The 54,508-nt window shown below is 63.4% G+C and carries 42 protein-coding genes and 5 pseudogenes; 19 read left to right on the forward strand and 28 right to left on the reverse strand.

Annotated elements, in window-relative coordinates; genetic code table 11:
* Positions 1–117 precede the first annotated feature (117 nt).
* Positions 118–537 (forward strand): annotated as a pseudogene (locus FV227_RS11125) (TetR/AcrR family transcriptional regulator); the annotation flags it as partial.
* Between the two features lie 168 nt (positions 538–705).
* Here FV227_RS11125 and FV227_RS28955 read toward each other — a convergent pair.
* The 5 genes from FV227_RS28955 to FV227_RS11145 form a co-directional block, all read right to left on the reverse strand.
* Positions 706–858, reverse strand: a complete 153-nt coding sequence (locus tag FV227_RS28955; RefSeq protein ID WP_187274758.1) for a hypothetical protein — start codon at positions 856–858, stop codon at positions 706–708.
* A gap of 233 nt (positions 859–1,091) precedes the next feature.
* Complete coding sequence (locus FV227_RS11130) at positions 1,092–5,261, reverse strand: peptidoglycan-binding protein (RefSeq protein ID WP_147858927.1); 4,170 nt, start codon at positions 5,259–5,261, stop codon at positions 1,092–1,094.
* 242 nt (positions 5,262–5,503) lie between these two features.
* Positions 5,504–5,962: a Mov34/MPN/PAD-1 family protein gene (locus FV227_RS11135; RefSeq protein ID WP_187274759.1), complete on the reverse strand. Its 459-nt coding sequence runs from the start codon at positions 5,960–5,962 to the stop codon at positions 5,504–5,506.
* Complete coding sequence (locus tag FV227_RS11140) at positions 5,959–7,644, reverse strand: E2/UBC family protein (protein ID WP_147841145.1); 1,686 nt, start codon at positions 7,642–7,644, stop codon at positions 5,959–5,961. Before FV227_RS11140 ends, FV227_RS11135 begins: the two co-directional genes overlap by 4 nt.
* The gene (locus FV227_RS11145) at positions 7,637–8,758 is read right to left on the reverse strand and encodes a cyclic GMP-AMP synthase DncV-like nucleotidyltransferase (RefSeq protein ID WP_147841146.1); all 1,122 of its coding nucleotides are present in this window, start codon (positions 8,756–8,758) and stop codon (positions 7,637–7,639) included. The genes FV227_RS11140 and FV227_RS11145 overlap by 8 nt, the downstream gene beginning before the upstream one ends.
* A gap of 117 nt (positions 8,759–8,875) precedes the next feature.
* Between FV227_RS11145 and FV227_RS11150 the strand changes: the two genes are divergently transcribed.
* A complete protein-coding gene (locus tag FV227_RS11150) occupies positions 8,876–9,862 on the forward strand; it encodes a CBASS cGAMP-activated phospholipase (protein WP_147858928.1) in 987 nt (328 codons plus the stop codon).
* Positions 9,863–10,060: 198 nt separating this feature from the next.
* Here the strand turns inward: FV227_RS11150 and FV227_RS11155 are convergent.
* Positions 10,061–10,365 (reverse strand): annotated as a pseudogene (locus FV227_RS11155) (hybrid sensor histidine kinase/response regulator); the annotation flags it as partial.
* A 286-nt stretch (positions 10,366–10,651) separates the two neighbouring features.
* On the opposite strand from FV227_RS11155, the gene FV227_RS11160 reads away from it, so the two are divergent.
* Genes FV227_RS11160 through FV227_RS11170 form a run of 3 tightly spaced genes read left to right on the forward strand, consistent with a single transcriptional unit; the run spans position 10,652 to position 14,410 of the window.
* The gene (locus FV227_RS11160) at positions 10,652–12,088 is read left to right on the forward strand and encodes a DUF4173 domain-containing protein (RefSeq protein WP_187274760.1); all 1,437 of its coding nucleotides are present in this window, start codon (positions 10,652–10,654) and stop codon (positions 12,086–12,088) included.
* A 31-nt stretch (positions 12,089–12,119) separates the two neighbouring features.
* Complete coding sequence (locus FV227_RS11165; protein ID WP_147841160.1) at positions 12,120–12,821, forward strand: response regulator; 702 nt, start codon at positions 12,120–12,122, stop codon at positions 12,819–12,821.
* Positions 12,818–14,410 carry a HAMP domain-containing sensor histidine kinase gene (locus tag FV227_RS11170; RefSeq protein WP_246686447.1) on the forward strand — a complete coding sequence of 531 codons (1,593 nt, stop codon included), beginning with the start codon at positions 12,818–12,820 and terminating at the stop codon, positions 14,408–14,410. The genes FV227_RS11165 and FV227_RS11170 overlap by 4 nt, the downstream gene beginning before the upstream one ends.
* Positions 14,411–14,420: 10 nt before the next feature.
* On the opposite strand, the gene FV227_RS11175 is transcribed toward FV227_RS11170, so the two are convergent.
* The 5 genes from FV227_RS11175 to FV227_RS11195 form a co-directional block, all read right to left on the reverse strand.
* Entirely contained in the window at positions 14,421–14,861 is a 441-nt protein-coding gene (locus FV227_RS11175) for a DUF2809 domain-containing protein (protein WP_147841150.1), read from the reverse strand.
* A 677-nt stretch (positions 14,862–15,538) separates the two neighbouring features.
* Positions 15,539–17,230, reverse strand: a complete 1,692-nt coding sequence (locus tag FV227_RS11180) for a methyl-accepting chemotaxis protein (RefSeq protein ID WP_147841151.1) — start codon at positions 17,228–17,230, stop codon at positions 15,539–15,541.
* 390 nt (positions 17,231–17,620) lie between these two features.
* Positions 17,621–18,607, reverse strand: coding sequence for an alpha/beta fold hydrolase (locus FV227_RS11185; protein WP_147858931.1), 987 nt, complete (start codon positions 18,605–18,607; stop codon positions 17,621–17,623).
* A 958-nt stretch (positions 18,608–19,565) separates the two neighbouring features.
* Positions 19,566–20,537, reverse strand: coding sequence for an alpha/beta hydrolase (locus FV227_RS11190; protein WP_147858932.1), 972 nt, complete (start codon positions 20,535–20,537; stop codon positions 19,566–19,568).
* A 100-nt stretch (positions 20,538–20,637) separates the two neighbouring features.
* Positions 20,638–21,000 carry a hypothetical protein gene (locus FV227_RS11195; protein WP_147841154.1) on the reverse strand — a complete coding sequence of 121 codons (363 nt, stop codon included), beginning with the start codon at positions 20,998–21,000 and terminating at the stop codon, positions 20,638–20,640.
* Between the two features lie 370 nt (positions 21,001–21,370).
* Here FV227_RS11195 and FV227_RS11200 point away from each other — a divergent pair, with 370 nt between their 5' ends.
* The 5 genes and pseudogenes from FV227_RS11200 (at position 21,371) to FV227_RS11220 (ending at position 24,976) form a co-directional block, all read left to right on the forward strand.
* The gene (locus FV227_RS11200) at positions 21,371–21,589 is read left to right on the forward strand and encodes a hypothetical protein (protein WP_147841155.1); all 219 of its coding nucleotides are present in this window, start codon (positions 21,371–21,373) and stop codon (positions 21,587–21,589) included.
* A 64-nt stretch (positions 21,590–21,653) separates the two neighbouring features.
* Complete coding sequence (locus tag FV227_RS11205; protein ID WP_246686448.1) at positions 21,654–21,905, forward strand: hypothetical protein; 252 nt, start codon at positions 21,654–21,656, stop codon at positions 21,903–21,905.
* A 246-nt stretch (positions 21,906–22,151) separates the two neighbouring features.
* Entirely contained in the window at positions 22,152–23,000 is an 849-nt protein-coding gene (locus tag FV227_RS11210; protein WP_147858933.1) for a hypothetical protein, read from the forward strand.
* Between the two features lie 298 nt (positions 23,001–23,298).
* On the forward strand, positions 23,299–24,030 hold the full coding sequence (locus FV227_RS11215; protein ID WP_147858934.1) for a hypothetical protein: 732 nt from the start codon (positions 23,299–23,301) through the stop codon (positions 24,028–24,030).
* Positions 24,031–24,157: 127 nt separating this feature from the next.
* Positions 24,158–24,976 (forward strand): annotated as a pseudogene (locus FV227_RS11220) (IS5 family transposase).
* A gap of 457 nt (positions 24,977–25,433) precedes the next feature.
* Here the strand turns inward: FV227_RS11220 and FV227_RS11225 are convergent.
* Positions 25,434–25,868: a hypothetical protein gene (locus FV227_RS11225; protein ID WP_147858935.1), complete on the reverse strand. Its 435-nt coding sequence runs from the start codon at positions 25,866–25,868 to the stop codon at positions 25,434–25,436.
* A 1,139-nt stretch (positions 25,869–27,007) separates the two neighbouring features.
* Here FV227_RS11225 and FV227_RS29795 point away from each other — a divergent pair.
* Positions 27,008–27,252 (forward strand): annotated as a pseudogene (locus FV227_RS29795) (Y-family DNA polymerase); the annotation flags it as partial.
* Positions 27,253–27,327: 75 nt separating this feature from the next.
* Entirely contained in the window at positions 27,328–27,747 is a 420-nt protein-coding gene (locus FV227_RS11230; protein ID WP_187274761.1) for a DCC1-like thiol-disulfide oxidoreductase family protein, read from the forward strand.
* Here FV227_RS11230 and FV227_RS11235 read toward each other — a convergent pair.
* The 6 genes from FV227_RS11235 to FV227_RS11250 form a co-directional block, all read right to left on the reverse strand.
* Positions 27,734–29,077 carry a cytochrome P450 gene (locus FV227_RS11235; RefSeq protein WP_147842407.1) on the reverse strand — a complete coding sequence of 448 codons (1,344 nt, stop codon included), beginning with the start codon at positions 29,075–29,077 and terminating at the stop codon, positions 27,734–27,736. The genes FV227_RS11230 and FV227_RS11235 overlap by 14 nt on opposite strands.
* Complete coding sequence (locus FV227_RS11240) at positions 29,070–30,332, reverse strand: hypothetical protein (RefSeq protein ID WP_187274762.1); 1,263 nt, start codon at positions 30,330–30,332, stop codon at positions 29,070–29,072. The genes FV227_RS11235 and FV227_RS11240 overlap by 8 nt, the downstream gene beginning before the upstream one ends.
* A complete protein-coding gene (locus tag FV227_RS28960) occupies positions 30,329–30,715 on the reverse strand; it encodes a hypothetical protein (RefSeq protein ID WP_187274763.1) in 387 nt (128 codons plus the stop codon). Before FV227_RS28960 ends, FV227_RS11240 begins: the two co-directional genes overlap by 4 nt.
* The gene (locus tag FV227_RS28965; RefSeq protein ID WP_187274764.1) at positions 30,712–30,861 is read right to left on the reverse strand and encodes a hypothetical protein; all 150 of its coding nucleotides are present in this window, start codon (positions 30,859–30,861) and stop codon (positions 30,712–30,714) included. Before FV227_RS28965 ends, FV227_RS28960 begins: the two co-directional genes overlap by 4 nt.
* Complete coding sequence (locus FV227_RS11245; RefSeq protein WP_147858937.1) at positions 30,861–31,292, reverse strand: hypothetical protein; 432 nt, start codon at positions 31,290–31,292, stop codon at positions 30,861–30,863. Before FV227_RS11245 ends, FV227_RS28965 begins: the two co-directional genes overlap by 1 nt.
* Before the next feature lie 162 nt (positions 31,293–31,454).
* Entirely contained in the window at positions 31,455–32,327 is an 873-nt protein-coding gene (locus FV227_RS11250; protein ID WP_187274765.1) for a HEAT repeat domain-containing protein, read from the reverse strand.
* Between the two features lie 545 nt (positions 32,328–32,872).
* Here FV227_RS11250 and FV227_RS11255 point away from each other — a divergent pair.
* Positions 32,873–33,448, forward strand: a complete 576-nt coding sequence (locus tag FV227_RS11255) for a PilZ domain-containing protein (protein ID WP_147858939.1) — start codon at positions 32,873–32,875, stop codon at positions 33,446–33,448.
* Positions 33,449–33,607: 159 nt separating this feature from the next.
* Here the strand turns inward: FV227_RS11255 and FV227_RS30310 are convergent, their stop codons facing one another.
* Complete coding sequence (locus FV227_RS30310; RefSeq protein ID WP_281406244.1) at positions 33,608–34,732, reverse strand: GGDEF domain-containing protein; 1,125 nt, start codon at positions 34,730–34,732, stop codon at positions 33,608–33,610.
* Between the two features lie 538 nt (positions 34,733–35,270).
* On the opposite strand from FV227_RS30310, the gene FV227_RS11265 reads away from it, so the two are divergent.
* Entirely contained in the window at positions 35,271–37,058 is a 1,788-nt protein-coding gene (locus FV227_RS11265) for a GGDEF and EAL domain-containing protein (RefSeq protein WP_147858941.1), read from the forward strand.
* Between the two features lie 590 nt (positions 37,059–37,648).
* Here FV227_RS11265 and FV227_RS11270 read toward each other — a convergent pair.
* Positions 37,649–37,867 (reverse strand): hypothetical protein, encoded by a 219-nt coding sequence (locus tag FV227_RS11270; protein WP_147842400.1) that lies wholly within the window; start codon positions 37,865–37,867, stop codon positions 37,649–37,651.
* Positions 37,868–37,932: 65 nt separating this feature from the next.
* On the opposite strand from FV227_RS11270, the pseudogene FV227_RS11275 reads away from it, so the two are divergent.
* Positions 37,933–39,115: pseudogene (locus FV227_RS11275) on the forward strand (IS3 family transposase).
* A 391-nt stretch (positions 39,116–39,506) separates the two neighbouring features.
* Here the strand turns inward: FV227_RS11275 and FV227_RS11280 are convergent.
* From FV227_RS11280 to FV227_RS11315, 7 genes are all read right to left on the reverse strand, one after another.
* Positions 39,507–39,977: a hypothetical protein gene (locus FV227_RS11280; RefSeq protein ID WP_147858942.1), complete on the reverse strand. Its 471-nt coding sequence runs from the start codon at positions 39,975–39,977 to the stop codon at positions 39,507–39,509.
* 544 nt (positions 39,978–40,521) lie between these two features.
* On the reverse strand, positions 40,522–40,938 hold the full coding sequence (locus tag FV227_RS11290; protein WP_147842397.1) for a DUF126 domain-containing protein: 417 nt from the start codon (positions 40,936–40,938) through the stop codon (positions 40,522–40,524).
* A complete protein-coding gene (locus tag FV227_RS11295; RefSeq protein ID WP_210246711.1) occupies positions 40,935–42,188 on the reverse strand; it encodes an aconitase X catalytic domain-containing protein in 1,254 nt (417 codons plus the stop codon). Before FV227_RS11295 ends, FV227_RS11290 begins: the two co-directional genes overlap by 4 nt.
* A gap of 1 nt (position 42,189) precedes the next feature.
* Complete coding sequence (locus tag FV227_RS11300; RefSeq protein WP_147842396.1) at positions 42,190–43,470, reverse strand: MFS transporter; 1,281 nt, start codon at positions 43,468–43,470, stop codon at positions 42,190–42,192.
* A gap of 496 nt (positions 43,471–43,966) precedes the next feature.
* On the reverse strand, positions 43,967–44,629 hold the full coding sequence (gene rnhA, locus FV227_RS11305; RefSeq protein ID WP_147842395.1) for a ribonuclease HI: 663 nt from the start codon (positions 44,627–44,629) through the stop codon (positions 43,967–43,969).
* A 302-nt stretch (positions 44,630–44,931) separates the two neighbouring features.
* Positions 44,932–45,603 (reverse strand): DUF2786 domain-containing protein, encoded by a 672-nt coding sequence (locus FV227_RS11310; RefSeq protein ID WP_187274766.1) that lies wholly within the window; start codon positions 45,601–45,603, stop codon positions 44,932–44,934.
* 574 nt (positions 45,604–46,177) lie between these two features.
* Positions 46,178–49,906 carry a vitamin B12-dependent ribonucleotide reductase gene (locus FV227_RS11315; RefSeq protein WP_147858943.1) on the reverse strand — a complete coding sequence of 1,243 codons (3,729 nt, stop codon included), beginning with the start codon at positions 49,904–49,906 and terminating at the stop codon, positions 46,178–46,180.
* 564 nt (positions 49,907–50,470) lie between these two features.
* Between FV227_RS11315 and FV227_RS11320 the strand changes: the two genes are divergently transcribed.
* Together FV227_RS11320 and FV227_RS11325 are read left to right on the forward strand one after the other, a co-directional pair.
* Positions 50,471–50,887 carry an NADH:ubiquinone oxidoreductase subunit NDUFA12 gene (locus tag FV227_RS11320; RefSeq protein WP_147729816.1) on the forward strand — a complete coding sequence of 139 codons (417 nt, stop codon included), beginning with the start codon at positions 50,471–50,473 and terminating at the stop codon, positions 50,885–50,887.
* Between the two features lie 344 nt (positions 50,888–51,231).
* Complete coding sequence (locus FV227_RS11325) at positions 51,232–51,876, forward strand: DUF2155 domain-containing protein (RefSeq protein ID WP_147729817.1); 645 nt, start codon at positions 51,232–51,234, stop codon at positions 51,874–51,876.
* A gap of 49 nt (positions 51,877–51,925) precedes the next feature.
* Here FV227_RS11325 and aat read toward each other — a convergent pair whose 3' ends face one another.
* Positions 51,926–52,612 carry a leucyl/phenylalanyl-tRNA--protein transferase gene (gene aat, locus FV227_RS11330; RefSeq protein ID WP_147729863.1) on the reverse strand — a complete coding sequence of 229 codons (687 nt, stop codon included), beginning with the start codon at positions 52,610–52,612 and terminating at the stop codon, positions 51,926–51,928.
* A 344-nt stretch (positions 52,613–52,956) separates the two neighbouring features.
* Between aat and FV227_RS11335 the strand changes: the two genes are divergently transcribed.
* Together FV227_RS11335 and FV227_RS11340 are read left to right on the forward strand one after the other, a co-directional pair.
* On the forward strand, positions 52,957–53,238 hold the full coding sequence (locus FV227_RS11335) for a hypothetical protein (RefSeq protein ID WP_147729864.1): 282 nt from the start codon (positions 52,957–52,959) through the stop codon (positions 53,236–53,238).
* Positions 53,239–53,370: 132 nt separating this feature from the next.
* On the forward strand, positions 53,371–54,508 hold a 1,138-nt coding region (locus FV227_RS11340), incomplete at its 3' end, for a hypothetical protein (RefSeq protein WP_147858944.1).

Raw genomic sequence — 54,508 nt, forward strand, 5'->3', positions numbered from 1 at the left:
CTTGAGCCTCATGGTCGGCGATAAACGATGAAGGGGCCCGATCGGGCCCCTTCATCGTTCAAGCTGCGGCCGCCATTGGCCTGGTTTTACTCCGCCACAGCGGCCTGGAATTGGTCCGCCCTTTACATATGGGGGCGGTTCCGGACGGCGAGGACGGCCCGTGAGGCCGTCGAGGCTTTTCTGAAGGACTCCGCAGCGGCCTTGACGGGCTCGGTCACCGACATTCCGCGCGGCTGCATGGTGACACTGTCCTCGGTCGGGAATGAGGGCCACGCCGAACTCGGCGATCTCGTGCGCTCGGCACGCGCCGGTACGCTGGGGAGCCTGCAGGCGTGCCTGGAGAGGGCTATGGGTGAGGGCGAGCTCCCGGTCTCCACCAACGTACGCGCTCTTTCCCGCTTCGTGCAGACCGTTCAGAACGGTATGTCGATCCTGGCCCGTGACGGCGCGCCCCGAGAAGAGCTGGAGGCAGTCGCCGATATCGCGATGGCAGGCTGGGACGCGCGAACCGCCAGACCTGTGGTCAAGGACGCCTAATCTGACTGGCGTGTTGTCGGGAGTAGAGATGGCGAGCGGGAGCCGAACTTGCACCGTCGACGACGTCACCGAAATGCGTCGATGCCACCATGAGGCATGGTCCCGCGATGAAGCCAGTGATGTAACGTCGATCCTGGCGAGAAACCGGCGGTAGTCTTCTCGATCAGCCTAAAACGTCACCGAGTAGAGGCCCCGCGGACGATCGCTGTAGGCATTGCCGGGCCGGTCGATGATGATCACTCGGTAGCGCTCGCCAAGGTCGTCCCCGATGCCGCGTACCAAGAAATCTTGGATTATGATGCCGGTGCCGTAGATCAGCACGAGAGCCGGTCCGCGTCCGCGGTCGACATCGTGCAGCCGCCCGCCGCTGACGGTGATGAACTCACCGATCGGTGGGGTCTCGCACTCGGCGTTCCGCGTCTTCGTGGCCGTATAGTGCGCCGATGCCGCGAGTGCGACTGCGGAGCCGCTTCGATCGGATCACGCATTCGTCGTAGAACCGAGTGTCTGACACTACAATACGGCGTCAAAGTCTCACGGGGCTTTCGTGCGTTTCACGGAACAGTCCATCGACTAGTGAAGTGCGAGCCTTGTTTGTAGCGTGCGATCTTAGGGCCGACCTCTTCGCAGAGCTCCCCAAACGCATCACGCGTCACACCGAATTCGGCATCGTTGATATAGCCAGTGACATAGCAGACATCCTGGTACTCGCCCTTGATGCGGTTGCGCATCTTGACCCAAGTGCTCACCAGCGCGGTCTCGAGAGGGCGGTTTTTGTAGAGGGCGGTGCCGTAATCCAAAATTCGAGTCTCGATCGACATGAACTCCCAGCGGTCCTCGCGCTGAGCCTGATAGTGTTGGGCAAGCCGTGGATAGCGACCGATGAACGATGCAGGCTGATCGCCAGTGACGAAGTTCCGTGCTTCGTCACCGAAGGTTTGTTCGAAGAAGCGTGCCCGTTCACTATACTGGGCGCGAAGGGCTCGTTCCTGCACGTCGCGCCGCGCGCTTTCCTCTTTTTCCTTCTCGCGGTCGAGCGTTTTTCGCTCCTCGAGCTCACGCTGGCGCGCGAAGATCTGCGCAGCGCTGCGTGACTTGTCCTGCTCGATCCCATTAAGCGTCTGGGCCACCTCACTCTGTTCGATCCAGAGCGGTAGGTAGCGATGGCTGAGGCCGTCCCGGGTCATGGCCTCCGTCACTGCCGCGAGGTCGGCCACCGACGCATAGACGGCACCGCACTCGCCGCGTTTGACGGCAATGAACGCCCCATCTGCCGATGTCGGCGTCACGACCGGGGTGCCAGGCAATTCGTCCCCAACGCGGTCGGCGAGGCGGCTGAGAATTGCGGCATGCGCCTCGACGGCGTCCGTCGTAACCTGGCACAGGGCGCTCGACGTGTTCGGCACGACCACCAGGCCAAAGCCCTCGCCGGTGCGGCCTCGAACCCGCGCCTCGACGGCATTGGCTTTGGCGGCCTCCGCCTGTTTCACAGTCGCGAGTGCCGCCGCATCGATGACCTCTAGGCGAGCGAAGAGGTTCCCGTTGACAGCATCGACCAGGGTGATCATCCGGTCGACTGGCTCGCGCAAGAGGCGCTCGCGCTCGGCAAAGATGAGATCCTGCTTAGCGAGATCGTTCGCGCCACACGTCGCGAGCGGCAAGGCGAGCTTGGCTCCGAGGGCCGCGCTCCGGTCTCGGATCTGGCGGTTGAGGAAGACGTCGGAGAGTGGCGCATGGAACAGACAGGCAGCCGCACGCCCGTCCTCGAAGACCAGTTCGCCGCGTAGGTTGCGTACCACCGACGGGGCCTTGCCGCTGTCGTTGTACAAGACGATGAGGTCGCCGCGGCCACCCTCGATCAGAAAGCGGCTCTTGGCTGTGATCGCGCGTGCGAGCCGTGCCGCCTCGTCGATGCGCGCGCGCTTGCCGGCATAGGCGTCGGTCAGCTCTTTCAGCCGCGCATCGGGCGTTTCGGCGGTGATTCCGGCGATCTCGGCGACGAACCCACCCAGGAAGGTCTGCAGATCTTGCGGGATCCCGCCCTTCAGCGTGGCTTCGGCCTCGCTTTGATCGCGCTTCAGACGTTCGACCAATGCGGTCCGGCTGCGCTCGGCCTGATCGCGCTCCCTCTGGCGCGCATCCTGCTCGCGGTCCCGGCGTTTGGCGGCGTCCTGATCGTTCAGCGCGGCTTGCGCCTTGGCGACCGTCTCTGGGGCGATCCAGATCGGGAGGTAGCGAAGTGAGACGCCATCCCGCGCCATGGCCTTGACCAGAGGGGCCAAGTCTTTTGCCGTGCCATAGACGGCCCCGCACTGCCCCCGTTTGACCGACAGGAAGGCTCCGTCGGTCGTTGCGGGGACCACGGTCGCGACGCCCCGAAGTTCGGCTTTCAGCAAGGCTTCGTAGGGCTGCAGAATCTGATCGTGAAGGGCCTTATCGCCACCCGCGATCCGGCAAATCGTGCGCGATCCGGTGCTGAATGCGAGGACGGTCAGACCATCCGAGGTTCCGCGTGCGACTTCGGTTTCGGCCTCGGCTGCGCGGATGCCCTCGGCCTGTCGTGCGGCCTCGATGTCGGACTTCAGAACCGTACCGCCGAGGGTGAAGACACCGGTATCGATGGCCGAAGCGATGGTCCTGAATAAGCTTGTCTGTGCCTGGAGCGCGCCCCGCTCGAAGGCGATGAGATCGGCGCTCTGGAGTTGCGCGCTCGAGCAGGGAGCCAGGGTTTCCTTGATCGGCGCACCGAGCGTGCGAGCTTTCGCAACGAGCTGCTCCAGAGCAATGCGATCGGACGGCGCATCGGGCAGCGCACAAGCGACCGTGTGCTCCGGATCGAAGACGAGGTTGCCATCGAGGCTGCGAACGACAGACACGGCGCGCGGTGAACTGTTGTAGAGCAGCAGGAGGTCGCCGGCATCGCCATCGACGAGGAACCGGTTTTTGTCGGTGACGGCGCGCTGGACCGCCTCAGCCTGTAGCACCCGGGGTTCGATCTGCGAAAAGCGCTGTTGGAGCGTCTCGGCGATCCGGGGCAAATCCTGTGGCGCGGCCCCCTCCGACTGCTGCATCAAGACCGCGAGTTCCGGGCGAAGGTCGTCCGGCACCGGTCCGCTCAGGAGCGCTTGAACGCGCTTGCGCTGTTCGTCGAGGTTTCGCTGCGCCTGCAACCGTGTCGTGCGGTCTCGCTCGTCGACTCCAAGATCCGCCAGATAGGTCTCGTAGCGCCGTGCGACGGCGTCGATGCGCGTGGGCAACGAAGGGTCCGTGACGATCGCAATCGATGGAGCGGAGGATGTTCCGCGACCAAGCCGGCTAGCGAGCGCAGTTCCGAGGAACCCGTCGCCAGGCAGCCCCTCTGCTTCCGCAAACGCCGTGATCGCCCGGCGTGTGACACCGCCGTAGACGCCGTCCGCGGTCGCGTCCGGAGGGAGTTGGCCGGCGTTGCGCAGGGCTTCCTGCAGCCGCACGTGCTCCTCGATAGGGCGTTCGAGCTCCTGGCGGGCGGAGGGAGGTCCGTCGCGACGGACGCGCCCTGCCCAAACGTCATTCTGACGCTTGTAGGCCGCTGCGATGCATGGGCCGCCTTTGGCTCGCAGCGCTGCCGTGACCTTGCCGGTTTCAGGAACACGACAGGCCTCGATCGTGCGCTTCACGAGGTCGTTCGATTCGGCCTTGAGTTCCGCGCCGGCGTCGGGCTTCAGGTGCCTCAAGGCGTAGAACGCCCGCGCCATTTCCAGATCGGTCCGTCGGAGGTTCGCATCCTCGCAGATAAGGATCGGAAGGGGCGTGTTCGCCCGCTCGCAATCGAAGGACGGACCAAGATCGCGAGCCGGAGACACCGACTTCGTGGCCTGTACGACGCGCGGTGGTTCGGACAGGGCCACCGCGTCCCGTCGCAGCTCGTTCAGGCGTTTGCGCAGGCTGTCGGAGGTGTCGGTCTTCGTGCGTGCTTCGGCCTGGGCCCGTAGTCCACTGATCCGATCGAGAGCGGCCAGCCGGACAGCCTCCGCCTGGGAGAGCGCGCCGAGGTTTCCGATTTCGCGACCGATTGCATCTGTGTCGGGCGCGGTCGGCCCGGTCCGCGCGCTCAGCTGCTGCTCGATGCGACCCTGGATCCGAGCGACCTCGGCTCGCACGACGGGCGAGGCATCGCGCTGGAAGTTCGCGAGCGTTCCCTTCAGAACTTGAAGCTGCTCGGACCGTCCCTGCGCCTCAGCACGTGCTTGGCGTAGCTCGCGGGCTTCACCGGTCTCTACGTCGGCGACGATGACCCGCGTGCCAGAGAAATTTAGCTCGATCGCTTCACGTGGCTCGATGGCTTGGATGCGGCCGTTGCCGTCGCGGTAAGCAAAGGACTGATTGCACGTGGTCGAGACCGACCAGCCGTTTTCATCGGGGGCGGTGCAACTGTATCCGCGTCGAAAATTCGGCTCGGTGAAACGCCGGCACTCTGTGAAGAACCCACTGAGCCGACTGTCGTCCGGGCCGATGCCGCGTTGGATCAATCCGGCGATGTCTGTGTTCCGCCGTGCCATGGCGCGATCCAGGCAGGAACGATCCCCGTTCGGCAGGCGACCCCAGGCCTCACGAGCGGCCTGTGATTGGGCCGCCCCGAGCAGTCCGCCAAAAATGTCGAGTGGGGTCACTTGCGCGGACGCGGACCCCATGGTGCTCGCCATGATCACGATCGGCCAGAGGCCGCGCATTCCACCCCAGGGCATGATCTTATCCCGCCACGCTCTATGAGCGATGTTTGGCTGGACTGAGCGACCTATTCAAGGTTGCAAATGACACAGCTGCGTGGATCGTATGCTCCAACAGAGGGGCATCACGAATGAGGTGAATGCTCCTTGGGGCAGCAGCGTCATGGTTTCAGGGCCAGTCAGACAGGGGTGACGCGACACGGCACCTAGCCCCGAAGGCGTTTTTCGAGGAGCGGCGTTTTTACAGGTGAAACACGACATTATGCAGCGTGTGAAACCGCAACTCTGCGTAGGCCTTTCCCGTGGCCCCAAGCGCACCAGACTGATCGACGTCCGACGATCATGAAGACGGCTGGATCGGTGTCGCGAGCCAGGATTGATTGCCAGGTCCGTAAATCGCGGGTTGATGGCGTTGGATCGTCGACAGGATGCGTATGCCATTCGCCGACATAGGTGTCCGTGCCGCTGGTGCTCTGCCAGGCGGCAAGGGCTGCAGCTTGGTGGCCGGAATCCTTACGATCGAACAGGTTGGATCGACGCACGTCGCTCGGCAGCGGCGTCGTGCACGCTGTGATTTCGATGTGTGGCCCGCGATGGCTGCCGATGAAGATGCCTCCCGCTTCCAGACCGATCTCGACCTCGGTCACGTAGGTTGCAATGGCTACCTCGACGGCCGATGCGAGCAGGATCAATCGGCGTTCATCGACCTGGAAGATCACGCGGTGGGACCGCAGGCCGGACATGTGTCGATTGGGGCGGGGCTCCCCGGTGGAACGGCGAGGCCGCGCTTCGTATCGAGGGTGAGTGACCGAAAACGATCGCCTGGATCGCCGTTCGCCCAATCGAGCACGAGGTCACAGGCGAGAGCTGCCGCGGCAACGGATCGCGAAACCGGGAAAGGGATGTAATCGGCGTCTCCGCATGAGACGTTGGCGACGGTCTCGGTTACGACCCCCGGTCGTAGCGCGGGAAACTGGGGCGGCCCGGCCAAAGACGGTTTGAGACATTTCAGGCAGGCCCGGTCTGGATCGCCGGTCAGGAGGCATTGAGCAACCGCACCGTTGCCGACCAACCAGACGAAGAGATTTGGCAGCTGCTCTGGTCGAGCGCGGACGGCGCGCTCGTTCAGAGCGAGCGACAGCGCTTCCTCGCCGGTGGCGTCGATCACGAGATCGTATCGCGCCCATGGCAGCGCCAGCGCGAGAACGTCGCCGCCGTGGCCCTCGATCGCTAGGGGTGGCAACTGCTCCTTGAGAAAGGCTGCGCAAGCCTCGGCTTTGTTTTCTCCGAGGAACGGTACACCGAGGACGTGCCGTCCAAGATTGCCACTCTTGAGTACGTCGGGATCGACGAGCGTCAGAGATCCGCGACCGGCTCCGGCTCCGCACTGGGCGAGCTGCTGCGCGAGGAAGCCGCCGATGGTGCCGCAGCCAATCAGCAGGATCTTCTTGCCGGCGAGGTTCTTCATACCGCCGAGATTCCGACCGAATAGATAGGCCTCATCGACATGGACACCGGCAAAGCGGTCGACCGGGGTCAGGGTCCGCTGACGCGCCATAATGTGCAGCAGTCGCTGACGTCGGTTTTGGAGGAACTCCGGTCTGCGCAGGTGTCGCGGAACGTCGATCTGATAGCAAAACAGGCCGTTGGGCGCACGGACGAGGACGGCGGCCGTGTGACCGGACTTCGTGCGCAGAACCGTCTCCAAACAGCCGTCAAGATCCGGGGCAATGCTTTTGAGCCACGTATTGAGCGCGGGCAGTGTCGTCGGCGGCCATGTGTCGTCCGCCGAGAAGGTCAGTGGCTGATCGACAATGACCACGAGTACCGGTTGTCCGAGGTCCCCTCGCCGCCCGGTATATCGATCGAGTCCACCGAACCACGTCCGTCCGGTCGTCACGATGAGAACGTCCCGCTCTCTACGGCCGAGCCGCACGGCGCAAATGCGTGCCGGTCCGGAATAATTCACCGGGAGATCGACGTAGACGAATGTGGTGCCCCAGTAGGCATTGAACTCGTCCGCGAAATCGGCGTCCGAGCGTCCATCAATGGCGTCCCGAAGAACGGCCTCAGCTTGATCGAGGCATTGCAGAACGGTGCCGCCGGGATCGTAACGGTCGAGGACGACGCTCCCCTTTGCATAATAGCAGATCGACCGGTCGACACCCTGCAGGTGCGGAAGCATACGATCCGGCATCACATAACCGGGGTCGATGCGGATGCGTGGGTATTTTACGAAATCGAAGTCGGTCACTTCGATAGCGATAGGGATCGCAGCGGCGTGTCTTTCGAGCACGCCGGCGTAGAACGGAGAGCGCGAAACCGGAGCCATGCGCATGAAACCGCGCTGCCCGAGGGCGTCGTGGACTGCGTGGCGTGCTGCGGTCCTGTCGTCAGCCACTTTGCGAGCGCCCAACTGGACGGGCGGGGACGTACGTCTTAGGTTGCGCGGCGACAATCGCCTCGGCTCGCACGGGGATGCTCACGAGATCCGGCCGGTCCGGCAGTCGGGGTCCGAACGCCGCACGCATCAGCGAGATCGCGCTCTGCTTCTCGTCGCACGCTTCCACCGCCTCCCGAAGGCGATCACGCAGTGCCTCGGCGGCCGCAGCTGTTCGAACCCGCTGCTCGGGCGACATGCGATTGAGGTTCTCGTCCTTGCTGGCCGGATTGGGCATGTCTTGGCCCAGCATGGCCGGCAGTCGCGTGACGATGCTCAAGAGGCGTTCATCCTCGCGTTCGGCTAAGAAAGGCCGGCGAATAGCCTCGTAGGCACTCCACACGCAGGCCATGAGCATGATCGAGGAGAGCTTGTCGTGGTCGAGGTGGTGGTGATCTCGCCAAGCCTTCATGTAGCGGCAGTCGCGCCGAAGCCGTTCGCCGTAGATATCGACAGCGTCAAGGAACCACTTGTGGATCTTGCGCGGGTCGGACGCGACCCAATCGTCGTCGCGGTGCGCGAGCAGAACCGCGTTCGAGGGGAGATCCTCCCAGCGTTTCGGAGCGTGATCGTGGGCCTTCTCCATTCGCTGCGCACGGGCTTCCAGCAACGCGAACTGTTGATCGGGAATGGCGTAGAGGGGGATGTCGACGTGGGCGTCGAGTGCGATCTCAAGGCGCACGCAGGTTGGCTTCTTGATGAGGGTCCAACCCTCGGTCTTCGCGAGTTCACCCAGGATCGTGTCGACGAATTCAAAGAATTGTTTCGCCGCCTTCGACGGTCGCTCACCCGTAACGAACGATAGCGGTAGATAGCAGCCGTCGTCGAGATCCTTTTGCTGGCTCGGTGGCCATGCGGGATCGTTGAGCGTCCGGTAGCTGCTGCTGCCTTGCGTGAAGAACCGGGGCTGTACGTCTGCGTCGAAGCGCTCCCGGGACGCCGCGCTGAAGGCGACGCGCAGGGACGCGCGGATTTTCCCTTTGGCCTCCTTCAGATCGCTATCCTCCGCTTTGAGGTTTACGAGGAAGGTCTCGGGATCGGTCGTGGTGTGCAAAAGTTTGGAGACATTCGCCATAGTGGCTCCTCGGCGACGACCAATCGAGCGTTGCTGTGCGGATGGATGGGATATCGCTAGGGTTGAGATTAAGCGATTCGCGGAACGGATCAAGAACCGGCGGGGTTTTCGTTCACAATGACGTTTCAAATCCTGTGCCTGAGTGGCGGCGGCTACCGCGGCTTGTTCACCGCCGAAGTGCTCGCCCAGTTGGAAGAGCAGGCGGGTCGGCCGATTGGTGAGTGCTTCGATCTCATCGCCGGAACATCGATCGGCGGCATCATCGCCCTCGGTCTCGGCCTCGGTCACCGTGCGAGTGCGATCCGCGACGCTTTCATCAAAAACGGCTCAGCGATCTTCCCGCCCCAGCGTCCGCCGAGGACCGGGCTGCTTGGCAAATGGGACAGCTACCGAGCCTATGTGGGCGGTCCGAAGTACCAAGCTACCGCGCTTCGGCAGACGGTGAAGGGAATCGTCGGTGAGGAGACCCTGTTAGGAACTGCGCGGACACGTATTCTGATACCGTCGGTGAACATGACCGAAGGTCGTGTTCAGATGTTCAAGACACCGCATCATCCGACCTTGACCAGGGACCAGCACCGCAAGGTCCTCGAAATCGCAATGGCGACCTCGGCGGCCCCGACATTCTTCCCGCTCGCGACGGTCGGTAGCAGCCTCTACGCCGATGGCGGTCTCGCAGCGAACTCGCCGGACGCCTGCGCCGTGCATGAAGCCGTGCATTTCGCGGGGCAGAACAGGGAGGACATCCGCGTGCTCAGCATCGGTACGACGTCGTCGAATTTTGGCCTGCCCAGGTCGTTGGGTGCCGATTTCGGTCCTGCAGACTGGATCACGAACGAGCGGCTTGTTTCGACGGTCTTCGGCGTACAGCAGCAGCTCGTCGACTTCATGCTAAAGCACGATCTGAAGGATCGATACTACCGGATCGACACCTTGACGTCAGCGGAGCATGCCAGCGACGTTGGCTTAGACGTTGCAACCGAGCACGCGCAAGGTACGCTGATCGCTCTTGCGGAGGGATGCTATCAGCGCGCCTGCACGGCTCCGCAAGTGATCGAGGCACTCGCGCACCGTCCAGTAAAGGCCGCATTCGTCCGAGACTGATAGCCTTCGAGCGGACCATGCCTCGACGCGAGATCAACGCGCGGCGGCTAGGTAGGAGCCCCAGCGAGGTCGAAGTGAGCTATCTGCCGTCTGGCGTCGTCTGCACGCTGACCGCGGCTCTCGATGAGATTTCGGGCCGGTGATGATCGCCGTGATGGCACTGCGGGGTTGCGGTACGACGGACGGAATGCGTGGGGCCTAGGACGGGTCGGGCGATGTGCGTTTGTGTTCCCTGCCGCCCTCGATCATCGAGCGGATCCGCGCGGCCATAGTTCGATGGCAAAAGGCTTCGTCAGGACCGCGATGCCGGATGCAAGCTGTCCGTTTCCGAGGATGGCATTCTCGGCGTAGCCCGTGATGAACAGCACGTGGCGATCGGGCCGGCCGACGCGGGCCGCATCGGCCATCTGCCGGCCATTCATCCCGCCGCGCAGGCCCACGTCCGTGACCAGCAAGTCGATGCGCACGTCCGATTGCAGCACCTTGAGGCCGGCCGCGCTGTCGCCGGCCAGGAGGTTCAGCAGGATCGCCGAGACGACTGCACAGGATCTGCACGAAGTCCCTGACACCTTGCACGGATCGTCCCTCATGGATGCCTGAGGCGATCGCATTCTGCGCCGGTGAGCTGTCGACGTCATCGCCGCCCCAAGATGCCATGGGGTGTGGCGGCGGCTGGCTTCGCCGCCAGCGTGCCCACGCTAGGCGGTCTCCCGACTTGCAGAGGCCGAAATGACATCCCCCTCCCTAAGCGCACCCACGCCGACAATTTCCCACCCCGGTCCCAAGCTCGTGCTCGCCGCCGTCGTCGCCCTGCTCGGCGACCGCTTATTCTACGTCCACGCCTTGGGCATTTCCCTGATCGTATTTTTGGCGGCGATCGCGGCTGCGGCCCTGGTGGCTGTAGGGTCACGGCTACACTGGCGTCGGTATGCCGTCGCACTCGTCCTGCTGATCGCGGGCCTCGCCCCGCTCGCGGAAAGCGTCAGTCTGCTGTCCCTCGGCTTCGGTATCGTTGGTTTAGCCCTGTCGGTCGCCATTCTGACGGGTGGCCTGGAAGGCGGTGTAGCCAGAACGGTCAAGGCGGCAGCTGGGATCGTTCTGGCCGGCCCGTTCGACCTGCCCGCGGACCTGTACGACGTCGCGCGCCGGACCATCGGACGCAGGCGAGCACCGCGAGCAGCGGTTCTGATCGGCTGGCTGATACCGCTCGCGCTTTGCGCCGTCTTCGCCGCGTTGTTTGCTACGGCCAACCCGGTCCTCGTGGGCTGGGTCGTGGACATGCCGTGGTCGGTCCTGATCCCGCGTCTCGATCTGCCGCGCACTCTGCTTTGGCTCTGCCTCCTGGCGGTCGTCTGGGCCTTCGTCGCTCCGCGCGGATCGGGGCGATTGGACGTAGCAGGGGCAGCGCTCACGCACTCTCCGTCGGTGGACGTCGCCCCCGTGCTCTCCGGTGTGCTCGACCCGACAGTTGTTTTGCGCTGCTTCGTCTTGTTCAATCTGCTTTTCGTCGTGCAGTCGGCTACCGACGTGGCCTATCTCTGGATTGGGTTCGCCTTGCCCCCTGGCGTGACCCACGCAGCCTATGCGCACCGTGGGGCCTACCCCCTGATCGCGACCGCACTGCTCGCAGCAGCGTTCGTGCTCATCGCTATGCGTCCCGGTGGCGTTGGCGAGCGCTCGTCGGCGATTCGCATTCTCGTCTGCCTGTGGATCGGTCAGAACGTTCTGCTAATCACCTCGGCGATGCTGCGGCTCGACCTCTATGTCGAGGCCTATGGGCTGTCGCTCCTGCGCCTTGCGGCCCTGATCTGGATGGCGCTCGTCGGCGTCGGTCTCGCGCTGATCCTGGCCCGCATCATACTTCGACGCGGCAACGGTTGGCTCGTCAGAGCCAACGCCCTGGCACTAGCCACAACATTATACGCCTGCGCGTTCGCCAATTTTCCCGGCACGGTGGCGGACTTCAATGCGGCGCACCGGCTCGACACAGGGCAGGCGTTCGATCTGCCGTACGCAGCGAGCCTCGGGGCCGCAGCGATCCCTGCCATTGATCGCGTGCTGGCCGATGGCGATGGACCTCTCACGGTGGACGCTCGCCAATGGCGGGGGAGGCTTGCCGCCGCCCTCCGGCAGCGGATGGTGGATTGGCACGCCTGGACATTCCGTGACCAGCGTCTTCTGAACTACCTTGCCGCGCATCCTGACGCGCCAGTTCCGGCGCGGTGAGCTTCCAATCGATCAGCACGGCACGCCAGACATGAACCGCAGCATCCTCGTCGTCGACGACGATCCGCACATCCGCGAAGTAATCTGCTTCGCGTTGGGCAAGGCGGGACACGTGACCCAAGCCGCCGATGGAGGCGAGGCGGCGCTAGCCGAGTTCGACCGGCAGCCGCCGCGCCTCATCGTCCTCGACGTCGGGCTACCGGGCATCGACGGTTTGGAGGTTTGCCGCCGGGTACGACGAAGTTCCGACGTGCCGATCCTGTTTCTCTCGGCTCGCGACGAAGAGATCGACCGGGTGCTCGGGCTGGAGATTGGTGGCGACGACTACGTCACCAAGCCGTTCAGCCCGCGCGAACTCGTCGCCCGGGTCGGCATCATCTTGCGGCGGGTCGAGGGACAACGTTCGGTCATGGAGGGCGACGGGGTCCTGCGCCGCGGTAGCCTCGTTCTAGATCCACCGCGGCACGCAGCGGCCTACGGCAGCGTCGCCTTGGCATTGACGGCGGTCGAGTTTGCGATGCTTCGGGCGCTCGCCGTGCGTCCTGGTCACGTCCTCAGCCGAGACCAGCTGATGGATGCCGCCTATAGCGGGCGCGTGCATGTCTCGGACCGCACAATCGACAGCCATGTCCGAAACCTCCGCGCGAAGCTGGCCGCGGTCGGCTGTAGCGACGCGATCGAGACCATACACGGCGTCGGCTTCCGCCTCGGACCATGCGGTGCGCGGGCGTGAGCGCCAAGAACATTGTCGCGCGAGCGCCGCGGGAAAAGTGGCGGCCGACACTCGGCCTCGTCGTTCTGGCGCTGCTGCTGTCTGTGGCAGCCCTACCGCTGCTCGGCTTGTCCTTCGTGCGACTGTACGAGAACCAACTCGTGCGCCAAGCCGAGGGCGAGCTGATCGGCCAGACCATGGTGTTAGCGACCGTGATCGCGCGCGAGATCGCCACGGATCCTGCGCGCGACATGTTGCTCGGCCCGGTCGTACCGAAGGCGGATCCGGCCGCGATCGAGCCGGTGCTGGATCTGACCACCGACCCCATCCTCGGTCGCCGCCCGAGCGCTGCCGACGCCCCGAGCCTCTCACTCGCCCCCGCGGCCCTGGGCACGCGCCTCGCTCCGCTCCTACCACCCATCCGAGCCGTCACGCTCGCCGGCTTTCGCGTCCTCGACCGCGACGGCATCGTTCTCGCCGGCGGTGACGAGGTCGGTCGCTCGCTAGCGGGTGTCGAGGAGGTCGCCACGGCACTGCAGGGGCGATTTCGGGCGGTCATGCGGGTCCGCATTTCGAAACATCCACCACCGCCCCTGTACGCGATCAGCCGCGGCACCAGCGTGCGGGTGTTCGTGGCGATGCCAGTGCTGGTGGATGGCCACATCGCTGGGGTCGTGTACGCGTCGCGCACGCCCGACAACGTCGTGCGGCTGCTCTACGGCGAGCGCGGCAAGGTCGTCCTTGCGTTACTGATGGTGATGGTTTTGACAGGGACCGTTGCCCTCGTCTTCACCCGGGCGATTGGTCGGCCGATCACGGCCTTGAAGGCGCGGGCCGCGGCGATCGGGCAAGGTGCGCCGGTCACCTCCGCCCCCGAGGCCCGGTTCGGAACGCGCGAGATCGCGGCACTCGCTCATAGTTTCGAGACGATGGCACTGCGCCTGCGCGAGCGCTCGGACTACGTCGCGACATTCGCCAACCACGTCTCGCACGAACTGAAGACACCGCTCACTGCGATCCAAGGGGCGGCCGAGCTACTTCAAGAGGATGAGGATGGGCTGGGGTCGGCGATGAGTATGGCCGAGCGGCGGCGGTTTCTTGCAAACATCGTAGCGGACGCCAATCGTCTAAACGCCTTGCTGCGGCGGCTGCGCGAACTCGCCCGCGCCGAAACTGCCTCACCTGCCGGGCACACGACTTTACGGGAAATTACGGCGGATCTGATCGCCCGTTTCGCGAAGATCGAGATCCGCGCCGAGGGTACGCTTGAGCAGCTGTTGCCGCTGTCGCCGGAGGATGCCGGCATCGTGTTCGGGCATTTGGCCGACAACGCAGCTCGGCACGGTGCATCGACCCTGCGGCTAGATGTGACGATCGCCGGTGACATGCATTGCGTACGCATCGTCGACGATGGTCGCGGGATCCCGATCCGCGACCGCGAGCGGGTGTTCGAGCCGTTCTACACCACGCGACGGGTGGATGGGGGGACCGGCATGGGGCTGAGCATCGTTCGAGCGATCCTGCAAGGACGTGGCGGATCAATCGCGGTCGTACCGGTAATACAGGGGACGGCGTTCGAAATCAGGCTGCCCCACCCTTCGAAGACTTAGGACGGTCTGCTTATCGCTCGCGGGTTTGAGAATGTGAACTTGCGGGCTGCGAGGTAGCGGCCCGTTCACAAAGAGCAACGAACCCGATCCCGGCAACGTAGGCCACGAGGTTCCAAACCGAGAAAATACGCCCGAGGAGCAATGCTCCCGGTAAGGTCAGCCGGAACGCATCGAGCCAAGGCTCGTGGTAAAGGCGCAGCATTTCAGTGCCGAGCGCCATGCAGCAGGCTAAGCATACCGTAGCCGTGATCGACTGGCTGGCAAGAAGCGCGGCGCAGAGGCAGTAAATCATGGCTGCCCACAGAACGGAGCCGCCGTACTTGAGCGCGAGGACATTGAGGCCGAGGGGGACCAAACGCCAGATAAGGCCGACGCTGATTAGGACGAGCGCGATGCCGAACCAGGTCAGGCGTGATCGCCCGCGCTGATGACGAACGGTGAAGGTTCGCAATGGATGATCACCTATGTCCGCGACGAGTATTCGATATATATATTCGGCGCATCAGCGCGGAGGTTCAGAGTTGCCCGCGGCTGCTAAGTTTGGCCTCGCTCTATGATGCCTTCATACGGTTTTCAAGTGGAGTGACGCGACGCCCCATCAGCTGCATGCCGGTCTCGAATGGAGGTCTCATTTGCTCAGGTGCGGTGCGTGGCTGGCGTCTGTGTTGCGGGGAGGGCTAGTAATCCAAACCCGACGCTTGGTACCCACCTGCGAAGTCTGCAACGGGTTGATTTCCGCCGGTCCGCTTTCGGACCGCAACGAACGTGAGCAGACGTTGCCGCCGCGCCCGTTCACGACCCTTCTCGGACCCTGGGGAGGTCCGCTTCCAGGCTGTTAAGGTAGAGGCCAACATCCGGGTTGGGTGGTCTTCCGCCGGTCTGCTTTCGGGCAGTAATCGATAGAAGCGGACGTCGCTCGCGTGCCCGCTCACGACCCTTCACGGACCCTCAGATCGTCTGCTTCTTGGCCGTCGGGGGGCCGGCATCTCGATCCTGCAGCGCACGCCGTCTTGACCATCCATCTCGCCGACCCACGGCCGCTGCGCCGCCGCCGGTGGCAACACGCTGATGCTGGAGAGCTTGCCCGACAGACGACGCGCCCTTTGAGAGCGCGCCGTCTGTCCCACTCTAGGCTGCGCGCACCGTCGCGAGGAAACGGCCAACCTCGGCGGCTAGGTGCTCAGACTGATGCGACAGCTCCGAGGCCGCCCCCAGCACCTGGTTCGCTGCCACGCCCGTCTGCTCCGCAGCTCCAGCAACGCCCGAGATGTTGCTCGTCACCTCACCAGTCCCCATCGCGGCGCGGCTGACATTGCGGACGATCTCCTGAGTGGCAGCTCCCTGCTCGTCGACCGCGGTGGCGATGGCAGTCGCAACCGAGCTGATCTCACGGATCCGCCCGGTTATGCCGTCAATCGAGGCGACGGCTTGGCCGGTGGAGGCTTGGATCCGCGCGATCTGCCCGGAGATCTCGCTTGTGGCTTTTGCGGTCTGTTCCGCCAACGCCTTCACCTCGGACGCCACCACTGCGAAGCCCTTGCCGGCGGCCCCCGCACGAGCAGCCTCGATGGTCGCATTCAGAGCGAGCAGGTTGGTCTGCCCGGCGATACCCGAGATCAACCCGACAACGTCGCCGATGCGCGACACGGCGGTCGAGAGCTCGTGCACCAGGACGCCGGTTTGATCGGCATCCGCGACGGCCGCGCGGGCGAGCTCCGCAGAGCCGGCGACCCGACGGCCGATCTCCTGAACCGAAGCACCCAGCTCTTCGGCTGCCGCCGCCACCATGTTGACGTTGGCCGCAGCTTCCTCAGCCGCCATCGCTACCGAAGTCGAATTCGAAGCGGTCTGCGCAGCGGTGCCCGCCATGGTGCGTGCCGTCGCCTGCATCTCGCCGGCTGCGGCATCCACCTGGGCCACGATCCCGTTGACCGTCGTCTCGAACGCCCGCGTCGTCGCATCGATCTGCTCGGCCTGACGCACCTTGCGCGCTTGCTCGACTGCGCGCTCCTCCGTCAGACCCCGCGCCGCCAAGGCGTTGTCCTTGAACGTGCGAACGGCGCGGGTGATGTCGCCAACCTCGTCCTGCTGCCGCGTCTCGGGCACCATGACACTGAGTTCGCCTTGCGCGAGCTTCAACATCACGGCGGTCAGTGGGCGAAGCGGGCGAATGGCGCGGTAGGCCCAGATCGCGAAGCCGCAGCCGACAAGGGACGCGATCGCGCAAAGCGCGAGCATCAAAAGGGTGAAGGCATGGGACACTGCGCGGACGTCGGCACCGGTGGCCTGGTTACGGGCCTCCTGGAGGTCGATGAAGCGGTTGATGCGCGCCAGCCACTCGGCGAATGCCGGCCGGGCGTCTTGCATGAGCATCGTCCGAGCTTTGCCCGTGTCGCCTGCCTGCTGACTTTCGATGACGTTCTTCATCAGAGGCAAGGTCTTCGCCTCAGTTTGCTTGATATCCCCGAGGATCGCGCGCTCCTCGACCGAGGTATCGGGTCGTTCGGCGAACATCTGGTCCATGCTCGTCGCCGATCGCGCATAAGCTTCGGTCAGGCGCTTGATATCGGCCAACACTGCCTCACGGCCGGACTGATCGGCGACAAGCGTAAAATCGCGAAGACTGATCGCTCGATCGTGCACGCTGCCACGGAAATTGATCGCGTAGCGCTGCTTGACCGAGTTAAGATCATTGATTTCTTTGAGCTTTTCGTCGATATTTTCGACCTGCACGATGCCGTAGCCGGTCAGAACAACCATCATCGCCAGCAAGACGACGTAGCCGGTCACAACCTTTGTGCTAAGTTTGAGTTTTGTCACGTTGATCCCCGCCCCAAAAGCAAGCCCGGGAAATCTAAGCCAGACACCTTAACTATTCTGCCGACGCTGAACCTCTATCATCAAACGATTTTTCAATGCAACTCTAGGCAGCAATCCTGCAGTGTACAGCTACCGTTCTGCGGCGCTCGCCTTCATGATCGTAGCGTTGATGCCGTCCGCTATGAGGCTGCTTTTGAGCTGAGCCCATGTTGATGCGGAAAACCGCCGCGCGCGTAGTCGCTCAAACGTCCGGTCCCTGAGCACCAGGGCTGAGTTGCAAACGACCAGGTTGGGTCGGTAGCCGAATGGCGGCTTGGGGTGGTTTTCTGACCGTCTGCTATCGAGCGACAGCTACATCGAAGCAGACGTCACCACTACGACCGGAGACCTTCAACGATGCTTCCTCGTCTGGTTCACGAAGGTGGCAAGAGCGTCGATGACACCAGGGGCGAGCGGGAGGTTCGCATCCTGATAAGTCGTAGCGTTCGCAGCTCTGTCATTCGACGTCACCGCTTTGAGGACATGATTGGTATCTGGCAGCAGGACGATCTCGGTATCTGGCCGAGCCTGATGTAACCGCTCCGCGTCTGTGAGACTGACCTGAATGTCGCGAAGGCCCTGAAGGATGAGCACCGGACCGTCATAGGCGGCGATGAGCTTGGTGGGATCGAGCGCGAACAGACTGATCAGGAAACCCTGCACCTCGGGTTGGAACAGCGGGCGCAACGCGGGATGGATGCCGTCGGCTGTGACTTTCTCCCCGCGCTCCAGCTGGGCGATGATAGAACCAGCCTGCTCGCGGATCGGCGCGTTGGCAGGGTTGGCGGCGAGCTGTTCGCGAAGGACGTCGCCGGCTTTGCGGCCGGGCGCGGACACGAGGAGAAGCCCGCAGATGTTCTCGGGCCGCTGGGCCGCGAGCATGGTCACCAAGCCACCTTCGCTGTGACCGAGCACCCAAACACAGGCGGCCCCCGTCTTCTCGCGGATGGTAGCAGCCCACAGACGGACGTCGGCGGCATAATCCTCCATGGTCACGGCATTGGCGTCCGGGACAGCTTGGGCACTCCCGAACATGCCGCGCTTGTCGATCCGCACGCTTCTGATCCCACGCGCTGCGAGCCCCTCTGCGATCAGCCGATAGGAGGAGGCTCGGACGCCGAGGGGATTGTTGCCGTCGCGGTCAGTTGGGCCTGAACCGGGGACGATTAGAACGACGGAAGCGTTCGGATCAGAGGGGCCGAGCAATGTTCCAGAGAGTGGCCCACCGGGACCAGCCGCTTCGATCACCCCAGGGCTGCTCATCGGCGCGGCTTCCAATTTCAAACCAGCGAGGAACGGTATTCCGATCAGGAGATAGAACCTCGTCCACATCCGCATTGCGATACCGTGGGGTCCGAGGTGTACATGCTAGAGGATGTATGCCGACCATCTCCTAAGCATTCGTTCGGGGAACCGTGGAATGACCGCTTTCGGGTAGCGCCAGCAATTGGCGGCGTGGCAGACATGGGTCGGGGACGGAACGTCCGCTTCCGGGCGAAGGGTCTGGGTCTGCTCCCCACCCCTTAGCAGACCATCAGGTTGCTATGCGAGGATGCACACAAGCGCCCGATCTGCCGGGTGCGTCAACGTTCGGCCAGGTCAACGTGACACCTCTTTGCTTAGCCAAGCTCCCCCTCGAAATACACACCAGTGCGATCCGCCAATACCTTTTTGCGATCTTCATGCTTGCGGGAGGCGCGTGCGGCATGATCGTAGTCGCTGCCGCTATATCCCTGCTGATCTGGCATCCTTTGGAGAAGGTCACTTGGCTTCTAGCCGTAAGCGGTCTCCCCTGCGGCCTTTTTCTTACAGCATTCGGTTCCATCACCGCCTGGAATTGCCTAAAAGATGCCATGCGGCCAGCCCCCGTGCTGATCGTTCGTGAGAATGGAGTCGAAGATCGTTTTGCCGAGGCTGTGGTCCCATGGTCGGAAGTCGCGCAAGCGCGCATCGTCTACGTTCGCGGTTCCTTAAACCACGTTCGCCTCAACCTTCGGACGCCACTCAGCGCCCGACAGAACCGGTTCCGCTTTGGACAATGGCACAGCCGACCGATGGTGTTCTGTGTCCCTTTGGTCCTACTGGACCTCAAGCCTCACGAACTCGCTCAAGTCGTTGCCACTCTAGTCAAAGCTCATGGCGCAGAGGTCTCAGCACAGGGAGGCCCAATGCTGCCTATCTCAAATGTGCATCTCGTAGAAGCGGGACGCCCGCTTCGGGGTGAAAGGCCATAGTCTGCTATCCACCCTTCCCGAACGTTCCGTGCGGTACCAGACGTTAGATCTGCAATTGGTATTCAACCCGCCTCGCGAACCTGCTCCGCGGCCCGATCGATAGCGTCCACGACTTCGCGCGGGGCGAGATGCTGGATCATGTGGCCCATGCCCGGAACGACGACGAGTTCGCTGTTCGGCAGTTCACTGTGCAGTCGCTTGGACTGCCGATCGACGTCGGCGACTTGATCGTCGCCGCCAACGATGATCACCACAGGGAGGGTCAGGTCGCGGTAGTGCTGCTTGATCTCGACGGTGACGGGCGTCATCAGCGCAGCGTCCTCCGCCGAGGCGCGCAGCTGCAACGGGCGCAGCATCATCGCCTTCGGGAACTCTCGGTCGAAGCGGTCCGTGACCGCAGCCGGCGCGAACATCGCCTTGATCAAGGCGGGCTGCATGAGCCGCCCAAGTACGGGCGATACCGTATGGCGCATCAGGTCGCCTATGCCGGGGATTGCCACCGGTGACGTGAGCAGCACGTCGGCACGCAGCGTCGGATAATAGGACCCGGAGGCCAACACGAGGCTGCGGACGAGTTGCGGTGCCTGGAGTGCCAACGCGACCGCCACCAGCGCACCCCACGAGTGCCCGAGCACGACGGCCTGTGTGACGCCGAGCTGCTGGAGCGCTTTTTGGAACAGCGTGGCGTGGGCGCGTGGCGTCCAGAGGCCGCGTGGGCGATCGCTGTAGCCGTAGCCGGGTCGGTCGATGATGATGACCCGATACCGCTCGGCGAGGTCGTCGACGATGCCGCTGACCAAAAAGTCTTGGATCATCATGCCGTTGCCGTGGATCAGCACGAGAGCCGGTCCGCGTCCGCGCTCGACATAGTGCAGTCGCACGCCATCGGCGGTGAGAAACGCACCGATTGGTGGGGTCTCGTGCTCGGCGTCCCGCGTCTTGGCAGCCGTATAGAGCGCCGAGGCGGCGAGCGCGGCCGCGGACCCGACGAGCGTCGGTGCGAGCCAGCGGCCCGTGGTGGAATGGCGTGTCATGCGGGGATCCTGTTGGATTGCGGGACATGCTCCACGATCGGTTGGATCGCTCCGAAGTCATGCGGTGGGGACCCCGTCGGTACGGGGTCGTTGCGCGGCTCTACGGCAGTGCGCCGATCATGCCTTTTGCTTCGGTCATCGTGTCCTCGCACGCACGCTGATGGCCTTGGCGATCCTCTGCGACCGCCTGTTCGAGGAGGCGTCGGGCATCAGCCACGTGCGCCGAAGTGGAGATCATCGCGGCATCGCTGGGTTCGCCGGCCGGCGCGGTGGCGAGGGCCTTCGGCGAGTGGCTGCTGCGGAGGGCATGCCCGTCCTGAAGTCCGGTGACTTGGACGGCACCAGCACTGTCGAGGCGGCGTTCGATCGTGCCGATCTGCTCGGCGCAGGAACTGGCGTGAGCCGGAAGTTGGGTAAGGCCGAGTAGAACGGCCGAAGCCGCTAGGGAGAGTTCGAGGCGCATGGGGATATCCTGTGGGCTGCCGGGCAGCGGTCGGCAACGCAACAGGGGCCGCGCAACGCGAGCGTTGCCGGGCTCAGGCGTCCCCGTCTTGGGCGAAGAGCTCTTCAAATTGTTGCGATGCAATATGACAACGACCGATCGGACCAAATGATCCCCTCTGGCCGAAGAAACCTCGAGGCGGTGATCGTGCCGTGGCCGAGGGCGCACGCCGCCGGAACCGGGGCGCGATGGATCACGCGCACAAGCGACCACTCCTCAGATTGACGGCATCGATACCTGCTATCGATAGGATCTGTTTGCTTCATGTTGCAGTGCAGCGCATTTTTTTGTCATAGGCCGGGGCGGACCCGGCGTTCAAGGGAAGATGATCATGACCATGCGCGCCTTTGTTCTCGCCGCGCTCGCCGTCGTTCCGGCTTTCGGTTCGGCCCTGGCCGGCGAGCGGATCGACTTCACGCCGCCGCTCTATCGCGAGCAGGCGCGTCCGACCGCTTCCGTCCGGCCGGCGACCGAGATCACGACCACGCCGAGCCTGGTGCAGGCGTCGTCGGAGGCTCCGCGCCGCATCGTCGAAGCAACAGCCCGCTAAGATGTGATTGAACGGGATGTCTGAGCCGCATGTGTGAAGCGAAATCCTCTCTCGTAGATAGGCCATGCCTGCTTTGACGATCGCTTCTGTTCTCGCCCTGACCGCCGTCGCTGGCCTCGGCCAGGCGGAAGCCAAGGGCTGCATCAAGGGTGCTGTCGTCGGCGGCCTCGCCGGTCACATGGTCGGGCATGGCATCGCCGGTGCGGCCGCTGGCTGTGCCGTCGGTCGTCACCAGGCCAACAAGGCGACGACCACGAATACGGTGCCGACTTCGACCGCTCCGGCGACCACGACAACGACCTCGCGCTCGTACTGACCGTTCGAAGGGTCTTGTAGTCTGGAAAAGGGCCCGGCGTATGGCCCGGGCCTTTTTCTATTAGGTTGCCACCACAGACCTATGGTCAGGATATTTAGTTGTGTCGGATCGCTTCGCGGTCTGGGGCCGACGACCGGTCACAGAGGCTCTTCGGTCCTGAGCATCAGCGCGTTTAGAGCCGAACATCATCCTGTCGCATCCGGCCGCTCATCTGTGCGTAGCGGCCGATACATCGGGACGTCACAGATGGCACAGGGAAACGGCATGCGCAGCGCAGTCATCTCGGTGATCTCGGCCACGATAGCGATCGCACTGAGTGCACCGGGTCGCGCCGGCGAGGGCCCATCGGTGTGTCGGCTGGACCAATCGGGTGCACCCTATTCGCTCACGTTGACGACGAGCGCGGGCGAACTGGTGGTCGATGCTGAGCGCCGCGGTGATACGGTCCTCATCGATGGGGGGTGGGCGTCGGGCCGCACGTATCATCTTGACCGTCGCAACGGGTTCGACGTCCGCTATCAGAGCAGCAGCCGATCAATCGAGACGGTCTTTCCCGAAGGCCTGACAGACATCTCGATCGCGGCGGCTAAGCCGAGTGAGTACCGCGCAACCAGCACACTTCTGTGGGATGGCAAGGTGACCGAGGTCCTGCGCCCGGTCACGAAGGCCACGTATCTCGGCGAGGAGCCTGTGCGCGTCGGCGCGTGTACGTTCCAGACCATCCACCTCGTCGAGGAGCCGAAGGACGCCAAGCCGACCGATCCGGTCGTGACGACGCAGCGATGGTTCTCGCCCGGCCTGAACATGAACCTGCGCATGGTCTCGGATCGGCGTGAGACCGACGGCACGTCGAAGCGCGTGCTCACATCGGAGGCGGTGGCGATCGCCGAGCGGCCGGCGACCAGTCGCAGTGATGGGATACGCTTCGGTTCACCTTCCGCTGGGCCATGTCGTGGCCGAGCCGCTCGCCAACGCGCTGACGACATCGGTCAGAACGTCCAGTCCGGCTGCGATATCGGCAGGGTCGACGATCCCAAATGGCCTCCAACCGCCCCCATCCCGACACCGGATCAGTACCGATCCGATCGGTGCTAGCAAAGCCAGATTGATGTCGTCGGTCGTCGCGCTCTGGGCCATCCGCGCGATGGGGCGGCCAGACGCTTCTATGGCGCGTTCGAACACACACGGCCAAGGCGGTGCGGAAGCGATGAGCCAGGTGATCGCTGCCACGACACGACGAACAGGCTTACGCGCAATCTCATCCAGGGTATGCTTAATCAACGCACAAAAGCAGTACATTGACTATGGGAGCAGCCGTTAAAGCATTGGTCGTGACATTGCTTAGAGCGGTATTTATAATGATGTTCACTCCCTCAAGGTAGGATCGTACGTCGTGTATCGGTTGTGGTGTTTCGCAATCTGCATCCTGCTCGGACTGGATGAAATCAGCAGCGCCTATGCCGGGCCAAACGGTGAGTATCTACCAGCTGGATCAGCGCAGATAGAATCTAAATTTGATTACCAAAGCGGGAAGGAGGACGGGACATTTTACCTTTCCGTCAAAATGCCAGGGTCCTATGCAACGGCTCGTATTCGATGCAATCTACGCTTCGGTAAATACTCTGTGTTCAAAATGGATCGGCGCATATCAAACACCGGTATCACACAATATGTCTTTGGAAAATTTCACGTGCCTATGAAGCACCTCCTTGATGAAATGGAAACAAAACCTTTTCCTTATTTTGATGCTCATTGCAAAACGGGCCAAATCGTTGTGGCTACCCACCTGACGGCGAATATCGTGGGAGTACCACCGTCCGTGTTCGTGCAGAGCGTTGAACAAAATGAAAAGGGCAATATAAAAAGTTTGACGCTTGGGACTGCGGGCCGCCCGTTGTTGAACCATCCCAACCCTCGCATTGGTAGGAGCGAAATTTCTGCTATTGATAAAGATCATCCATTTTACACATGCGCGATATATTCGGAGGGAGGCTTAGTCGTTATTGCTGAAGCACATAGGGAATACGAGGGCGACGTTCCAGGCAAGTTAAAGATCAAGCTTGACCGCGCGATTGTTCGGTTTGATGGCATGCAATGCCAACTCGGCGGAGTTAATATCAATTAGATGAGCGCCTCCACTCACGTTTCGCTCTCAAACCCCGTTTCATAATGGGCAGAACAGCTTAGCTATTGGGTGAGCGGCGAGCATCGCGGGCGTTGGGAGAGTGTCTGACGCTCACCCAGGAACCCCGATGTGGACGCCCGCCGCCCGCGCCGAGCTTGCGCGCGAGAGCCTGCCCTACGCAACCAATCTCAGCGATACCGAGTGGGCGGTGCTTGCGCCGCTTCTGCCTGCGCCGTCCAGCACAAGCCGCCCATGACGCCGGCCCCTGCGCGCGGTCTTCGACGGCATCCTGTACGTCCTGCGGACAGGATGCGCGTGGCGGCATCTGCCGCTGGACTTCCCGCCGTGGAGCACGGTGCATCGCTGGTTCTTGCGTCTCTCGCAGACAGGCGTGTTCGAGCGCCTCGCTCATGCCCTCACGATGGCTGACCGTGAGCGCGTCGGAGGTGAGGCCTGCCCGACCGGCTGTGTCGTCGATGCGCAAGCTGCCCGCTCGGGTGGCGTGGGGGTGGCCGGCAAACGCGGTTACGATCCGGCCCGGCGGGTCGTCGGGCGCAAACGCCACGCGTTGACGGATACGGACGGCCGCCTGCTCCTGGCTGCGGTCTCACCCGCTGACCTGCACGACAGCCATGGCGCGATTGCCTTGCTTCGCGTATCGCGTAGGCTGTTCCCCTTCCTGGCCCGCCGCTTTGCCGACCGAGCTTATCGAGGCGAGCGTGTTGGCGCGGCCACGACCATCACGGTCGAAATTGTCGAACCCAAGGAGGGCCAGAAGGGCTTTGCGGTGCAGCCCAGGCGGTGGGTCATCGAGAGGACGCTCAGTTGGATCGCCCGCTGCCGCAGGTTGTCTCGCGACCACGAGGCTACCCCGTCCTCTGCGCTCGCCTTCTTCGTCCTCGCCGCAGCCATGATCCTCGTCAGACGGATCGCCCGAGCTTTATGAAACAGGGTCTTAGAGGCGAGAAGGAGATCGTCGTTTGCGGTTCCGTCACTGCCAACCTTGAAGGAATCGGCACCATACTCCTCATTATACCTCAAAGGGTTGACGTCGCCGTTGTAGCCGGTCTTGTTTCCCTCGTTGAACCCCACTCGATTCGACGATAGTCCACCTGGACCTAGAAGGTAGTTAGTTACCGCAGGATGCGGGCGGCTGGGTAAGAAAACGGCCGCTAAACTTACAGCTAAATCGTCAGTAGTAGTTTTGAAGACTGCTTGTAATTGCCCGGAAGCGTCGACGGCTGAAACCGGACCGCTGCCGAGTGTGACGATGTTGCTGAAATCCGTTTGAACCTTCCCAACGTAGCTTCCATACGGAATCGCCGCGATACCAGCCCTCGCACCAGGGTTTACCGGGAAGTTGAGAGTGCTAAACCACTCGCTCCAACTGAAACCAGACGCGCCTAAGTTTGTGCCCGACCCTGGAAGAGAACCGAGAGAGTTGCCCGGGATAAAGACTCGAGCCCTTCGTTCCTCCAAGCATCTCTAGCGGTTTCACTGGAGACATCATTACCGATTTCTCCGGTGCCAGAACCTAAATCGCCGGCATCGCCCTTAATCTTAGTTAGAGCGGCTTGCGCAACTTTCTGAGAAAGATAGTATACGCCTTTGTAGACTCTGGTTTCAACTGTTCCTGTAGCTCCATAGATGTCTTGAAGAATCCTGTTTGCGGCGAAGGCCACCCCTCCGACATGCTCGCTGAAGCTTGCAATCTTGGACTGGACGAGTGCTTGGTTGTTGCCGGTCATTGCATAATAGGTTTGATAGAATCCAATTCTATCTCCGTTGGCGAGCATTCGCTCGAACGCTGCAATCTCCTGACTCGTGAGTGCCACCATGCCGTTTCGCACATTTATTGACATCACTCAATCTCTTGATTTGTATTGCATTTTATTGAGTAGTTGATCAGATTTTTTAATAAGTGCGACCGGATCGGCGCTGTTGATTTGATTGTAAGCAATCTCTACTCCAAAGCCTTCCCTCGGATACTTTAAGCTACAATTTAGTGAAACACCTTGCGAGTTGATGCATGTCTGCAAGATCAAAATACCGCCAAACTCTACGAATAACCTCTCGTGTTTTCTTTCATATGCAGGGAGTAAACATCTCGGCGCGGCATTTTCATTGAACGTATAAAGGTGCGGCCGGATCAAGCTTCCTCTGCAAGGGTTCAATCTATCCGATACCGTTCTTAGATGAGATGCCAGAGGCGTGCTTTCGACACTGATCGAGAGTGTTCGACGTATAATTGTTTCAAGCGTAAGACCGGAAGGGGCCTCGAAGTCCTCAACTGGAGGATCCTTGATCAGATGGGCGAAATAGAGCGATTTGGGCAGATTGCTGTCCAGATGTAATGTTATCGAGATTTTTCCCTCATGCGGTTCGGGTCCGAACCTCATATCCGAGATAAATGCCCTTTCGAGCCTCAGACGCATTCGGCGACTTGGATCAGGTATGCTCGCACCGTAGGGATCTCTTCGTGCCCCGACTATTTCCACGTCGATTAGCGACCGATTCGTGTACCACGTCGTCAAGCGCTGGATCGGAGCAAACGGAGCCCGATGATCAGGTGCCGCCTGAGTACGAAGAACTCCGATGATGGACGTCGAAATCAGTAAAAGACATGCGGCGGCAGACCCATGTCGCCGATGAAACATAATAATGCCACAGCTTTTTCGAAGATGCGATCTGCGCGATTCGGCGCGCCTTGCATTTGTGATAGATCGCATGGCAACAGCAATCTGCCTGATTCAAATCGCGAACTGAATCATCTAAGCACGCAAGCTTGACAGCAGCAAGACGTTTCTCTTCTTTGATCGCCTCGGACGGATCGCCCAAGCTTTATGAAACAGGGTTTCACATGTGCATAAGACGCCTGTATTACATTAAGTTTATCAAATGTGTGTTATCCGAGACAGCAGTGACGAGGTATAATTTTTCGTGACGTCAGGCTGATGTTCGGCGTCAATCTCGAACCGCTTGCCTGCCGCTGGAACTCGTCCCGGCCCGCCGGAAGAGCTGCGCGTTGACCGGTCGTTCTCTGGCCGCGTCACCGACCGGAAGACCCGGGACGAGGCGGTGGAGGTGGACGCGTCACGGCTTGGGGAGAAGATGCGCCGGGACGGGCTCGGCACCGTTCAGATCACCGTTTACTACCACACGAGAGAGCACGATTGCGGCGAGCCAATGTGCTCGGTCTCAACGGTCGTGAACGTGACGGAGGTCCTATATCGATCTCGTTCTTAGGCTACTATGGCAAGCATTCTTTCGAGGCGCATTGTGAGCAAGTGGATAAACGTGATCGATCCCACCGCTGCGCCAATCTCGGTGATTTTCGATACCCGCTGCATGCTGTGCAGCCGATGGGTCCGCTTTCTGTTGCGGCACGAGGCCGACCGACGGTTGCATTTTGTCGGAGCCTGGTCCCCGACCGGCTTGGAGATGGCCGCACGCTACGGGTTCCGTCTGCAGGACCTGCAGAAGACCTATCTCGTCATTATCGAGGGTGTCGCGCTGGACCGGTCCGACGCCGGCTTGGCTTTGCTCGGCCACATGAAGCCGCCGTGGCGCTGGTTAAGGCTGTTGCGAATCGTGCCCAGGCCGCTTCGAGATCTTGTGTACGATGTCGTCGCCCGCAACCGGTATCGCTGGTTCGGAACCATCGACACCTGTCTCATGCCCGATCCCGCGTTGCGTGACCGCTTTACGCTCGAGTGATCCTGACCGGTTGCCAGGTCATTGGTAATCCGCCCGTGGGCCGAAGCGAGAATTTGGGGTCCGGACGGGGTGTATGGGGGACAGCGACGGGTTCCCAGCGGCCGAGGATCGTCGCCGCGACCACGCAGGCTTCGACCAAAGCGAAATTCTGGCCGATACAGATCCGCGGCCCGGAACCGAACGGCAGGTAAGCGTAGGTCGGCCAGGACGGCGCTTTCAGAAAGCGCTCGGGATCGAAGCGATCCGGATCGGCGAACCAGCGTGGATCACGGTGCAGGGTGTATGGTACGATTTGTACGAGATCGCCTGGGGCGATGATGTTGTCGCCGAGCACGACCTCTTCCGTGGCCTGTCGCAGGAAAAGCGAATAGGCCGGCGGCCAGAGCCGCAAGACCTCGGCAATGATTGCGCGCAGGATCGGGAGCTGCGGGAGATCGTCGATCCCCGCCGGCCGTCCGGCCAAAGCGGTCGAGACCTCGTCGACTGCCCGTTTTCGCCAACCCGGATGCTCGACAAGAGCGAGGAACAGCCAGCTGAGGAGAGCGCCGGATGTCTCGTGCCCGGCGATCAACAGGCTCATCGCATCGTCGCGAATGGATTTCAGTCGGCCGTCATGCTGTTGGACCAACATCGCGAGAAGGTCGCCTCGATCCTCGCCCCGTCCTTCGATCCGACCCTGCGCCAGTCCGGTGACTACGTCGTCCATCAGTCCCATCGCCCAGCGCTTGCGCGCCTTGGCCGGCAGCGGCAGCCAGTCGGGAAGCACGAGCGGCGCGGTCGTCTCACGGAAAGCGGTTTCGGACAGGATCTGTATCGCCCGTTCGACCGCATCGCCGTTCGACAAGGGCTCTGCGCCGAACAACGTGCCTGTGGCAATATCGAGGGTCAGGCGCGCCATGACCGCATCGGTGTCGACCGTGAGCGAGCCGGCGGTGATTGCCGCATCGAACCGTGCGCACAGTCGGGCCGCATGATCGGCCCCCGTACGGGCGTACTCTTTGACGCGCCGGGTCTGAAACGCGGGCTGGACTTTGCGGCGTCGATCGCGCCATCGGGCCCCCTCTTCGACGATCAGGCTATCGCCATTCCACTGTGCGATCACGCGCGTGAGTTTGCGAAAACGGATGAAGGCTGGGGCTCGACCGACCAGCACCGTTTCGATCTCGCGGGGATGAAACAGCAGCCACGACCGGTAAGGACCGAGGCGCAGGCGAACCGTGTCGCCATAGCTCTGGCGCATATCGGCATAGAAGCGCAGTTGATCGCGTCGAATTCGCCAGAGATGGCGGATCCCGAGCAAGGGCGAACGCGGATGGCGGACGTTAGACACCGGCCGTCTCCCGCCGCGCTACGCTCGGACGCTGCAGCGTCTGCAGCGGCAATGTCACGAGCAGGATCGCGGCTCCAACAAGCGCCCAGCCGAAGTGGACATGGCTCAGCGCCTTGGCGCGGGCGGCAAGGCCTGTAAAGGCCTGGGTTTCGTTCGGCTCCCGATAGGCAAGTCCCACATGTGGCACGGCCAGCACCGTGAGAAAGATCGCCCGCTGGCCGGTGAGCCAGGCGACGAACCACGCCTGTTTCGGGCAAGCTGGATCGTGGATCAGGGTCGCGGACTGTGCGAACCACGGTCGCCAGCGCGGACGCCATTCCGGGACATGCGTGCGATACTCGGGCCAGCCTTCGGGGAAGCGCCGCAACAGGTCGTTTCGGTGGTGCCATCTTACCATGCCGACGACGAACACCCACGCCATGACCGCGGCTGAGGCCACCCATGGATTGCCGAGGACGGCACCCATGACGATCCAGGTCGCAGCAGTACAGGCCTGCATTGGATTGATGAGGTACCCGAATATCCCGGATCCGACGAGACGTTTGGTCGGGTCCAATGGGATGGCGGTGCCCTCGCCATGGACCGCGAACATTTGCACGGCGGACAGTCCCATGACGATCGGCGGTAAGGCGACCAAGGTGCCGAGGATCAGCCGCCATGGCGGGATCGCCTCGAGTGCCCACTGACCGCCGGTACCGTGCAGAATGAACGAGGGGATGACGAGGAAGGCGAGGCAGCCGTAACCGAACGCCAGCAGAGCGGCCCTCCTCGGGAGGTGCACGTCCTGCGCTGTCCATCGGGCGAGCGAGAGAGCGGGCAAATGAGCGATGGCAAAAACGAGAACGACCCCGCCCATCCAGCCGGGTCCAGCCAACACCAAGGGCTTCAAAGACGAAAAGACGGTGCCGTGCAAACCGATGATGATCGGCAACACGAGCCACAGCGGTGCGACTGTCGGGAAGGCGAGATACAGAACTGGACCGAAGAGCAGCGCACCCCCGAACCAGATGTCGACGGGCAAGCCCTGCAGCATCAACACGTCGCCGCCGTAGCGCCACCACCCAAATTGGATGGCGAGCATGTGTGTGGCGAAAACGACGCCAAGACCGTAGAGGAACGCAAACAGCGCGCCGATCAGCATGCGGTGGTCATGACGCGCACGCCAGCCGAGCAGCATCGCGAGCGCGAGCGGCCCTAGGAACAGTGCCCATCGCAGTGCCCACAACATGGGCACCGGCAGGTCGAGCGCGATCATGCGACGACCAGATGCGTCAGGGGATCGCGGATCCGCGAAGGCAGGCGGGTTTCGAAGATTTCGACGACCAGGAACACGACGGGAAACCCGAGAGCTAGGTATAGTGCGATCGTCGGCAGCAGAATGATGAGCCACAATTGAATGATTGCGCCGGCTCGCATCAGCAGGCCTTCCCGCGTTCGCGTCGGTGGCATTGCGACGAGAACGATCAGCAGGACGGCCGGCAGAATGGCACCGAACGGGAATGTGAGCAGCGGTGAGGGATCGCCAACTTGCAGGGCGATGATCACCGTGGCGATCCGATATCCCAGTGCTGCTGCCGTCAGGACCAGTGCGACCCGCCGCGCTGTCGCCCGGAAACGAAATGTGGCAAGGTCCATCATCGGCCTTTAACATCTTCCCCGCCCTGAAGGACGGGGAAGATGTTAACGATGGGGATCGGCATGGCGACCACGGCCATGCCATACAGACCGGCCCGACCGAAGTTGATCATGACGAAGGCCACGAGCCACCAGGAGAATTCGCGCATCACGCAGTGTCCTTTGTGCGAGAGGCTCTCCACGCGACATACATCAGGTGGAGTGCTCCCCCGACGCAGAGGCACAGGGAGATCCAGGGAGTGAGCCACTTCTTGGAAGAGACGGGATGCCCGCAAATCTGCTCAACGGGGACGGTGAGTGGCTCCCCTATATGGACGACACCGTTCGGCGCGAGTTCCGTCCAGTCGTGGCAATAAGCCCCATTGGGAAGGCGATAATCGATCGTGCCCCACGTGTGGTTCTTGCGGGGGCTGACGGTCACGATGGTGCCCTCGACCTTCGATGCCGTCGCTAGGAGGCGTTGGTCGCTGAACTGATCGCTGGCGATCACCGCAAACATGAGGATCCCGAAGGCGTAGGCGACCACGCAGATGACGACGCTCACCTTTTGAACGACCGTGCGGCCTGGGATGGCGATCATGGGCGATCAACGATCACATTGTGCAAAATGGGAATTGAGTGAAGCAAAGCATGTATGACAGATGCCTGAGAAATGGCCTGTCGCAACCCGCGTCAACGCTGGAAATCGGCCGGCTCGATGTCGCCGTAGACGACCGACGGCGTATCGAACAACCCGTCATCCTCACGCAGGCTCAAGGCGCTGAGCTGAGGCTCCTCCGCTGGCGTGATGCTCGACGACCATAGCGGATCCAACGCTATCGCAGATTGGACCTGTCATCGCCGTGCTGGATATCGGCTCCGCCAGGCCGCACCCGCACGCTCGCAGCGCGTCCGTCATGGCCTCCCGCACCGGGTCGCTTCTGCAGTGCATGCTCGGCTTCGGCAATCGATTTTCAACGTCGCGCAGGGCCGGGCACAGGGTGGGACTGGCCGCCATGATCGCTACCTCGAGCAGAACGGGAGACGGGCCATCGCTCCGCAGGGCCGCGATCAGCGTCTCGGTACCAACAACGTCGCCCCTGCGCGCGAGACCGCACAACGCCTCTGCGCGCCTGTCGCAATCGGGGTCGGGGAGGCGGTTCCGTAGCGCGACGCGGGCGGCAGGCGTGTCGCGCTTAATTTGCTGGCCGAGCGCGAAGGTGGCCCAACCCCGCACCTGCGCCTCCACGTCGGCGGACAACGCGATCAGGGCGACGACTGCTTCGTCGACATCGTACTCCATCAGACCATGCACGACCGCATAGCGCACGTCTGGATCTGGATATCCGTGCAGTCCAACAACCGCTGGGATCGACCGTGGGTCGTACAGGTGGCCCAGCGCAACGCAGGCGGAGGCCAGCACACGGGCGTCGGCCGGTCCGGCGACCTCGGCGAGCAGCACAGCGAGCAACGCCTGGTACCGCACCTCGTGGAATTCAGTGCTCACCCGTCCGTCGCCTACACGCAACTGGCCCAGCACGGCCGCGGCCACCTGGCGCTCGCGCGGGTCAGGGCTGGCGCAACACTCAGCGCAGAGGTCGAGCACCGCTCGGCTGCCGGTGCGTTGGAGCTTCACGATGGCGTCCTAGGCTGTGGGCCCCCTCGGCTTGCCCGACGCTGCTATGTCCGCGTCGTCGAGGCGTGCGACGGCGAGCGCCATTAGCGCGTGCGGATCGTCGGTTCGGTTCAGCGTCTCCATGCCGCTACTCTCGTTATGGACAGGGCCAATCCGCAGGGGGGCACCACAACCAGCTTTCCATCCTGCACATCGATCAGCTTGCTGTCGAAGTCGACCTGCTCCGTCACGCGTGGATCGAAGGGTACGCTTTCGATCACTCGGCTGCCGCGACCAGCCGTACGGCCGACCAGCCGGTTGATCAACGATAGAGACCATTTCAGCGCTCCAGCCTTCCAGTTGACCGGCGCACACATCTGCACGGGTACCGCTTGACGCGATGATGCCTGCTAGGCCGGCAGCGGACGGACTCAGCTGCCCGTCAGTCAGCCCTCCACCGCTCTCGGCGCGGGGGACAAGTAGCTGTTGGATCAAATGCAACTGTCCGCCTAAACGCATAGGCAGGTCCAGGTTCTTCATAGCTTGCCGATGAAACAACCCGCCCCATGACCGAGCGACGTTCCAACCCGCGCCACGCCATCATACTTCCCGCGCTCTGCTGGAGTGGCAGCGGGGCCGAGTTCCATGCCATCACCGTGGACATTTCCTCGGAGGGCATCCGTATGCGCTCAGCGACCATTCCCCCGGTGGCGGCGCAGCTCGGCTGCTCGATCCGCGGCGTCGGCGTAATGGACATTCGCGTTGTGCGAGCGGGTCCCGACGACTTCGCTGTCCGCGTCGTCGGCCGTGGCGTTGCGCCTGGCCAGGTGGTGCGCAACCTCTTGGAAATGGCTCGACTGCAAGCTCCGCCGGTCGAGGACGTGCGCATCTGCCGTCGAATCGTGCCTAAATGTAGGGTCGTGCAGGTCACGATGGCGGATGGCACCAGCGTTCCGGCACAAATCCTCAACCTGTCGGCCACAGGCGTCGCGCTGCAGGTGGATGCTCCGCTGGATGTAGGGCAAACGATCGTGGTTGGACGGCAGCGAGCGAAGATCGCGCGTCGCATTACCGGTGGCGTCGGTGCCGCCTTTCTTGCGCCCCTCGATGAAGCCACGGTGGGTGAACACACGGTGCTCTGACGCCAGGGCGGGGCATCCGTGTTACGTCAATAGTGTGAACTTACGACCGACATCCGATGCTAGGCACCAGACTGCATAGCTTATACGGACGTTATGAGGGAATTTCGGTTGATGTGCCTCTCGGTGGGTGAAGCCGAAGAGGGCTAGACGCACCTGCCCTTAAGCACCACCTTGGATCACGTACAGCGATCGCCTCGATGGCATCCCGGGCTTCCGAGACGACTTGATGCGGTAGGAGGCTTCGTCGGCACGCATCAGCAAGCCGTCGAGATCGGTAGGCTTGAGCGCCGACACAGCGTGACCGACGCTCGCGCCGATCCGAACGTCCTCACCCACCAGTCTGAACGGCTCCTGGAGATACGTGGTGATGCCCCGAGCGAGACCTTCAACCTCGCTGTGTCGGTGCATGCCGGGTTGAAGAACAACGAACTCGTCACCACCCATCCGAACTGTGGTTGCGTCCGGTCTCGTCGCAGCGACCAAGCGTTCAGCGACCAGCTTCAGCAGGGCGTCGCCCATTGCGTGGCCATAGCGATCGTTGACCAGCTTGAAACCGTCGAGATCCAGGCAAAACACAGCCACCGCATCATCAGGGCTAATGGCCTGAAACGCCGTGCGTAGGCCGATCCGATTGGCCAAACCTGTCAACGGATCCTTTTGAGCGAGCATCGCCATCTCGAGGCGCATGCTGAAATGTCTCACCGCGGTTTGGTAGACATGACGGACGCTTTCAAAGCCGCCGAGCAAGAACATGAGGAATATTGCGGCGAGAATCAAATGTGGACTGTCACACCAGAGACTTGCCGAAATGAGGGTCGGACCAGCGGACGAAATCAGCGCAGCCATCGCGATCTTCGGTCGAATACCCAATCGACTGACCACGCCCGAGCAATACCCGAACATCAACCCTGTAGCGAGCATCTGCAATTTTACATCGTCTTGAAAGAAGATCGATGCTGCGATTATGCCAACTGACACTGCCATGAGCATCGTCAGCGCAGCATGCCATAACTCCCAGTCCATCGGTTCCGAGGTTTGGAGATCGTTCCGTTTGGCAAATTTCCGCTGACATTGCATCAAGCCGAGTTTGCCAATTGCGCCCAACGCACCACATGCCGCAGCTGGTAGCAGGATGACGAGTTCGGTCGATACATAGGCGAAGACCGCGATTCCGACGATTGTGCACCCCATGATACTGGTGGGCACCGTCGAATAAGCCAAATCTGCCACTAGCGCGTTTCGAACGGCGATGCTTTCGATCCTGTTCTTACGGCCGATGCTCACGTATTGGCTCCATACTGGCTGATATGGCATCGCGCTGAATGTGATAAAGATTGGTTAATATCGAGCTCTAGCCGCTGATAATCCATGTCGGGCGGGAATCACACATTCGTTATAGGGACGTGATCTGCCTTAAGAAAGGTGAACCTTTGCCAAGTCTGTGAGATTGGCTCTTTGAGAGGATACTCGAGTTTGCTCGTGGCTGAACTGGGCAGAGGTTCTCGGATTAGAGGGGGTTACGGGGCGGATCCGCGAGATTCGCAATGTCGCGACGACGATCGCGACCGCCGTCGAGCGGACACGTGCGGCTCGCGCGCAGGGCCCGTGGGGGCAAGGGTTCCACGATCTTGCCGGGGGGGGCAGGCATCACTGCGCCTGAGCTGCTCAGGTACTGACGTAGAAATAAAACGGTAAACCATCTCCCCCGTTTCAGCTCGGATATAGGATAGGGTATTCAGGCCATCTTAAGGCCGATGGCATGAGCTCGGCAAAACGTCGTCGTTTGAGACGATGTTGCTTATCGCTCGACGTGGGATGCAGGATGGCCGTTCAGAATGTCGAACGTCGCGAGGTGAAACGCCTGGCCGCCCTTCATGATTTGCGATTGCTTGATACGTCCCCGAGCGAGAGTTTCGATCGCATCACACGGATGGCGAGCCATCTGTTCGGGCTCGGCATTGCGGCCGTATCGCTGACGGACCTCGATCGCCAGTGGTTCAAATCGCGGGTCGGTCTCGATGTCGAATCTATGCCACGCGAGGGTGCGCCATGCGCCGAAGTGACCGCGAATGGCAGCGTCCTCGTGATACAGGACATCGCGCGGCATCCGGGGTACTGCGACACGCCGCTGGCCAGCAGTGGCGCGCGCTTCTATGCGGGTGCGCCGTTGTTGACGCGCGACGGACTTGCGATTGGCGCGCTGTGTGTCGTCGGATCGACGCCACGGACGTTCACGAACGCCGAAACTGTCATGCTGCGTGATATGGCTGCCATGGTGATGGCCCAGGTCGAACTCCAGCATGCCTTCGGGCGCATTGATCCGATGAGCGGTCTCCCCAACCGGACGCAATGCCTCGACGATCTGAACGACCTCGTTCGCACCGAGGCCAGGAGCAGTCAGCGCCTTGTTGTGGTCGTGGATCTCGCCTCGCCAAATGAGGTCGACCATGCAACCCGTGTCATAGGCGCAAATTTCCTCGACGATCTGGTCAAGGAGGCCGCAGACGTTCTCCGGTCCATTCTTGGACCGACACGCTCGGCCTATATGCTCGGCGCGAGCCAGATTGCGTTTCTTGCGCCGTCTGGCGTTGTCGAGGCGGAGTACCTGCACCACTTGGCGAAGATGCTCGGCGCGATCCGCCAGAATGCCAGTTCGCGTTTCGTCACCACGGTCTCGCTCGGTGTGGCGCGGTTCGACATCGGGCTCACAGATCCGCTCGATGTCTTACGCTTCGCGCATTGCGCGGCACAGGACGCCCGCAAGACGGAGGGTAAGGTCAGTTTGTACTCGTCCGAGCAGGACACCCTTTACCGACGACGATTCGATTTGATCAACGCCTTCGGTCAGGCTCTCGACGAGCCCGATCAGCTCACCCTCGTGTTTCAACCCCGCATCGCTTTGGCGACCGGGATCTGCGTCGGGGCAGAGGCGCTGCTGCGATGGACCCACTCGACGCTCGGTGCGGTCTCACCGGCGGAATTCATCCCGCTGATCGAGCGGATGACGTTGGCCAAATCGATGACGATGTGGGTGCTGAACGCCGCATTGGAACAGCTCGCGGCCTGGCAGGTGTCGGACCGGGATCTGGTCATGGCGGTGAATGTCTCGGCCGGAAACCTCAATGAGCCGGATTTCGCCGAGCGTGTCATCGCCCTGCTTCAATACCACGACGTCCCGGCCGGCAGGCTCGAACTCGAGATTACGGAAAGCGCCATTATGGAGGATGCCGGACGTGCCTTGGAGCAGCTTCGCAAACTCTCTGAGGCCGGCATTCGGCTCGCCATCGACGACTTCGGGACAGGCCACAGTTCGCTGTCGTACCTTCAAATACTTCCCATCGATACGGTCAAAATCGACCGCGCGTTCATCGCGCACTGCACCGAGGGTGGAAAGCAACGCAGCCTCGTCGAGACGATGACCAAACTGTCCCACGATCTCGGCTTTCAGGTCGTGGCGGAAGGCATCGAGACCCAAGCGATCGCCGACCTGCTCCTCGAAATCGGCTGTGACGAAGGCCAAGGCTATCTGTTCGCGCGTCCCATGGCGCGGGACGCCTTCGAGCGGTGGTTCGACGGGGCCGACGTTGTGTACAACACCCTTGCCGCGTGACAACGCACCTCCCTGAAGGACGGCGCTTCTCGATCGAGCAACGCGGCAATCCGCACGCTGCTCGATGGAACGCCGTGTCCCAGCTCGAAGGACCTGTGTGGCGGCGACTTCACGCGCGAGGTCGCAGGCGGAAGCACAGCATGGCCTGTGCAAAGCGGGCGACTTCGCCGCATGCCGGGGACTTCCTGGACATGCCACCGGGATCCACACCAGGAACGAGGCACCTGTACCGGCATCCTCGTCTGTAGGATCGTTCATACACGCATCGCAGCCTTTTATTCCGTAGTCCTGCAATCACGTGTGGCAGGGGAGCTCGCAGCAGGCGCGAACATCCGGGCGTTCCAGGCTTTTGCCTCAGCCTCGATGATCGCACCTGCGAATTTGAATAAGTTCTGGATCCCGCTTAACAGCAGGCTTCGCCATCTCGTTATTCGTCGTTGCCATGCTCATCGGGGGGGGCGGTTTGCACGAGCGATCTTTTGACCTACGTTCCGATCATCATCGCGATCGCGATCCTTGCGGTGGACGGGCGACTTCAACTCAGCCGTGTGACAATCCAGCGCCTGGAAGGGTGCGAATTGCCGCCACGCTCAGTGAACGGCGGGCTGCTCGCCAAAGGACCCCGGTGATCGCATTGGGGTTCCTGGGCGCATCAGCAGACGCGAGACGGCTTCATCGAACGTTAGGTTCTTGCCCGCCGCCAACAGGCAATCGGTGAAATAGCCGAGCCGATCGAACTCCTGCTGCGCGACGGGGACGGTGAGCTGCAGCCGCCGCGACACGGATGCACTGGCGGGGGGCGGAGCCATGTGGTCCGCCCCCATTGAAGTGGTCCGCCCTTTGATATGGCTTTTGAGCCTGGAGGACGGACAAGATGGCAAAGCACCCGAAGCCTGAGGAGATTGTCGCCAAGCTACGGCAGGCGGATGTGCTGATCTCACAGGGCCAGAGCGTTTCAGATGCAATCCGCGCGCTCGGCGTGAGCTCAGTGACATACTACCGTTGGCGGCGTGAGTTTGGCGGCCTGAAGTCGGATCAGGTTCGACGGATGAAGGATCTGGAGACCGAGAATGCTCGGCTTCGAAAAGCCATCGCCGATTTGACGCTGGACAAGCTGATCCTGCAGGAGGCGTCCCGGGGAAGACGTCTCGAGCCCTGCGCGCCGACGCGCCTGTGTCGAGCACATCATGCGGACGATGACCGTCTCCGAGCGTCGCGCTTGTCGGGCGCTCGGACAGCATCGCTCGACACAGCGTAAGGTACCGCGGGGCCGCGACGACGAAGAGGCGCTGACGGCCGATCTCGTGGCGTTGGCCGAGAAGTACGGGCGCTACGGCTACCGCAAGATCAGTGCGTTGCTGAAGGCGGCCGGGTGGTTCGTCAACGACAAGCGCGTCGCGCGGATTTGGCGGCGTGAAGGTCTGAAAGTACCGACCAAGCAGCCCAAGCGGGGGCGGATCTGGGACAACGACGGCTCCTGTGTTCGTCTTCGCCCGGAACGCCGCAATCACGTGTGGTCGTACGACTTCGTCGAGGCCCGCACGCATGACGGACGCAAGATCCGGATGCTCAATGTGGTCGATGAGTTCACCCATGAATGCCTGGTGATTCGGGTCGCCCGCAAGCTGAAAGCGATCGACGTCATCGATGTGCTCTCGGACTTGTTCATCCTGCGTGGCGTGCCTGGCCATATTCGCTCGGATAACGGACCGGAGTTCGTTGCGAAGGCCGTCCAAGCTTGGATTGCCGGCGTCGGAGCAAAGACGGCCTACATTACGTCAGGCTCGCCATGGGAGGATGGCTAAGTCGAAAGCTTTAACGCACGGCTTCGCGACGAACTGCTTAACGGCGAGATCTTCTACACACTCAGGGAAGCGCAGGTCGTCATCGAAAGCTGGCGACGTCACTACAACGGCGTGCGCCCGCATGCATCGCTGGGATACCGGCCGCCGGCCCCGGAGGTGTTCATGCCAGCCTTCTCCGCTTGGCCGGCTGCGCTCGCCCGACCAGCTCCGCCGGCCAAGCTACCCGTGGCAGAACGGCCAACCGTGCACTAACTTTACCTTTGGACCACCTCGTGGGGGTCGATCATTTGATTGGTTCTTGTCGAGCATCGTCGACCTCCTCAAGATCCGTGTAACCGCTGCGAGTATGAGTCTTGGGTGCTCTTACCGTCCGTGCAGTCTTCTTAATTCGATGACAGGATGACGCGAGATATTATCGGTTCATACCATAATAATATAAAATCGTCGTGCATTGTCGCTGGCAAGAATTAATCCGAAGCTGATGCTCTAAGTCTTTTTGGGATTGAGCGCAGTAATGTCGGCCTATGCTCAACAATCCGTTGGCCGTGACGCTCGGAGGCATCTTTGATTGTGGTTTTGTCCCGCACTCTTAATGTGCGATCGATCGAGTCAGCTATGGGTGGAAAGCGGCCGCTCGTGATCGTCACCGCTGCTGGCCTGAGGGGATCGCGCGCCGGACCAAGCTTATTGCGGAGGCGACCGCGACGGCCAACATCAGGAGCGCCAAGCCCACGAAGACCCAGGGCAACTGGAGGGCGGTCCGGCTGACCGGCCGGGCACATGGACCCGGCCGAACGCTGAGGCTGATCTGCTCCCCGATTGTCGGACTGGACCTCAGCTTGCCGAGCGACACTTCCGCGACACAGGCAACTTCGCGTCCCTCAGCCATGCCGCGGTATTCGATGGTCGCGCGAATGACACCCTGACCTGTACGCGTCGACATCACGCGCGCGTCAACAACCTGCCCATCGCGCAGCACAGCGGCATCCTCGAACTGAGACATAGCCCAGGAGCCGCAGTAATAAGCGAGGATCAAGCTACAGAGCAGCGCGGCGATCTTCTCTCGGATGCTTTGCTTTGATTCGCTGGCTCGGGTCAATTTTTCATCAACCACTATCAGGGAACAGCCTGGAGATGCGAACCACGATCCTCACCATGTCGACCTCTGAACGAGCCAATTGGTGGACCGCCACCCATCCTCGCACACACAACCTGACGGTCTGCTAAGGGTCGTGAACGGACCCAGCCATAGATTTCATCTTTCATATTTCTACTACGCAGAGGAAAGTCGCATACTGCATCGTGCAAGTTATAAGTCGCACTCTGTGCAGTGCTTTCGAACGGTCAGCGATCACACAGGCCAGCGATCTTGCGTTCTTCGGACCCCATCACGTCCGCCTAGATGGTCGTTATCGCGATGTCGGCATGTCCAAGCCAGAATTGCATTCGATTCAGAGGTATACCAGAGCAAAGGGCATGCACATAGAAATCGTGCCGCAAGCCCTTGGGCGAGGCCGCGGTGGCACCAACCTGTGCCGCTGAACACGTGAGGCAAACGTCCGGCTCATGAGTATGTCACCGGAGCGCCGACGTGCAGAAATCCACCCGACCGGGTCGTCGAGAAGGGCCGCAGATGGCGGCTATTTCGGACGCTCAGGTTAGCCAATCGTTCTCTGAGTGATCGAGATCAGTCCTTGTGCAGGATCGAGCTCGAGTTCGTCTCCCGTCGCGATCAGGCTCGTCACGTTGCCGTCGAACCGATCCATCAGCGCTAAGCCGGCGAAGACCGCTCCCTGCGCCAGGATCGGATTGACCCGATTGAAGAGCAGGCCAGCCGGAGCCAGCCCGCGCTCGACCATGTCGCGTAGCATCCAGGCCGAAGCGACGCCGCCTTTGGCCGTGTTGAGCACGAGGATGCGGCCGACGTAGCTTTGGCCGTGCAGGCGGTGTGCCTCCCGCGAAAACACTCCGCGGCTGCGGTCGAGATCGTATCGGGCGCTGAAATCATCCTGCGCGACGAGCGCGACGCCGCGCACGATGGGTCCGACACCCGGATGGCACCGCAACTGGATCATGCGCTGATCCTCCCGACGACCGCGGCGTCGACGCACTGCTCGACGGTCCCAAGGGTGGGCGCATAGCCATATCCGCCAATGATGTTCGCGAGCTTGGCGGAGGGGGTCATCAGGCGATGCCAGCCCATCGCCTCGGCCATCTCGCGAGCATAGGACTGATAGAAGCAGACGCCTTCGAGCACGAGGCCCCCGGCCGCCTCGATCCGGCGGGTGAGCCCCATCCGGTCCGCTGCCGACTTGTTCTCGGGTGATGTGGCGATGAGCAAGTCTGTCTCAGGGTGAACCGTACGCCCGTCGAGACGACGCGCGAGATCGTCGAGCTCCATCAGCGACAGCTGCGGGGCCGAGAACACGACGACATCGACCTTCTCGCCGGGGGCTTCGTAGCGCTTGTAGAGCCCTTCGATGTCGCCCAAGCGGATCACTGTCGGTTCCGGCAAGCTTCCGTCGCTGACGTCACCGAGATCGCGAGCCTCCGCGGTCAGTCCGACGAGGTGGAAGAGGGCAGTGGAGCCGAAGCTCGCCATGGCCGCTCCCAGCTGCTTCAGCGCGTCCGAGCCGGGCGATACGGTGACGCCCTCGATGACAGGGACCTCCCAGTAGCTATTGCAGGATCGACCGATGAGAGCGCCGAGCGCACCCCAATCGGCGAGATCGCGCAACGGGGCATCGACGACGAAGTGGCGCGTGGCGCGGCGATACCGATCGAGATGATAGCCATAGCGTGGAGTGCGACCGGTCAGCCCGGCTGCGAGTGCCGAAGGCCCGCCCTCGAAGTTGGTCCGCGCGCCGAAGACGCTGTTGCAATAGATGGCGACACCGGTGTCACCCATGGCGAGGTGCTCGCCGCGCGTGGGCGGCATAACGGTCTGATAGTTGATGCAGGTGTTGGTCATCAGCACGCCGAGCGCTTCCAGCGCATGAGCGGCGCGGCGTTCGAGAGCGGCCATGGCCTCGGTTTGGCCAAGGCGTCGGTAGGCGGCAAAATCGAGGCCGCGTGGATCGGTGATGGTCGGGATCCGGGTGCGACGCTCAGCTTCCGGAAGTGCGGCGAGCCGTTCGACATAGGCGACACCGGCCTCGCCCAGGGACTCCGTATCGCCCATGACATGGGCCTGGGTCACGGCGACGAAGTCAGGCGCGTCGAAGAAGTCGCCGACGGCGATCTGATGCTCGATCGCAAGTCGACGGGCCTCCCCGAAGGCACCAGCTCGCATCGCTGCGGCCTCGTCATCGAGTGCGATCGTCATGTCAGACCTGTTGATTGGGCGCGGAGAAAGGACGCTCAGGGTGCATGAAGCGGGTGCCAAAGGCTCCGCATAGCATCAGGCCGACCGTGAAGGCGAAGGGCAGATTCCAATTGCCTGTGAGGTCGACGATCCAGCCGAAAGCCCAAGGGCTGATGATCCCGGCGCTGGCCGCCCCGAAGTTCATGAACCCGCTCGCCGTGCCGGAGAATTCGGGGGTGATGTCCATCGGCACCGACCAGAGCGGCGCGATCACGAGCTCCATGCAAAAGAACCCCAGCACGAGCGCGCCGGTGACGATGGCGAAGTCGTGCGAGAACAGGATCGGCGAGAAGCAGATAGCTGAAGCGATCAGACCGCCAGCGATGAGGTCGCGCCGAGCTCGGACGACACTGCCGGTCCGGACCAGGATGCGATCGCTCAGGATGCCGCCGAGGGTGTCGCCCAAGATGCCGCCGAGGAAGATCCCGGCGGTGAACAGGGCCGAACGGCCGAGGTCGAGCCCGAAAGCACCGCGGAAAAACGACGGCAGCCAGTTCAAGACCACGAACAAGGTCCAGCCGTAGCAGAAATCGACCAGGATCACCGGAAGCATGCGACGGAACAGGCGGCGGTACGGCACCTGAGGCCTGTTTACGGGGCGTGGCACGAGTTCGGCCAGCTCCGCCTCCGTCGAGCCGCTGTGGCGGCGCGGATCATCGCGAAAGTACCAGACCCATAGGGCGACCCAGGCCAGGGAGAGCGCGCCGATGACGAAGAATGCGCCGCGCCAGTTGATGGCGACGATGAGGAGGGCGACGAAGGGCGCGGTGACGGCGTTACCGATGCGCGAAAACGCGTGCGTTAGCCCCTGGGCGAAGCTCCAGCGCTCCTTCGGCATCCAGTCCGCGATCGCCCGTGTGGCGGCCGCAAGCGCCGGTCCTTCGCCGAGGCCAACAAAGGCACGCACGACGATCAGCGAGGCCAGACCACCGACGAGGCCCGTGAACACGGTGGCGAGTGCGAAGATGCTCCCGAACACTCCGAGGGTCAGGCGCGGGCCGAGCCGGTCGGCCAATCCTCCGCCGAACAACTGAAGCGCGGCGTAAGGATAGGCGTAGGCCGAGAATACGAGGCCGAGCTGAGTGTTGCTTAGGCCAAGCTCGTCGCGGACGTTGCCGGCGGCCGTCGCGAGATTGACCCGGTCCATGTAGACGATGAAGTAGATGGAGCAGATCAGCAGCAACACGATATGACGCGTCGATGCCAGGCTGCGCCAGCGCGTGGCTGCCCGGGTTTTGCTCATTAAGCCGCGGCCCGTCGTACCCGTAGTATGCCCAACCAAAATGATCCTCTAGGCGTTCATCGATTTGCGCGACACAGCCACACCATGCCCTCTCCAGAAGGGGCTCCAGACTGCCAATTTGAACAGTGTCGCTTAGGCGATATCCCTCTAAAATTACATTCTATTTTTTCACTAATATCAAATAACTTCTTCTATTGCGCCGGACCAAAAAATTTCATTGGATTCAGAGCATGATTTAAGCCACTGAACTCCGGGTCTATATGTACAGCTGTGAAAATGCCGCGACCTTGATCGTGACTATCTAAGATTCCCGCGTTGGGAGAGGCGATTGCGCTGCCAGCTTTTGCCTGCCGGCGATCCGCGACAGGGCATTAGAAACGCTACGCTTTCGAACGTCTGCCGTTGATCGCGCAGACACTCGATGAGTGAAATGCTCGAACTCACGGCATCCAGGAAGGACTGGCAGGCATTCGTGATCCCGGGCTGTCCCGATCCGTTAAGCCCGGCTCGATCGCAGACGCGCGACCTCACCGGGGCCGATCTCGAGGTAGAAGCGGATCGCGTCGTCGACCAGCTCGTCGGGCGTGACACCCGCCGCCTTTGCGGCTCGCGTGACCTGAAGGCCGAGCGCGAGGTCTACGCGTAAGGCCGCACCCTGGTGCGGGACGACCGGGGTGGCAGCAGCCTCATGTTCCGGGGCAGCGTGACTCCGCGATTCGAGCTTGCCGAGCTTTGCCTCGCGACGGCCCTTGTGAACCAGAGCGTCGGCGCGCTCGTTGAGGCGGTCGCCGGCATGCCCCCGGACCCAGGTCCACATCACGTTTCGCGCGGCGTTCAGTTCATCGAGGCGCTTCATCAGGTCGACGTTTTTCACGTCGCCCGTTGTCGTGCGCCAGCCCTTCGCCTTCCAGCCGCGCATCCATTCCGTCACCGATTTGACGACGTACTGGCTATCGCACCGCATCTCGATGGCCGCACCGGCCGGGAAATGCTCGAGGCCCTTGATCGCAGCCGTCAGCTCCATGCGGTTGTTGGTCGTGGTGCCGGGCTCCCCGCCGCAGAGTTCGACCATGCCGTCCTGTGCCGCGACGACGACGCCCCAGCCGCCGGGTCCAGGGTTCGGGTCGCAACCTCCGTCGGCATAGACGATCGTTCGCATCATGGCGTCGGCCCTTCCGCATGGGGGTTCGATCGGAGGTCGTCACCGATGACGTAAATTGGCTGACAGATCGTATCCCTGGCTCAGGGGCGCGTGCTGATCTCGCCCGTACGCGTCCGGCAAGGGCCGCCTTTTGAGATGGTCGGGTCGGGAGGTCTCATGGAACTGCGCTGCAGCACCACCGAGCTTGCGCGTTCGTCACCTCGCCGCTGTTCGGTAACGCTCTGTAAACAAAGAAAAATAGCGCGCGGATCCCTCCGCGCGCCATCTCCTTGAACTGTCGTCGGCGGTTACCACGTCGATCATGACAAAAACTTTGGAGGTCGCGCGCCGGAAATGCCCGTCACCAGGTTCACCCGGTCGCCCGCAGCCCGACCCGCGGCCCGGGCTGAAGAGTTGTCGCGGTACCGAGAGGCTCTGCAGGGGGTAAGCGTCAACCCCAGCGCATGATACTGAGCCTCGACCACCGCATTCTTCACGAGGGCCAGGGACGTTCCATTCGCCGTGGTGGCCTTGGTTTCTCGTGCCGACGCCATGTCCTCGAAGCGCTCGGCGAGCCGGTATCCCATCGCGACCATGAATGGCTTGCGCAACTCCCGTCTCATGAACTTCTGCGGACGTGCGCTCGATCGACAATAGATATCGAAGCCAACGTCCATCGCCGATCGACACAGGCTTGTCATGTAGCTCGCAATGACGACGTCGAGCGGCAAACCGAAATACTGAACGCTACCACTCTCGAACCAGACGCGACAGCCACAGAAGCGGGCGATGGCACTCGCAGCCAAGTTGACGTCGTGGTAGCGTTCCGTAGCCGTATGCTGCCTACAACGTTCTGATTTGAGTTCCAGATCGGAATAGGTCAGCCCATAGCGATCCATGAGTTCGCCAATCTTCTTTGCAGCAGCCAAAGCTTCACTCTCGGTACACCCATTGGACACAGTTTTTGCCATCAGCGCGCGAATGCGGTTCATGGCAGCCTGCCTATTAGCATTATCCATTGCAGATCTCCGCCGCAGGCCCTTTAGACGCTACGTCTAAAACCAAAGATGTCAGTCAAGATTCACTTGGCGCGATCAGAAATGCGCGCTGTGAGGTCTCTGTGCTATCGAGGTCGGATCTGCATCTGGAATGGCAGTCTATCAATTAGTGGCTTATTGTGATCTGGGGTGAATTTATAGCGGCGTAAAATCCGTTGAGTGTTACTGCCTTTTGCGCAGAAACGAGCCAATGCGTTGAATATATTTGACGGGTTCATTGTGGGCTCCGTGATTGGGCGCGGAGCTAATTTGTTCGAGTGCGGCTCGGTGTCAAATTAAGGAAGCGAAGTAAAAAATTGTTCGGTTGTTCATCGGTTGTTGGCTAGGTGGGTCCGTGGGGATTCTTTTTGTTAGACCAGCAGCTTGAACAAAAGAAGGGCGCGCGGCTTATGCCACGCGCCCTTCGAATTTTCAAACTTATGCTTCGAGCTAGCTTACTCTATGGTTCCGCAAGGCGTTTTTATGCTTCGATTCACACGTTACACGTCCCCTGCGCCGACCGCCGCGCCTACGAACAGCCGGTCGTGCTGCCGCAGGTGTCGCACTTCAGGCAGGTTCCGTTGCGGACCAGCGTGAAGTTCGCGCATTCCGGGCAGGCCTCGCCGACGTAGCCCTTCATCTTGGCCTCGGCGCGCCGGTCGGCGACGCTGCGCTCCGGCTTGGCGAAGGGCAGGGCCTCGATCGACGTCTCCGCGTGGCCGGCGAAGTCCGGCTCCGCCTTGAGCGCGGTGGCGCCGCGCATGGCGTGGACCACGCCGCCGGCCGGGGCCGACTGGCCCGCGTTGCCGGCGCCGACGCCGACGGTCGCGCCGGACGGGCCGCCCTGGATCAGGGTCAGCCGGTCGGCCGAGCCGCGCAGCAGACCGCGGGAGACGACGCTGGCGGCCGTCTGCTGCGGCTTGCCCGCCTCGCGGGTGGTGTCGCCCTCGCCGCCGCCGAGCACGGTCGAGCCGATCTCGGAGGGGTCGACATGGGCGAGGTCCATGCGGGCGAGGTACGAGATCGCCAGCTCGCGGAAGACGTAGTCGAGGATAGAGGTCGCGTTCTTGATCGCGTCGTTGCCCTGCACGAAGCCCGCCGGCTCGAAGCGGGTGAAGGTGAAGGCCTCGACGTATTCCTCGAGCGGCACGCCGTACTGGAGCCCGAGCGAGATCGCGATGGCGAAGTTGTTCATCAGGCTTCGGAAGGCGGCGCCCTCCTTGTGCATGTCGATGAAGATCTCGCCGATGCGGCCGTCGTCGTACTCGCCGGTGCGCAGGTAGACCTTGTGGCCGCCGACGACGGCCTTCTGGGTGTAGCCCTTGCGCCGGTGCGGCAGCTTCTCGCGCGAGCGGATGCGCTCGACCCGCTCGATCACCCGCTCGACGATTCGTTCGGCGAGCTGCGTCGCCTTGGCGGCGGCCGGCGCCTGCACCAGCGCCTCGACCATGTCCTCCTCGTCGTCCTCGTCCTGGATCAGGGCCGAGTTCAGCGGCTGCGACAGCTTGGAGCCGTCGCGGTAGAGCGCGTTGGCCTTGAGCGCCAGGCGCCAGGACAGGGTGTAGGCCGCCTTGCAATCCTCGACCGTGGCGTCGTTGGGCATGTTGATGGTCTTGGAGATCGCCCCCGAGATGAAGGGCTGCGCCGCCGCCATCATGCGGATGTGGCTGTCGACCGAGAGGTAGCGCTTGCCGATCCGCCCGCACGGGTTGGCGCAGTCGAACACCGCGTAGTGCTCCTGCTTCAGCCCCGGCGCGCCCTCGAGCGTCATCGCCCCGCAGATGTGGGTGTTGGCGGCCTCGACGTCCTTCCGCGAGAAGCCGAGGAACGGCAGCAGCTCGAAGGTCGGGTCGGAGAGCCTGTCCGCCGGCACCTTCAGGGTGTCGGTGAGGAAGGCGTCGCCCAACGTCCAGCGGTTGAACACGAACTTGATGTCGAAGGCCGACTTCAGGCCCGCCTCGATCGCGGCGATCTTGTCGTCGGTGAAGCCCTTGGCCCGCAGGGAGCCCGGGTTGATCGCCGGCGCCTGGCCCATCGAGCCGTGGCCGACCGCGTAGGCCTCGATCTCGGCGATCTCGGATTCGCGGTAGCCGAGCGCGCGCAGCGCATCCGGCGCGGCCTGGTTGATGATCTTGAAGTAGCCGCCGCCGGCGAGCTTCTTGAACTTCACCAGGGCGAAGTCGGGCTCGATGCCGGTGGTGTCGCAATCCATGACGAGGCCGATCGTGCCGGTCGGCGCCAGCACCGTCGCCTGCGCGTTGCGATAGCCGTGCTCCTCGCCGAGCCGCAGGGCGCGGTCCCAGGCGGCGCGGGCGTGGTCGCCGAGATTGCCCTGCGGGATGTTGGCGTGGTCGAGCGGCACCGGGGCGATCGAGAGGAACTCGTAGCCCTCCGCCTCGCCGTGCGCCGCGCGGCGGTGGTTGCGGATCACCTTGAGCATGGCGTCCGCGTTGTCCTCGTAGGCCGGAAAGGCCCCGAGCTCCGCGGCCATCTCGGCCGAGGTGGCGTAGGACACGCCGGTCATGATCGCGGTCAGCGCGCCGGCCAGCGCCCGGCCCTTATCCGAGTCGTAGGGCAGGCCCATCGTCATCAGCAGGCCGCCGATGTTGGCGTAGCCGAGGCCGAGCGTGCGGTACCTGTAGGAGAGCTCGGCGATCTCCTTCGACGGGAACTGCGCCATCGTCACCGAGATCTCGAGCACCACCGTCCAGAGGCGGTTGAGGTGCTCGAACGCCTCGACGTCGAACTGCTTGGTCTGGCGGTCGTACATCGTCAGCAGGTTGGCCGAGGCCAGGTTGCAGGCGGTGTCGTCGAGGAACATGTACTCGGAGCACGGGTTCGAGGCCCGGATCCGCCCGCCGGTCGGGCAGGTGTGCCAGTCGTTCATCGTGGTGTTGAAGTGCAGGCCCGGATCAGCCGAGGCCCAGGCCGCCTCGCCGATCTTCTCCCACAGCTCGCGCGCCGGCAGGGTCTTGGTCGTCTTGCCGGTGGTGCGGGCCTTCAGCTCCCAGGGCGCGTCGGTCTCGACCGCGCGCAGGAAGTCGTCGGTCAGCGAGACCGAGTTGTTGGAGTTCTGGCCGGCCACCGTGAGGTAGGCCTCCGAGTCCCAGTCGGTGTCGTAGACCGGGAAGTCGATCTTGGTGAAGCCTTGGCGGGCGAACTGGATCACCCGCTTGGTGTAGGAATCCGGCACGGCGTCCTTGCGGGCGGCCTTCACGGCCTTCTTCAGGGCCGGGTTGCGCTCGGGGTCGAAGCAGGCGTCGCCTTCCGCCTCGCACTGGGTGCAGGCCTTCATCACCGCGGCGAGGTGCTTGGAGACGATCTTGGAGCCGGTCACCAGCGCGGCGACCTTCTGCTCCTCCTTCACCTTCCAGTCGATGTACTGCTCGATGTCCGGGTGGTCGATGTCGACGATGACCATCTTGGCCGCGCGCCGGGTGGTGCCGCCGGACTTGATCGCGCCGGCCGCCCGGTCGCCGATCTTGAGGAAGGACATCAGGCCGGACGACTTGCCGCCGCCGCCGAGTTTTTCGTTTTCTCCACGAAGCATCGAAAAATTCGAGCCGGTGCCGGAGCCGTACTTGAACAGGCGCGCCTCGCGGACCCACAGGTCCATGATGCCGCCCTCGTTGACGAGGTCGTCCTGCACGCCCTGGATGAAGCAGGCATGCGGCTGCGGGTGCTCGTAGGACGAGGCGGACTTGGTCAGCTCGCCGCTGCGGTAGTCGACGTAGTAATGGCCCTGGGCCGGGCCGTCGATGCCGTAGGCCCAATGCAGGCCGGTGTTGAACCATTGCGGCGAGTTCGGCGCGACCATCTGCTTGGCGAGCATGAAGCGCAGCTCGTCGAGGAACGCGGAGGCGTCCTCCTCAGAGGTGAAGTAGCCGCCCTTCCAGCCCCAGTAGGTCCAGCAGCCGGCCAGGCGGTCGAACACCTGCGTCGCCGACGTCTCGGAGCCGGTGCGCTCGGCCTCGGGCAGCTCGCCGAGCGCCGCCTCGTCCGGCACCGAGCGCCACAGGAAGGACGGGACGTCGTTCTCCTCGACCCTTTTCAGGCGCGCCGGCACGCCGGCCTTGCGGAAGTACTTCTGCGCCAGCACGTCGCTCGCGACCTGGCTCCAGCTCTCGGGCACCGAGATCCCGTCGAGGCGGAAGACGGTCGAGCCGTCCGGGTTGCGGATCTCGGACAGTGCCTTGCGGAACGGGATCGCCGCATAAGGCGAGGAACCGGACGTGGTGTAACGACGCTCGAACCGCATGAGACGCACCTCTCCCGACGAGGCGCAGAGGCGCCCCGGGGTTGAATCCGGAGACCCGAAGAGCCGAATCCGGGCGCCTGAAGCGACGCTGCCCGGATCGGCCGACGTTGGTAAGAAGGTGGCTGGACGCGCACGGATCGAACGGATCGGCGCTCCCGAACCATGACCCGGACATTAACGCCGGGCCGGCCTTCACGTCAACAAGTGGTGTTCGGCCTCCCGGTTCCACGCTAGATGTTGTGGTCTTGGCGGTAAAATTGTGGATAAGTCGGCGCCGGCCGTAAGTGCTGTTTCCGCCTCCTGGATTTCGCGCGGAAAATTTTTGCGTCCACAGCGTCGTCGGGGCGCCCGAAAACGCCCGCGCCGCGCCGCCGCGCCGGCATGGCCGCCGGGCAACGGGGCCGGTCCGCGGCGACGCCCGCCCGGCGGCGTCACCGGCGCCCGGACTCGGGTTTCGGACTTGGTTCTGGACTTGCGGGCACCCGCTGCTCATAACCGCGCTCTGCATGCGCAGCCCGGATCGCGATCCCCGGCCGCGCGTGCGAGCAGGCTTCGGAGACGGCGATGGCGCTCAAGGACACGCTTCTGCGCATCTTCACGTGGTGGAACGGGCAGACGATGTCGCTCGCGCTCTACACCGCGCGCAGCGGCAACTTCGTCGGCAGCGACGACCACGGCAACAAGTACTACCGCGCGCAAGGGGCGCTGATCGACCGCTCGGTCGGCTCGGAGCGGCGCTGGGTGGTCTACAACGGCTACGCCGACGCCTCGAAGGTCCCGCCCGGCTGGCGCGGCTGGCTCTGCCACAACATCGAGCTGCCGCCGAGCGAGGAGGCCTACACCCCGCGCGAGTGGCAGAAGCCCCACGTCGAGAACATGACCGGCACGGCCGACGCCTACCGCCCGAAGGGCTCGCAGCTCTCCTGGGGCGCCCGCCCCGCCGCCACCGGCGACTACGTGCCGTGGACGCCGGGCGAATAGCCCCCCACCAGTCCGGCCGGCACGTCTCCCCTCCGGTTGGATAGGCCTCCGAGGCCGGATCTGCTTTGACGACCCGGTCTCCGTCATTCCGGGGCTGCGCAGCAGAGCCCGGAATCCAGGGCCGCCGCGAGGCGCAGACTGGAGCGAGACCCGCGGCGCTGGATCCCGGGCTCGCCTCCGGCGCCCCGGGATGACGGGGAGGGGCCGGAAACGAGACCTGCAGGCCCTGTCCGCCCGCGTCGCGACCACGGAGGCCGCGCCCTTTTTCCACCACCGTTTCCGTATTGAACGCGTCGATCCGCCGGCCGCGCGCCGCGTCGTTCACTTGCCGAGAGGGGCGTGCCTTGAGCCGCATCACCGCACGGGCCGCGTTCGGCCTCGCCGCCCTCGCGCTCTGCGCAGGCCCGGCCTCCGCCGACAAGATCAAGAACCCGACCGCGGTGTTCTCCGGCCTCGACAAGATCACCGGCCGCATCGTCTCGTTCGAGGTGGCGGTGGACGAGACCGTGCAGTTCGGCGCGCTGCAGCTCACCCCGCGGGTCTGCTACACCCGGCCGCCGACCGAGAGCGCCAAGACCACGGCCTTCCTCGAGGTCGACGAGGTGACGCTGGAGAACAAGTACCGCCGGATCTTCACCGGCTGGATGTTCGCCTCGAGCCCCGGCCTGCACGCGATCGAGCACCCGATCTACGACGTGTGGCTGGTGGATTGTAAGGGCGGCAGCGACATCATCGCCGAGGCGCGCGAGCAGGAGGACGTGCCGGCGATGGCCGCCAAGCCCGAGCGCAAGCGCGGCACGAAGGACGCCGCCAAGACCGTGCAGCAGGTCAACTCCGCCGGCCAGGTCGACGTCGAGGCGCCGCGCGGCGTCCCGGTCCAGCCGCGCCAGAAGCCCTCGCGCAAGTTCTTCCCGTCGAACGAGGGCCCGGCCCCGGCCCCGCCGCAGCCCCCGCAGCCGCAATCGATCTTCGACGCGATCTTCCGCTGACCGCATCCCCCTTTCCCTCCCCCCTGAAGCGGGGGAGGGAAGGGGAGCCTCACGCCTCCGCGGAGCCCGGCCCGAGGGCGGCCAGGGCCTGCGCCCCTCGGACGCTGCCGTCCGTCGGCCAGGCGTTCCAGTCGGCGGCGTGGCCCAGCGCCTCGGCGAGCCGGCGCTTGTAGACGTGGCGCGGCAGCTCCTCGGCGCCGAACTGGGCGAGGTGCTCGGTGACGAACTGGGTGTCGGCGAGGCGGTATCCGCCGGCGCGGAGCCGTCCCATCAGGTGGACGAGGGCGACCTTCGAGGCGTCGCGCACCTCGTGGAACATGCTCTCGCCGAAGAAGGCCGCCCCCATCGAGACCCCGTAGAGGCCGCCGACGAGCCGGCGCGGCTCGCCGGCGTAGACCTCGATCGTGTGGGCGTGGCCGCGGTCGAACAGCGCGCCGTAGAGCTCGCGGATGCGGCCGTTGATCCAGGTGCGCTCGCTCTCGCGGCGCGGGGCGGCGCAGCCGCCGATCACGCCGTCGAAGTCGGTGTCGCTGCGGACCTCGAACACGTCCGAGCGCACCGTGCGCGCGAGCCGCTTCGACACGCGGAACCCGTCGAGCGGCAGCACCCCGCGGGCGCGGGGCTCGACCCAGTACAGCGTCGGGTCGTCGGCGTCCTCGGCCATCGGGAAGATGCCGGCGGCGTAGGCCTTGAGAAGGATCTCGGGCGTGATCTCCACGCGGGTGCCGTCGTGCATGGCGGCGATTCTGGCGTGCGCGCGTCCGGAACGCCAGTGGGGCGGCCGCGCAAATCCACGGCGCCGACGCCGCGGGCCCGACCGGCCGGCGATCGCGATCCTTCTGCGGTTCGATCCGTCCGCATCAGGACCGACCTGCAGGGGCGGCGATCTTTGGAAGCACATCCCCGGCCGCATTGGCTAGGATCATCAGCATCGAACCCAAGAGGTGGCAGCACGCCGCCCGGAGGCCGGCATGATCGTCGCCATGCGCAAGTCCCGACCCGAGGCCCGTCCGATCCCGTCGTGTCGTCGCACCGACGGCACGGGGAAGGATCGCAATACGGCACGGAAGGACGACGGCGATGGGCCATCACGACACGGCATTTGACGCATCCGGCGCGGGACGGACATTCGGATCCCGCACCTTCGCCCTGGCCGCGCGGGCGCACCGCCGGCATTACGGCCGGGCCGCCTTCGCCACCGCCATCGACGACGGCCTGATGCCCGACGAGGTGCGCGGCATCCTGGCCGGCCGCAGGATCGTCGACGCCTTCCCGGTGCGCCGGGGCGAGAGCCCGCCGGCCTATGCCGGCCGCGCCGTGGCCGAGATGATGGTCGCCTACCTCGCGAGCGAGACGCCCTGAGCGGCGAAGCGCCCTCGCGGGCGACCCGGCCGACGCGGTCGGCCCGACCCTGATCCCACCCCGAAGTCCAGTCCCACCCCGAAGTCCAGCCATCGGACGACCTGCGCGACGCCGCAGGCGAGAGGTTTCGGCATGCCGATCCACACCCGTCGCCGCATCCCATCCCGGTTCGCGTTCGCCTGCGCCGCCTCCGCCCTCGGCCTCGGTTGCCTCGTCGGCGCGGGCTCGGCCGACACGCGGACCTCCCTGCGGATGGCCTTCGTCGGCGCCTCGACCGATCTGGCGCAGCGTTTCGCCCCGGCGGACGCGGCGGCGCGGGTCGCCCTCGGGCCGGGCGGGGCGGACGTGCGGGTGGCCGGCGACCTGATGGACGGCGTCGCGCTGCGGGTCGAGGCCCTTCTGGCGGCGAACCCGCAGGCCCGCCGCATCCACCTCACCAGCGGCGGCGGCCTGGTCGAGGAGGGCCTGGCGCTGGGGGCGCTGATCGCCGAGCACGGGCTCGACACCTACGTCCCCGACGAATGCGCCTCGGCCTGCACCCTGGCCTTCGTCCGCGGCCGCGCGCGCTACCTCGGCACGGCCGGGCGCCTCGGCTTCCACGCCCCCTACGAGGCCGGCCTGTTCGGGCAGACCTTCGCCGTCGACGCCAGCCCCGAGCGGGCGGCCTATCGCGACGCCGGCCTCGCCGCGGACTTCACGGCGGAGGCGCTGGCGGTCGCCTCCGACGACATCTGGATGCCGGATGCTGAGCGCCTGATCCGGGCCGGCGCCGTCACCGAGGTGGTGGAGCCCGACCGCTTCCCCGACTCGACCCTCGACGACGACGACGGCCCGGAGGCGGCCCGCGCGCAGGTGCTGCGCAACCTGCCGATCCTCGCGCAGGCCGACCCCGCCGCCCTCGACCGCATCGCCGCCTGGTACCGCGACGGCTACCGGAACGGGCGCTCGGAAGCGGACGCCTTCGACGGGTTGCGCGCCCGGGCGAACGACCACCTCAGGGTCCTGTTCCGCCGGGCCGACGACGCGACCATCCGGGCGCTCGGGCATGCGGCGCTCGCAGCGTCGCGGGCGGTGGGGGCGGGCGACGGTGATGCGTGCGAAGCCATCGCCGGCGGCGACGTGGTCGCGATCGACGAGGCCCTGCGGCACGCCGCGCACCCGGTGCCGAGCCTGCCGGCGCTGATCGTGCAGGCGCGACGGCAGAATGCGGCGCCGACCGAGGGAGCCGCCGCGGGCGACGACGCCCGCCCGCGCCGGCACGCCCGGCGCC

The organism is Methylobacterium sp. WL119, from assembly GCF_008039875.1.
In the GTDB taxonomy this organism is placed as follows: Bacteria; Pseudomonadota; Alphaproteobacteria; order Rhizobiales; family Beijerinckiaceae; genus Methylobacterium.

Bases quoted from the DNA above. Each gene is read 5' to 3' on its own strand.
- FV227_RS11130 (WP_147858927.1), bottom strand. From the start codon at position 5,261: ATGCCCTGGGGTGGAATGCGCGGCCTCTGGCCGATCGTGATCATGGCG.
- FV227_RS11145 (WP_147841146.1), bottom strand. From the start codon at position 8,758: ATGGCGAATGTCTCCAAACTTTTGCACACCACGACCGATCCCGAGACC.
- FV227_RS11150 (WP_147858928.1), top strand. From the start codon at position 8,876: ATGACGTTTCAAATCCTGTGCCTGAGTGGCGGCGGCTACCGCGGCTTG.
- FV227_RS11165 (WP_147841160.1), top strand. From the start codon at position 12,120: ATGAACCGCAGCATCCTCGTCGTCGACGACGATCCGCACATCCGCGAA.
- FV227_RS11185 (WP_147858931.1), bottom strand. From the start codon at position 18,607: ATGCGGATGTGGACGAGGTTCTATCTCCTGATCGGAATACCGTTCCTC.
- FV227_RS11190 (WP_147858932.1), bottom strand. From the start codon at position 20,537: ATGACACGCCATTCCACCACGGGCCGCTGGCTCGCACCGACGCTCGTC.
- FV227_RS11195 (WP_147841154.1), bottom strand. From the start codon at position 21,000: ATGCGCCTCGAACTCTCCCTAGCGGCTTCGGCCGTTCTACTCGGCCTT.
- FV227_RS11200 (WP_147841155.1), top strand. From the start codon at position 21,371: ATGACCATGCGCGCCTTTGTTCTCGCCGCGCTCGCCGTCGTTCCGGCT.
- FV227_RS11205 (WP_246686448.1), top strand. From the start codon at position 21,654: ATGCCTGCTTTGACGATCGCTTCTGTTCTCGCCCTGACCGCCGTCGCT.
- FV227_RS11210 (WP_147858933.1), top strand. From the start codon at position 22,152: ATGGCACAGGGAAACGGCATGCGCAGCGCAGTCATCTCGGTGATCTCG.
- FV227_RS11225 (WP_147858935.1), bottom strand. From the start codon at position 25,868: ATGGTGGCACTCACGAGTCAGGAGATTGCAGCGTTCGAGCGAATGCTC.
- FV227_RS11240 (WP_187274762.1), bottom strand. From the start codon at position 30,332: ATGATCGCGCTCGACCTGCCGGTGCCCATGTTGTGGGCACTGCGATGG.
- FV227_RS28960 (WP_187274763.1), bottom strand. From the start codon at position 30,715: ATGATGGACCTTGCCACATTTCGTTTCCGGGCGACAGCGCGGCGGGTC.
- FV227_RS28965 (WP_187274764.1), bottom strand. From the start codon at position 30,861: ATGCGCGAATTCTCCTGGTGGCTCGTGGCCTTCGTCATGATCAACTTC.
- FV227_RS11245 (WP_147858937.1), bottom strand. From the start codon at position 31,292: ATGATCGCCATCCCAGGCCGCACGGTCGTTCAAAAGGTGAGCGTCGTC.
- FV227_RS11255 (WP_147858939.1), top strand. From the start codon at position 32,873: ATGACCGAGCGACGTTCCAACCCGCGCCACGCCATCATACTTCCCGCG.
- FV227_RS11265 (WP_147858941.1), top strand. From the start codon at position 35,271: ATGGCCGTTCAGAATGTCGAACGTCGCGAGGTGAAACGCCTGGCCGCC.
- FV227_RS11270 (WP_147842400.1), bottom strand. From the start codon at position 37,867: ATGGCTCCGCCCCCCGCCAGTGCATCCGTGTCGCGGCGGCTGCAGCTC.
- FV227_RS11290 (WP_147842397.1), bottom strand. From the start codon at position 40,938: ATGATCCAGTTGCGGTGCCATCCGGGTGTCGGACCCATCGTGCGCGGC.
- FV227_RS11295 (WP_210246711.1), bottom strand. From the start codon at position 42,188: ATGACGATCGCACTCGATGACGAGGCCGCAGCGATGCGAGCTGGTGCC.
- FV227_RS11300 (WP_147842396.1), bottom strand. From the start codon at position 43,470: ATGAGCAAAACCCGGGCAGCCACGCGCTGGCGCAGCCTGGCATCGACG.
- rnhA (WP_147842395.1), bottom strand. From the start codon at position 44,629: ATGCGAACGATCGTCTATGCCGACGGAGGTTGCGACCCGAACCCTGGA.
- FV227_RS11310 (WP_187274766.1), bottom strand. From the start codon at position 45,603: ATGAACCGCATTCGCGCGCTGATGGCAAAAACTGTGTCCAATGGGTGT.
- FV227_RS11315 (WP_147858943.1), bottom strand. From the start codon at position 49,906: ATGCGGTTCGAGCGTCGTTACACCACGTCCGGTTCCTCGCCTTATGCG.
- FV227_RS11320 (WP_147729816.1), top strand. From the start codon at position 50,471: ATGGCGCTCAAGGACACGCTTCTGCGCATCTTCACGTGGTGGAACGGG.
- aat (WP_147729863.1), bottom strand. From the start codon at position 52,612: ATGCACGACGGCACCCGCGTGGAGATCACGCCCGAGATCCTTCTCAAG.
- FV227_RS11335 (WP_147729864.1), top strand. From the start codon at position 52,957: ATGGGCCATCACGACACGGCATTTGACGCATCCGGCGCGGGACGGACA.